The 55,600-nt window shown below is 71.7% G+C and carries 50 protein-coding genes (1 of these 50 cut by a window edge); 34 read left to right on the forward strand and 16 right to left on the reverse strand.

Going from position 1 to position 55,600, the window contains the following annotated elements; genetic code table 11:
* Together infB and rbfA are read left to right on the forward strand one after the other, a co-directional pair.
* A partial coding sequence (gene infB / locus PKE79_RS13335; protein WP_271174194.1) for a translation initiation factor IF-2 occupies positions 1-2,362 on the forward strand: 2,362 nt, incomplete at its 5' end.
* 74 nt (positions 2,363-2,436) lie between these two features.
* Positions 2,437-2,880 carry a 30S ribosome-binding factor RbfA gene (rbfA, locus tag PKE79_RS13340; RefSeq protein ID WP_271174195.1) on the forward strand — a complete coding sequence of 148 codons (444 nt, stop codon included), beginning with the start codon at positions 2,437-2,439 and terminating at the stop codon, positions 2,878-2,880.
* A gap of 3 nt (positions 2,881-2,883) precedes the next feature.
* Here rbfA and PKE79_RS13345 read toward each other — a convergent pair whose 3' ends face one another.
* Positions 2,884-3,756, reverse strand: coding sequence for an iron-sulfur binding domain-containing protein (locus tag PKE79_RS13345; protein ID WP_271174196.1), 873 nt, complete (start codon positions 3,754-3,756; stop codon positions 2,884-2,886).
* Between the two features lie 160 nt (positions 3,757-3,916).
* On the opposite strand from PKE79_RS13345, the gene PKE79_RS13350 reads away from it, so the two are divergent.
* The 5 genes from PKE79_RS13350 to PKE79_RS13370 are packed head-to-tail and all read left to right on the forward strand — an operon-like array spanning position 3,917 to position 7,358.
* Positions 3,917-4,585, forward strand: a complete 669-nt coding sequence (locus PKE79_RS13350) for a hypothetical protein (RefSeq protein WP_271174197.1) — start codon at positions 3,917-3,919, stop codon at positions 4,583-4,585.
* 41 nt (positions 4,586-4,626) lie between these two features.
* Positions 4,627-5,547: a tRNA pseudouridine(55) synthase TruB gene (gene truB, locus PKE79_RS13355; protein WP_271174198.1), complete on the forward strand. Its 921-nt coding sequence runs from the start codon at positions 4,627-4,629 to the stop codon at positions 5,545-5,547.
* Positions 5,544-5,912, forward strand: coding sequence for a hypothetical protein (locus PKE79_RS13360; RefSeq protein WP_271174199.1), 369 nt, complete (start codon positions 5,544-5,546; stop codon positions 5,910-5,912). Before truB ends, PKE79_RS13360 begins: the two co-directional genes overlap by 4 nt.
* Positions 5,913-5,964: 52 nt before the next feature.
* Positions 5,965-6,402, forward strand: a complete 438-nt coding sequence (locus PKE79_RS13365) for a hypothetical protein (RefSeq protein ID WP_271174200.1) — start codon at positions 5,965-5,967, stop codon at positions 6,400-6,402.
* Entirely contained in the window at positions 6,399-7,358 is a 960-nt protein-coding gene (locus PKE79_RS13370; RefSeq protein WP_271174201.1) for a bifunctional riboflavin kinase/FAD synthetase, read from the forward strand. The genes PKE79_RS13365 and PKE79_RS13370 overlap by 4 nt, the downstream gene beginning before the upstream one ends.
* Positions 7,359-7,361: 3 nt before the next feature.
* On the opposite strand, the gene deoC is transcribed toward PKE79_RS13370, so the two are convergent.
* A complete protein-coding gene (deoC, locus tag PKE79_RS13375; RefSeq protein ID WP_271174202.1) occupies positions 7,362-8,081 on the reverse strand; it encodes a deoxyribose-phosphate aldolase in 720 nt (239 codons plus the stop codon).
* 115 nt (positions 8,082-8,196) lie between these two features.
* Here deoC and PKE79_RS13380 point away from each other — a divergent pair, with 115 nt between their 5' ends.
* The 3 genes from PKE79_RS13380 (at position 8,197) to PKE79_RS13390 (ending at position 12,305) form a co-directional block, all read left to right on the forward strand.
* Positions 8,197-8,814, forward strand: a complete 618-nt coding sequence (locus tag PKE79_RS13380) for a hypothetical protein (RefSeq protein WP_271174203.1) — start codon at positions 8,197-8,199, stop codon at positions 8,812-8,814.
* Between the two features lie 242 nt (positions 8,815-9,056).
* A complete protein-coding gene (locus PKE79_RS13385; RefSeq protein ID WP_271174204.1) occupies positions 9,057-11,210 on the forward strand; it encodes a DEAD/DEAH box helicase in 2,154 nt (717 codons plus the stop codon).
* A gap of 66 nt (positions 11,211-11,276) precedes the next feature.
* Positions 11,277-12,305 (forward strand): ATP-dependent 6-phosphofructokinase, encoded by a 1,029-nt coding sequence (locus tag PKE79_RS13390; protein WP_271174205.1) that lies wholly within the window; start codon positions 11,277-11,279, stop codon positions 12,303-12,305.
* 70 nt (positions 12,306-12,375) lie between these two features.
* Here PKE79_RS13390 and PKE79_RS13395 read toward each other — a convergent pair whose 3' ends face one another.
* Positions 12,376-13,299, reverse strand: a complete 924-nt coding sequence (locus tag PKE79_RS13395; RefSeq protein ID WP_271174206.1) for a hypothetical protein — start codon at positions 13,297-13,299, stop codon at positions 12,376-12,378.
* A gap of 518 nt (positions 13,300-13,817) precedes the next feature.
* Between PKE79_RS13395 and PKE79_RS13400 the strand changes: the two genes are divergently transcribed.
* Complete coding sequence (locus PKE79_RS13400) at positions 13,818-14,714, forward strand: phosphodiesterase (protein WP_271174207.1); 897 nt, start codon at positions 13,818-13,820, stop codon at positions 14,712-14,714.
* Here PKE79_RS13400 and PKE79_RS13405 read toward each other — a convergent pair.
* Positions 14,697-16,865, reverse strand: coding sequence for a S9 family peptidase (locus tag PKE79_RS13405; RefSeq protein WP_271174208.1), 2,169 nt, complete (start codon positions 16,863-16,865; stop codon positions 14,697-14,699). The two genes, PKE79_RS13400 and PKE79_RS13405, sit on opposite strands and share 18 nt — an antisense overlap.
* Before the next feature lie 174 nt (positions 16,866-17,039).
* Here PKE79_RS13405 and PKE79_RS13410 point away from each other — a divergent pair, with 174 nt between their 5' ends.
* On the forward strand, positions 17,040-18,500 hold the full coding sequence (locus PKE79_RS13410) for an aspartate ammonia-lyase (protein ID WP_271174209.1): 1,461 nt from the start codon (positions 17,040-17,042) through the stop codon (positions 18,498-18,500).
* A gap of 59 nt (positions 18,501-18,559) precedes the next feature.
* On the opposite strand, the gene PKE79_RS13415 is transcribed toward PKE79_RS13410, so the two are convergent.
* Positions 18,560-19,423 (reverse strand): fumarylacetoacetate hydrolase family protein, encoded by an 864-nt coding sequence (locus tag PKE79_RS13415; protein ID WP_271174210.1) that lies wholly within the window; start codon positions 19,421-19,423, stop codon positions 18,560-18,562.
* Positions 19,424-19,499: 76 nt separating this feature from the next.
* Between PKE79_RS13415 and PKE79_RS13420 the strand changes: the two genes are divergently transcribed.
* The gene (locus PKE79_RS13420) at positions 19,500-20,717 is read left to right on the forward strand and encodes a PrsW family intramembrane metalloprotease (protein WP_271174211.1); all 1,218 of its coding nucleotides are present in this window, start codon (positions 19,500-19,502) and stop codon (positions 20,715-20,717) included.
* A gap of 119 nt (positions 20,718-20,836) precedes the next feature.
* On the opposite strand, the gene PKE79_RS13425 is transcribed toward PKE79_RS13420, so the two are convergent.
* Both PKE79_RS13425 and PKE79_RS13430 read right to left on the reverse strand, forming a co-directional pair.
* Complete coding sequence (locus tag PKE79_RS13425) at positions 20,837-22,396, reverse strand: helix-turn-helix domain-containing protein (protein ID WP_271174212.1); 1,560 nt, start codon at positions 22,394-22,396, stop codon at positions 20,837-20,839.
* Between the two features lie 15 nt (positions 22,397-22,411).
* On the reverse strand, positions 22,412-23,935 hold the full coding sequence (locus PKE79_RS13430; RefSeq protein WP_271174213.1) for a helix-turn-helix domain-containing protein: 1,524 nt from the start codon (positions 23,933-23,935) through the stop codon (positions 22,412-22,414).
* 89 nt (positions 23,936-24,024) lie between these two features.
* On the opposite strand from PKE79_RS13430, the gene PKE79_RS13435 reads away from it, so the two are divergent.
* Both PKE79_RS13435 and PKE79_RS13440 read left to right on the forward strand, forming a co-directional pair.
* Positions 24,025-24,396 carry an FKBP-type peptidyl-prolyl cis-trans isomerase gene (locus PKE79_RS13435; protein ID WP_271174214.1) on the forward strand — a complete coding sequence of 124 codons (372 nt, stop codon included), beginning with the start codon at positions 24,025-24,027 and terminating at the stop codon, positions 24,394-24,396.
* A 165-nt stretch (positions 24,397-24,561) separates the two neighbouring features.
* Positions 24,562-25,110, forward strand: coding sequence for a YceI family protein (locus tag PKE79_RS13440; protein ID WP_271174215.1), 549 nt, complete (start codon positions 24,562-24,564; stop codon positions 25,108-25,110).
* A 51-nt stretch (positions 25,111-25,161) separates the two neighbouring features.
* Here PKE79_RS13440 and PKE79_RS13445 read toward each other — a convergent pair whose 3' ends face one another.
* On the reverse strand, positions 25,162-26,484 hold the full coding sequence (locus PKE79_RS13445) for an MFS transporter (protein WP_271174216.1): 1,323 nt from the start codon (positions 26,482-26,484) through the stop codon (positions 25,162-25,164).
* 138 nt (positions 26,485-26,622) lie between these two features.
* Here PKE79_RS13445 and rpsO point away from each other — a divergent pair, with 138 nt between their 5' ends.
* The gene (gene rpsO / locus PKE79_RS13450; RefSeq protein ID WP_271174217.1) at positions 26,623-26,892 is read left to right on the forward strand and encodes a 30S ribosomal protein S15; all 270 of its coding nucleotides are present in this window, start codon (positions 26,623-26,625) and stop codon (positions 26,890-26,892) included.
* A gap of 90 nt (positions 26,893-26,982) precedes the next feature.
* Here the strand turns inward: rpsO and PKE79_RS13455 are convergent, their stop codons facing one another.
* Positions 26,983-28,110, reverse strand: a complete 1,128-nt coding sequence (locus PKE79_RS13455) for an acyltransferase family protein (RefSeq protein WP_271174218.1) — start codon at positions 28,108-28,110, stop codon at positions 26,983-26,985.
* 169 nt (positions 28,111-28,279) lie between these two features.
* Here PKE79_RS13455 and PKE79_RS13460 point away from each other — a divergent pair, with 169 nt between their 5' ends.
* On the forward strand, positions 28,280-29,488 hold the full coding sequence (locus tag PKE79_RS13460) for an LLM class flavin-dependent oxidoreductase (RefSeq protein WP_271174287.1): 1,209 nt from the start codon (positions 28,280-28,282) through the stop codon (positions 29,486-29,488).
* Between the two features lie 5 nt (positions 29,489-29,493).
* Positions 29,494-30,135: an FMN reductase gene (locus tag PKE79_RS13465; RefSeq protein ID WP_271174219.1), complete on the forward strand. Its 642-nt coding sequence runs from the start codon at positions 29,494-29,496 to the stop codon at positions 30,133-30,135.
* A gap of 30 nt (positions 30,136-30,165) precedes the next feature.
* Here the strand turns inward: PKE79_RS13465 and PKE79_RS13470 are convergent, their stop codons facing one another.
* From PKE79_RS13470 to PKE79_RS13480, 3 genes are all read right to left on the reverse strand, one after another.
* Positions 30,166-30,768 (reverse strand): DedA family protein, encoded by a 603-nt coding sequence (locus PKE79_RS13470; protein ID WP_271174220.1) that lies wholly within the window; start codon positions 30,766-30,768, stop codon positions 30,166-30,168.
* 40 nt (positions 30,769-30,808) lie between these two features.
* Positions 30,809-32,791: a glycosyltransferase gene (locus PKE79_RS13475; protein WP_271174221.1), complete on the reverse strand. Its 1,983-nt coding sequence runs from the start codon at positions 32,789-32,791 to the stop codon at positions 30,809-30,811.
* An 84-nt stretch (positions 32,792-32,875) separates the two neighbouring features.
* Positions 32,876-33,490, reverse strand: a complete 615-nt coding sequence (locus PKE79_RS13480; protein WP_271174222.1) for a TetR/AcrR family transcriptional regulator — start codon at positions 33,488-33,490, stop codon at positions 32,876-32,878.
* 132 nt (positions 33,491-33,622) lie between these two features.
* Here PKE79_RS13480 and PKE79_RS13485 point away from each other — a divergent pair, with 132 nt between their 5' ends.
* The 6 genes from PKE79_RS13485 to PKE79_RS13510 all read left to right on the forward strand — a co-directional run bounded on the left by PKE79_RS13485 (position 33,623) and on the right by PKE79_RS13510 (position 41,324).
* The gene (locus PKE79_RS13485; RefSeq protein ID WP_271174223.1) at positions 33,623-34,960 is read left to right on the forward strand and encodes an ABC transporter substrate-binding protein; all 1,338 of its coding nucleotides are present in this window, start codon (positions 33,623-33,625) and stop codon (positions 34,958-34,960) included.
* Entirely contained in the window at positions 34,957-35,901 is a 945-nt protein-coding gene (locus PKE79_RS13490) for a carbohydrate ABC transporter permease (RefSeq protein WP_271174224.1), read from the forward strand. The genes PKE79_RS13485 and PKE79_RS13490 overlap by 4 nt, the downstream gene beginning before the upstream one ends.
* A complete protein-coding gene (locus PKE79_RS13495) occupies positions 35,898-36,821 on the forward strand; it encodes a carbohydrate ABC transporter permease (RefSeq protein ID WP_271174225.1) in 924 nt (307 codons plus the stop codon). The genes PKE79_RS13490 and PKE79_RS13495 overlap by 4 nt, the downstream gene beginning before the upstream one ends.
* 283 nt (positions 36,822-37,104) lie before the next feature.
* Positions 37,105-39,390 (forward strand): polyribonucleotide nucleotidyltransferase, encoded by a 2,286-nt coding sequence (locus tag PKE79_RS13500; RefSeq protein WP_271174226.1) that lies wholly within the window; start codon positions 37,105-37,107, stop codon positions 39,388-39,390.
* Positions 39,391-39,548: 158 nt separating this feature from the next.
* A complete protein-coding gene (locus tag PKE79_RS13505) occupies positions 39,549-40,613 on the forward strand; it encodes an aldo/keto reductase (RefSeq protein ID WP_271174227.1) in 1,065 nt (354 codons plus the stop codon).
* A gap of 108 nt (positions 40,614-40,721) precedes the next feature.
* On the forward strand, positions 40,722-41,324 hold the full coding sequence (locus PKE79_RS13510; RefSeq protein WP_271174228.1) for a histidine phosphatase family protein: 603 nt from the start codon (positions 40,722-40,724) through the stop codon (positions 41,322-41,324).
* A 232-nt stretch (positions 41,325-41,556) separates the two neighbouring features.
* Here the strand turns inward: PKE79_RS13510 and PKE79_RS13515 are convergent, their stop codons facing one another.
* Positions 41,557-42,387, reverse strand: a complete 831-nt coding sequence (locus PKE79_RS13515; RefSeq protein WP_271174229.1) for an endonuclease domain-containing protein — start codon at positions 42,385-42,387, stop codon at positions 41,557-41,559.
* 426 nt (positions 42,388-42,813) lie between these two features.
* On the opposite strand from PKE79_RS13515, the gene dapB reads away from it, so the two are divergent.
* Complete coding sequence (dapB, locus tag PKE79_RS13520; RefSeq protein ID WP_271174230.1) at positions 42,814-43,623, forward strand: 4-hydroxy-tetrahydrodipicolinate reductase; 810 nt, start codon at positions 42,814-42,816, stop codon at positions 43,621-43,623.
* Complete coding sequence (locus PKE79_RS13525) at positions 43,620-44,084, forward strand: hypothetical protein (RefSeq protein WP_271174231.1); 465 nt, start codon at positions 43,620-43,622, stop codon at positions 44,082-44,084. The genes dapB and PKE79_RS13525 overlap by 4 nt, the downstream gene beginning before the upstream one ends.
* A 29-nt stretch (positions 44,085-44,113) precedes the next feature.
* Here the strand turns inward: PKE79_RS13525 and PKE79_RS13530 are convergent, their stop codons facing one another.
* A complete protein-coding gene (locus PKE79_RS13530; RefSeq protein WP_271174232.1) occupies positions 44,114-45,013 on the reverse strand; it encodes a TIGR01777 family oxidoreductase in 900 nt (299 codons plus the stop codon).
* Positions 45,014-45,019: 6 nt separating this feature from the next.
* Positions 45,020-45,442 carry an OsmC family protein gene (locus PKE79_RS13535; RefSeq protein WP_271174233.1) on the reverse strand — a complete coding sequence of 141 codons (423 nt, stop codon included), beginning with the start codon at positions 45,440-45,442 and terminating at the stop codon, positions 45,020-45,022.
* Between the two features lie 146 nt (positions 45,443-45,588).
* Here PKE79_RS13535 and PKE79_RS13540 point away from each other — a divergent pair, with 146 nt between their 5' ends.
* Genes PKE79_RS13540 through PKE79_RS13555 form a run of 4 tightly spaced genes read left to right on the forward strand, consistent with a single transcriptional unit; the run spans position 45,589 to position 47,936 of the window.
* Entirely contained in the window at positions 45,589-46,026 is a 438-nt protein-coding gene (locus PKE79_RS13540; RefSeq protein ID WP_271174234.1) for a TlpA family protein disulfide reductase, read from the forward strand.
* Positions 46,019-46,582: a DUF4395 domain-containing protein gene (locus tag PKE79_RS13545; protein WP_271174235.1), complete on the forward strand. Its 564-nt coding sequence runs from the start codon at positions 46,019-46,021 to the stop codon at positions 46,580-46,582. Before PKE79_RS13540 ends, PKE79_RS13545 begins: the two co-directional genes overlap by 8 nt.
* A 34-nt stretch (positions 46,583-46,616) precedes the next feature.
* Positions 46,617-47,426, forward strand: coding sequence for a thymidylate synthase (locus tag PKE79_RS13550; protein ID WP_271174236.1), 810 nt, complete (start codon positions 46,617-46,619; stop codon positions 47,424-47,426).
* Between the two features lie 3 nt (positions 47,427-47,429).
* On the forward strand, positions 47,430-47,936 hold the full coding sequence (locus PKE79_RS13555) for a dihydrofolate reductase (protein WP_271174237.1): 507 nt from the start codon (positions 47,430-47,432) through the stop codon (positions 47,934-47,936).
* A 30-nt stretch (positions 47,937-47,966) separates the two neighbouring features.
* On the opposite strand, the gene PKE79_RS13560 is transcribed toward PKE79_RS13555, so the two are convergent.
* Entirely contained in the window at positions 47,967-49,490 is a 1,524-nt protein-coding gene (locus PKE79_RS13560) for an alpha-N-arabinofuranosidase (protein WP_271174238.1), read from the reverse strand.
* Positions 49,491-49,608: 118 nt separating this feature from the next.
* Here PKE79_RS13560 and PKE79_RS13565 point away from each other — a divergent pair, with 118 nt between their 5' ends.
* The 4 genes from PKE79_RS13565 to PKE79_RS13580 all read left to right on the forward strand — a co-directional run.
* Positions 49,609-50,631 (forward strand): LacI family DNA-binding transcriptional regulator, encoded by a 1,023-nt coding sequence (locus tag PKE79_RS13565; RefSeq protein ID WP_271174239.1) that lies wholly within the window; start codon positions 49,609-49,611, stop codon positions 50,629-50,631.
* 10 nt (positions 50,632-50,641) lie between these two features.
* Entirely contained in the window at positions 50,642-51,619 is a 978-nt protein-coding gene (gene dapA / locus PKE79_RS13570; protein WP_271174240.1) for a 4-hydroxy-tetrahydrodipicolinate synthase, read from the forward strand.
* An 80-nt stretch (positions 51,620-51,699) separates the two neighbouring features.
* Complete coding sequence (locus PKE79_RS13575) at positions 51,700-53,376, forward strand: ribonuclease J (RefSeq protein ID WP_271174241.1); 1,677 nt, start codon at positions 51,700-51,702, stop codon at positions 53,374-53,376.
* A 97-nt stretch (positions 53,377-53,473) separates the two neighbouring features.
* Positions 53,474-55,600, forward strand: partial view of a DNA translocase FtsK gene (locus PKE79_RS13580; protein ID WP_271174242.1) — the 5' portion only. It continues 690 nt past the right edge of the window; 2,127 of the gene's 2,817 nt are visible here — the first part of the coding sequence; the start codon lies at positions 53,474-53,476; its stop codon lies off the right edge, out of view.

A 55,600-nucleotide genomic window follows, 5' to 3' on the forward strand; every position in this document is an offset into this window, starting at 1 on the left:
CGCCGCTCCCGCGGCGCCCGGCGCGCCGACCCCCGGGAAGCGCCCGGGCGGTCCGCGTCCCGGCAACAACCCGTTCGCGTCGCAGCAGGGCATGGGCAAGCGCCCGGGCGGTCCGCGTCCCGGCAACAACCCGTTCGCGTCGGCGCAGGGCATGGGCCAGCGCCCGACGCCCGGCAACATCCCCCGTCCGCCGAAGCCGCAGGCTCCGCGCCCGGGTGCACCGCGCCCCGGCGCGCCGCGCCCCGGTCGTCCCGGTGGCGGCGCCGGTCGTCCCGGTGCTCCGTTCCAGCAGCGTCCGGGCGGCGCGGGTCGTCCCGGCGGCCCCGGTGCCGGCGGCGGCTTCCGTCCCGGCGGCGCACCCGGCGGCGGCTTCGCCGGCCGTCCCGGTCCCGGCGGCCGCGGTCGCGGCGGCACGGCCGGCGCGTTCGGCAAGGGCGGCGGCAAGTCCAAGCAGCGCAAGTCGCGTCGGGCGAAGCGTCAAGAGTTCGAGATGCGGGAGGCGCCGATCGTCGGCGGCGTCAAGGTCCCGCGCGGCGACGGCAACACCGTCATCCGGATGCGCCGCGGCGCATCGATCTCCGACTTCGCCGACAAGATCGAGTCGATCACCGGCATGAGCGTCCAGCCGGGCAACCTCGTCACGGTGCTGTTCCACCTCGGTGAGATGGCGACCGCGACCGAGTCGCTCGACGAGGCCACGTTCGAGGTGCTGGGCTCCGAGCTCGGCTACAAGATCCAGATCGTCTCGCCCGAGGACGAGGACAAGGAGCTCCTCGAGGGCTTCGGCCTCGACCTCGAGAAGGAGGAGCTCGAGGAGGACGACGCCGACCTCGAGATCCGTCCCCCGGTGGTCACGGTCATGGGTCACGTCGACCACGGAAAGACGCGACTGCTCGACGCCATCCGCAAGACGAACGTCGTCGCGGGCGAGGCCGGCGGCATCACGCAGCACATCGGCGCGTACCAGGTGTGGACCGAGCACGAGGGCTTCGAGCGCGCGATCACCTTCATCGACACCCCGGGTCACGAGGCCTTCACGGCCATGCGCGCCCGCGGTGCCGAGGTGACCGACATCGCGATCCTCGTGGTCGCGGCCGACGACGGCATCATGCCGCAGACGGTCGAGGCCCTGAACCACGCGCAGGCGGCCGGCGTGCCGATCGTCGTCGCGGTCAACAAGGTCGACAAGCCCGAGGCGAACCCGGCCAAGGTGCGCCAGCAGCTGACCGAGTACGGTCTCGTGGCTGAGGAGTACGGCGGCGACGTCATGTTCGTCGACGTCTCCGCGCGTCAGAACATCGGCATCCAGGACCTCCTGGACGCCGTCCTCCTCACGGCGGACGCGGGTCTCGACCTGCGTGCGAACCCGAACAAGGCGGCGCGCGGTGTCGCGATCGAGGCGAAGCTCGACAAGGGCCGCGGCTCGGTGGCGACCGTGCTCGTCCAGGCGGGGACGCTGCGCGTCGGCGACCCGATCGTCGCCGGCACGGCGTACGGCCGCGTCCGCGCGATGATCGACGAGAACGGCGACGCCGTCACCGAGGCCGCTCCCTCGCGGCCCGTGCAGGTGCAGGGTCTCAGCTCGGTTCCCCGGGCCGGCGACACCTTCATCGTCACGGACGACGACCGCACGGCGCGTCAGATCGCCGAGAAGCGCGAGGCCGTCGAGCGCAACGCCCAGCTGGCTAAGGCCCGCAAGCGCATGTCGCTCGAGGAGTTCACGCGTGCGCTCGAAGAGGGCAAGGTCGAGTCGCTCAACCTCATCATCAAGGGCGACGTCGCCGGTGCCGTCGAGGCGCTGGAGGAGTCGCTGCTCAAGATCGAGGTCGACGAGAGCGTCCAGCTGCGGATCATCCACCGCGGTGTCGGCGCGATCACGGAGTCCGACGTCAACCTGGCCACGATCGACAACGCGATCGTGATCGGCTTCAACGTCCGCCCCGACGCCAAGGCCCGCGAGGCCGCGGCTCGCGAGGGCGTGGACGTCCGGTTCTACTCGGTCATCTACAACGCGATCGACGATGTCGAGCAGTCGCTCAAGGGCATGCTCAAGCCGGAGTACGAGGAGGTCCAGTCGGGCGTCGCGGAGATCCGCGAGGTCTTCCGCTCCTCCAAGTTCGGCAACATCGCGGGTGTCATCGTCCGCTCCGGCACGATCACGCGCAACGCCAAGGCGCGCGTCATCCGCGAGGGCGTGGTCATCGCGGACGGCCTGGCGATCGAGTCGCTGCGCCGCTTCAAGGACGACGTCACCGAGGTCCGCACGGACTTCGAGGCGGGCATCGGCCTCGGCAAGTACAACGACATCCAGGTCGGCGACGAGATCGAGACGACCGAGATGGTCGAGAAGCCGCGCGGCTGACGCGGATCTCACCCACCGGCCCTGTCGGGCGGCTCCGGCCGCTCGGCAGGGCCGTCTCATCCAAGGAGGACAACATGGCCGGACAGGAACGTCAGGCGCGGCTCGCGGATCGCATCCGCGTCATCCTCGCCGAGCGCCTCGAGAAGGGCCTGCGCGATCCGCGGCTCGGCTTCGTGACGATCACGGACGTGCGCGTGTCGGGTGACCTGCAGCACGCGTCGGTCTTCTACACGGTGTACGGCTCCGACGAGGAGCGCGTCGCGAGCGGCGCGGCCCTCAAGGCCGCCACCGGCATGCTCCGCCGCGAGGTCGGGAAGCAGCTCAACACGCGGCTCACGCCGTCGCTCGAGTTCATCCCCGACGCGCTGCCGGAGACGGCCGACCACCTCACCGCGCTCCTGCGCGAGGCGCGCGAGCGCGACGAGGCGGTCGCCGGGCTCGCCGCTGGCGCGCAGTGGGCGGCGGGGGAGGACCCCTACGTCAAGCCGCGCGAGACGGCGGACGAAGACGACGCCTGAGCCTCACCGAGGCAGGCGCAGCAGCTCTCCGTCGGTCTCCACGAGGCCGTCGGACAGGAGCGAGAGGATGGCCCGGTCGCGCTGAGCACGGTCGGGCCATTCCGCGATCACGGCGTCCTGCGCGGCGCCATCCGGGCCGGCCTCGCGGAGCCGGCGCAGCACGGCGCCGCGGGCCTGACGGTCGCTGCCCTCGTACCGGGCCTGCCGTCGCCGCGTGTCCGGCGTCTCGGGCCGACCCGCCGCCAGCCACGCGCACGACGTGCGGACCGGGCACTCGTCGCATCGCGGGGCGCGCGCCGTGCACACGACCTGACCGAGCTCCATCGCCGCGGCGTTCATCGCCGCTGCCTCGGCCGGGGTCTCCGGCAGGAGCGCGGTCATCGCCTCGAGGTCGCGGCGGTGGGGAGGACCCGGCTGCGCGCGGCCGTCCACGGCGCGCGCGATGACGCGCCGGGTGTTCGTGTCGACGACGGGATGGCGGTCGCCGTACGCGAAGACCGCGACGGCCCGCGCCGTGTAGTCCCCGATGCCCGTGAGCGCGAGGAGCGCGTCCACGTCACGCGGGACGACGCCCTCGTGGCGGTCGCGGATCTCGACCGCGGCGCGGTGCAGCCAGAGTGCGCGGCGCGGGTAGCCGAGGTTCGCCCACTGCCGCACGGCCTCGGCCGGAGCGTCGTCGGCGAGCGCGGTCGGCGTCGGCCAGCGCTCGAGCCATGCCTCGAGGTGCGGGATCACGCGCGCGACCGGCGTCTGCTGGAGCATGAACTCGCTCACGAGCGTGCCCCAGGCCCCGTACCCCGGGCGGCGCCACGGCAGATCGCGCGCGTGCGCGCGGAACCACGGCACGAGCGTGTCGGCGAGGTCGAGGGAGGGCATCGTCTCAGCCTAGGACGTGCGCCTCCGCGCTCCGTGCGCACCCGTTCAGGTGCTTCGCATCGGGGCGCGACCGAAGCGTTATCGGACGGCGTCCTAACCGTTACCGACCCCGCCGATCCGGGCACTACCGTCGAAGAGGGGCAGCTGAGAGGAGATCATCATGATGCGCATCCGAGCGGGAATCGCTCTGACCGGTGTGCTGGCGCTCGCGATGGCCGGCTGCGCTTCCGAGGGAGATCCGGCCGACACCGCGGAGCCGACGTCGGCCTCGCCGAGCGAGAGCGCGTCGCCCTCGCAGACGCCGAGCACGCCGCCGCCCACCCCCACGACGCCCGGGCAGGACGCCGAGGACCCGGCCGACCCCGCCACGTGGGAGATCGAGGACGGCGAGCTCGGCCCGATCGAGCTCGGCGACGACTTCGACGAGGTCGTGGCGTCGCTCCCCGGCGACTGGGTGAACGACGACAGCTGCGCGTGGGTGGCGTACTGGAGCGCACCCGACGGCACATACCTCGTGTCGTTCCAGCGCGACGCCGAGGGCGCCGGTCCCGTCATCGCCGCGACCGTCGAGTCGCTGAGCGACCGGTCGGGGATCGGCCCGCGGACCGAGGACGGCCTCGGTGTGGGCGCGACGCGCGAGGACGTCCTCGCGGTGCACCCCGACGCCGTCGAGGTCGACTCGCCGATCGAGGGCATCTCGTTCCTGCGGATCGACGACGACGACGCGTCGGACGGATCGGTGTTCTTCCAGTACGCGGACGGACAGGACGGGGCGACCCGGGTGGCGGTCACGACGCTCGAGACCCCCGCGTACGAGGCCTGCGCCTGACCCGTCCGCGGGGCACTCGGCAGACGCAATACGCTGGAGGGATGGCGTCACGCGTTCCCCAGGCCGGAGGCATCCTGCTCGTCGACAAACCGGGAGGCGTGACGAGCCATGACGTGGTCGCGCGCTCACGGCGCGCCTTCGGAACCCGGAGGATCGGCCACGCCGGAACGCTCGACCCGATGGCGACGGGGCTCCTCGTCCTCGGGATCGAGGGGTCGACGCGCCTGCTGACGTATCTCGTGGGCCTTGACAAGACCTATACCGCGACCATCCGGCTCGGGCAGTCCACGACGACGGACGACGCTGAGGGTGACGTCACCGCATCCGTCTCGTCGGAGACCCTCGCTGCCGTCGCGGACGCCGACATCGCGCGCGGCGTCGCCGCGCTGACCGGCCCGATCTCGCAGGTGCCGAGCGCGGTGTCCGCGATCAAGGTCGACGGACGCCGGGCGTACGACCGGGTGCGGGCGGGCGAGGAGGTCGAGCTCGCGGCGCGCGAGGTCACGATCTCGCGCTTCGAGATCGACGCCGTGCGCCGATCCGAGGGGGCCATCGATCTCGACGTCGCCGTGGACTGCTCGTCGGGAACGTACATCCGCGCCCTCGCGCGCGACCTCGGCGTCGCGCTCGGAGTTGGCGGGCACCTCACCGCGCTGCGTCGCACGCACGTCGGGCCGTTCGACGTCGCCGACGCGGCCGCCGTCGACGATCGGCTCGCCGACGCGCCCCTCCTTCCGCCCGCCGACGTGGCCGCCAGGGTCCTCGGCCGCTTCGACGCGACCGTCGACGAGGCGCGAGACCTGCGCCACGGCAAGCGGCTCGCCGGCGCGGCCGCACGCGTCCCCGGCGCTCTCGCTGCCGCCATCGATCCGGATGGCGCGCTCATCGGGATCGTCGAGAAGCGCGGATCCGCCCTCAAGAGCGCCATGAACATGCCGGAGCCTCAGGGAGGCGCCGCATGATCGCGTGGTTCACGATCGCGCAGGTCGCCGTCGCGAGCCTCGCGGGCGCGCTGTGCGTCATCCTCGGACTCGCCGGACGGCGCCCGAGCGACCTCTCCGTGGGCGCCATGGCTCTCGTGCAGGTGCTCCTCGTCGTGCAGATCGTCATCGCGATCATCGCGCCGCTCGCAGGCAACCCGCCCACGGGCGACCTGCTCGAGTTCTGGACCTACCTCGTGTCGGCCGCGCTCCTTCCCGTCGCGGGCGTCGTGTGGGCCTTCATCGACCGCACCCGATGGAGCGTCGTCGTCATGGGGGTGCTCGGGCTCGCCGTCGCGGTGATGGTGTACCGCATGCACGTGATCTGGACGATCCAGGTGGCCTGACCGCGCTCTCGCGCGGCCCGCGCGCAGGTGCGCCGCCTAAAATGGAGCCGTTATGACAGAGCCAGCGCGCACCCGCCGGATGACCGGCGTGGGCATCGTCCTCGTGTTCGTGTACGGCGTGATGGCGCTGGCCGCCACCGGGCGGTCGTTCGTGCAATTCGTGCGCGCGTTCGACGAGGCGCCCGTGGCCTACACCCTGTCGGCGGCGTCCGCCGTCGTGTACATCCTCGCGACTCTCGCGCTGATGTTCTCGAAGAGCGACGCGTGGTACCGCGTCGCGTGGGTGTCGGTGATCTTCGAGCTCGCGGGCGTCATCATCGTGGGCTCCCTGAGCATCGCGCTCCCCGCCCTGTTCCAGCACCCGACCGTGTGGTCGCTCTACGGAAGCGGATACGTCTGGATCCCGCTCGTGCTGCCGTTCTTCGGCATCTGGTGGCTCGCGACGCACCGCCCCGCCCGCTCGCGGCAGGCCGCGGAGGTCGCCCGATGATGCTCTTCCGCGACGCCGGCGAGGTGCCGGAGGGGTTCGGGCCCTCTGTCGTCGCGATCGGCAAGTTCGACGGCGTGCACGCGGGGCACCGCGCGCTCATCGAGCGGATGCTCGTCGATGCCGCAGGCACGGACGCCCGCACGGTGGCCGTCACATTCGATCGGAACCCGCTCGCGCTCATCGCGCCGGCCCGATGCCCGCAGCCGCTCGTGAGCGTGCAGCAGAAGGTCGACCTCCTCGAGCGCACGGGCGTCGACGCGACGCTGCTGCTCGCGTTCGACGAGCAGCTCGCGGCGGAGCCCGCGGAGAGCTTCGTCGAGCGCGTGCTCGTCGGCGCCCTGCGCGCGCAGCGGGTCCTCGTGGGAAGCGACTTCCGATTCGGGCGCGGGGGAGCGGGCGACGCCGCGCTGCTCGAGCGGATGGGGGCCGAGCACGGGTTCTCGGTCGAGATCATGCCCGACATCGCCAGCTCGGGCGACGGGCGCCGCGTGTCGTCGTCGTGGATCCGCGAGCTCCTCGACGCGGGCGACGTCGAGCGCGCCGCGAAGCTGCTCGGTCGCCGGCACGCCGTGCGCGGCGAGATCGTGCACGGGCTCAAGCGCGGGCGCGAGCTGGGCTTCCCGACGGCGAACCTCGCGCAGGACGCCGAGGGGTTCATCCCCGCCGACGGCGTGTACGCGGGATGGCTCGTCGTCCCGCGCGGAGAGCTCGGCTCGGTCGTGCGGTACCCCGCGGCGATCTCGGTCGGCACGAACCCGACCTTCGACGACGTCGCGCAGCGCCAGGTCGAGGCGTACGTGCTCGACGAGGACGACCTCGACCTCTACGGGCTGAGGGTCGAGGTGCAGTTCGCGGCGCGCATCCGAGGGATGGTCGCGTTCGAGGGCATCGAGAAGCTCATCATCCAGATGACCGACGACGTCGCGCGCGTGCGCGAGGTCCTCGCGGGCGGCTGACGCTCAGTACGAGGTGGAGTCCTCGGCGCCCGTGGCGACGCCTCCCGCGGCGCGAGCCCGCAGCTCGCCGAGGATCGTCGCGCTCGCGCTCGTCCCGAGACGGGTCGCGCCGGCCTCGAGCATCGCGATCGCGGCGTCCAGCCCGCGGACGCCGCCCGACGCCTTCACCTGGACGGCGGAGGAGACGCTGCGGCGCATGAGCTCGACGTGCGGCACCGTGGCGCCGCCGCCGGCGAAGCCCGTCGACGTCTTGACGAACGTCGCGCCGCCGGCCTCCGTGAGCCGGCTGCCGCGCGCGATCTGCTCCTCGTCGAGGAGGCTCGTCTCGAGAATGACCTTCGTGACGAGGCCGTCTGCGGCGTCGACGACGGCGCGGATGTCCGCCTCGACCCGGTCGTCCTCGCCGCCGCGCAGGGCGCCGATGTGCACGACCATGTCGAACTCGGTGGCCCCGTCCTCGCGCGCCTGACGCAGCTCGGCGACCTTGGCGGCGGTCGACGTCGTGCCGTGCGGGAAGCCGATCACGGTGCCGACGGCGACGCCAGAGCCCTCGAGCCGGCGCACGGCGTACGCGACGTCGGACGGGCGCACGCACACACTGAACACCTTCCACTCGGCCGCGATGTCGAGTTCGCGATCGACGTCGGCGCGCGTGAAGTCGGGCTTGAGGATCGCGTGGTCGATGGCGGCGGCGACAGCCGCCTCGGTGAGCTCGATGGCCATGCGCCCAGCCTACCTTCGCCTGCCGGGCCGCCGCCCGAGGCCGGTGCGGCGCGATTGCATCACGATCGGCGTGCGTCGTCGCCTGCGCGCCATCCGCTCGGATAGCGTCGAGAGCATGATGCGCCGTGCACTCGCCCCCCTCCTCGCAGCGGGCGTCCTCCTCTCTCTCGCAGGATGCGCGAGCAGCGTCGGCACCGGCCAGGGCACGGAGCCCGATCCCACGCCCTCAGCGACCTCCACTCCGACGACCGCGCCGACGACATCCGTGCCCACGACCGCGCCCGGCGTGTTCACGATGCCTGCCTCGTGCGAGCAGGCCTGGTCGCGCGAGGCGCTCTCGATCCTCAGCGAGGAGGCCGGCGCGCTGAACGACCCGGGTCTCACGATGCTCTCGACCGAGGTGGTCCCCGCCCTCGAGGTGCTCGACGCCGTCGAGCCGCTGCGCTGCACGTGGGGGCTCGCGAGCGAGGTCGGCATCGCGACGACCCTCGCCGCCGTCGACGAGGCCCAGACCGAGACCATCCGCACCGCGCTGCTCGCCGAGGGCTTCACCTGCGAGGAGCGCGAGGTCGTCACTCGCTGCGAGCTCGAGACGGAGCTGACCGGGGAGGTGCCCGGAGCGACCGGCGAGGTGCACGTGCTCGGCGGAGGCGGGTGGGCCGCGACGCACTGGCTGAACGCCGACTTCGAGCCCCAGTACACCGACGACCTCATCGCGACGCTCTGGATGTGACCGCGCCTGGTGGGATCCGGCGCGCGATGGCGTAGAATGCCCGTGAGGCTTCCGCTCATCCGTTCGACGCGACAGCGCCGGAGGAGCGGGCCGCGTCACCGGACGCCGGAGTGCGCGCGCTGTTCGGTCGCCGTCCGTCGATCCAGGCGGTCGGCGCCGCCGCAGTCCGGCAGGGCGTGACGCACGCACGACTTCGACCGGCCAGGCACCAGCGGCTGCCGGCAGCGACGCTCAGGAGGAGCATGCCGACCACGGCACCCGCGCGACAGCGCAAGAAGTCCTCGTCCGCACGACGCGACGACGAGGCCCCGATCATCCCGATCCTCGCGCGCAAGGTGCGCGAGATCGAGGCCAAGGCGCAGCGCAACAAGCTCGGCCCGACCAACCGGGTCAAGTTCCAGGTCATCGCGTTCCTCGTGCGCGAGGAGCGCGCCCGCGTCAAGGCCGACGACGCGCTCTCCGACGCCGCGCGCGCCGAGCTGCTCAAGCGGCTCGACGGCGTCGCGACCATCCTCGCGAAGACCGCGGCACGCGACACCTCCCTCATCCAGCTCCTCGAGGCCGACCACGCGACGTCGCCCGTCGCGCGCCGGATGCGCCGCGACTGGCTGCTCGAGTCGGGTGCGGAGCTGCCGCCCGAGGAGCTCGTCATCACCGACGAGAAGCCCGCGCTGCCCGCGACCGTCGTCGCGCCCGTCGTCTCCGAGCGCGCCGTGACGCCGCCGCAGATCGAGGCGCGCCGCGAGGCGAACCCCTTCCTCGCACCCGACCTCTCGCGCGTGCCCGCCGGCCCGACGCCGCGTCGACGGCTCGACGGCTGGGAGCTCATGGGGCCGCTCTACAAGGCGTTCGAGCTGGGCGCCGGCGGCGGGGCCGCCACGATGCCCCTCCCGCCCGTGCCCGAGTTCGACCGGCTCTCGCCCAAGGGGCTCGAGATCATGCCGCATCAGTCCCGGTTCCTCGAGGCGGTGCGCGCGGGTCACCGCGAGTTCCTCCTCGCCGACGAGCCCGGTCTCGGGAAGACGGCCGAGTCGGTGCTCGCGGCGTCGGTCGCCGAGGCGTACCCGCTCGTGGTGGTCGTGCCCAACGTCGTCAAGATGAACTGGGCGCGCGAGGTGGAGCGCTGGACGCCGCAGCGCCGCGCGACGGTCATCAACGGCGACGGGCAGGACGTCGACGCCTTCGCCGACGTCTTCATCGTGAACTACGAGATCCTCGACCGGCACATCGGATGGCTCGCGACGCTCGGGCTGCGGGGGATGGTCGTCGACGAGGCCCACTTCATCAAGAACCTGTCGTCGCAGCGCTCGCAGAACGTGCTCGCGCTGTCGCAGAGCATCCGCGAGTCGACGCCCGGCGGCAAGCCGCTCCTCCTCGCCCTCACCGGCACGCCGCTCATCAACGACGTCGAGGACTTCGACGCGATCTGGCGCTTCCTCGGGTGGACGAACGGCGAGAAGCCCGGTCCGGAGCTCATGGAGAAGCTCGACGCGACGGGGCTCACCCCGGCCGACAAGGCGTTCTACCCCGAGGCGCGCGAGGCCGTCATCTCGATGGGCATCGTGCGACGTCGCAAGAAGGATGTCGCGGCCGACCTGCCCGACAAGCTCATCGCCGATCTGCCCGTGCAGCTCGACGACGAGTTCGGGCGCAGCATCCGCGCCGCCGAGCGCGAGCTCGGGGAGCGTCTCGCCGCTCGCTACCGCCGGATCATCGAGGCGCGCGGCGAGCGCGGGCTCGAGGCGGGCGAGATCGACGACGACATCGTGCGCCTCGTCGCGCAGGGCGAGCTCGACGAGTCGAAGGCCGCGGGCACAAGCGGCGACAACGTGTTCGCGATGGTGCGGCGGATCGGCCAGGCGAAGGCCCTTCTCGCGGCGGACTACGCCGCGCAGCTGCAGCGCTCGGTCGGCAAGGTCGTCTTCTTCGCCAAGCACATCGACGTCATGGACCAGGCGGAGGCGCACTTCGCCGCGGCAGGCATCAAGGCGGTCTCGGTGCGCGGAGAGCAGACCGGCGCCGTGCGCCAGGCGGCGATCGACGCGTTCAACAACGATCCCGAGGTCGGCATCGCGGTCTGCTCGCTGACGGCTGCGGGCGTGGGCGTGAACATGCAGGTCTCGTCGAACGTCGTGCTCGCGGAACTGAGCTGGACGGCCGCCGAGCAGACGCAGGCGATCGACCGCGTCCACCGCATCGGGCAGGACGAGCCGGTCACCGCGTGGCGGATCATCGCCGCGCACACGATCGACACGAAGATCGCCGAGCTCATCGACCGCAAGCAGGGTCTGGCGGGCCGCGCGCTCGACGGCGAGGCCTTCGACGAGACGTCGAGCGACTCGGTCCAGCTGGCCGCGCTCATGCACCTGCTCCGCCAGGCTCTGGGCGACGACTAGGCTCCCACCGCATGCGGCGCCCGGGAGGGGAAAGGACACCCTCCCGGATGCCCTAGCGTTGTTGTCATGAAGATCGGCGTTCTGACGAGTGGTGGCGACTGCCCCGGCCTCAATGCAGTCATCCGTGGTGCGGTGCTCAAGGGCACCGAGGCGTACGACATGGAGTTCGTCGGCATCCGCGACGGCTGGAAGGGGCTCGTGGAGGCGGACTTCTTCCCCCTCACGCGGCGCGACGTCAAGGGCCTCTCGAAGGTCGGCGGGACGATCCTCGGGACGAGCCGCACGAACCCCTACGAGGGCGACCGCGGCGGTGCCGAGAACATCGCGAAGACGCTCTACGGGCACAAGCTCGACGGCATCATCGCGATCGGCGGCGAGGGCACTCTCGCGGCCGCACAGCGCCTCAACAACGACGGGATCCCCGTCCTCGGCGTCCCCAAGACCATCGACAACGACCTGCGCGCGACCGACTACTCGTTCGGCTTCGACACGGCCGTGAACATCGCGACGGACGCGATGGACCGCCTCCGCACGACGGGCGACTCGCACCAGCGCTGCATGGTGGCTGAGGTCATGGGCCGTCACGTGGGCTGGATCGCCCTGCACTCGGGCATGGCCGCCGGCGCGCACATCATCTGCATCCCCGAGGTGCCGCTGTCGCTCGAGGAGATCACCGAGCACGTGCTCGCCGCCGCGGAGCGCGGTCGCGCCCCGCTCGTCGTGGTCGCCGAGGGCTTCAAGCTGAAGGGCCAGGACGAGGCGTACAGCGACAAGGGCCTCGACGCGTTCAACCGCCCCCGCCTCGGGGGCATCAGCGAGGTGCTGGCACCGCTCATCGAGCAGGCGACCGGGATCGAGACCCGCTCGACCGTGCTCGGCCACATCCAGCGCGGCGGCGCCCCCTCGGGCTTCGACCGCGTGCTCGCGACGCGCCTCGGGCTGCACGCCGCCGACGCCGTCGTGGATGGCGCGTGGGGACAGATGGTCGCGATGCAGGGCACCGACATCGTGCGAGTGCCGTTCACGGAGGCGCTCGGCGAGCTGCACACCGTGCCGCTCGCCCGCTACGAGGAGGCCGCAGCCCTCTTCGGCTGATCCTCCCTCCTCCCGTGTCTCATTCTCGGCGGGAATCGCTGCCGCGTTCCCGCCGAGAATGAGACATGCGTCACGCGGGGGCACCGGGGCGCCATCCGCGTTCCCGCAGCGCGGCCGCGACGAGCCCGGCCGCAGCCGGGCTCGGTCCGGCGAGGTGATGCCGCAGGATCCGCACCATGAGCCATCCGCGTCTGCGCACGGCCTCCCAGCGGTCCGCGTCGCGCTCGAACTGCCGTGCGTCCTGCGCGTGCACGCGTCCGTCGTACTCGACGCACACCCGCCGCCGCAGGTAGGCCATGTCGAACCGCGCGACGTGCGTGCCGTCGGCGTCGTGGAGATCCCAGTTCAGCTCCGGCTCGGGCAGGCCGCCCCGCCAGATCGCGAGCCTCGTCCGCGTCTCGCCGGGGGACTCCGCTCCCGGCCAGGTGAGGGCGAGCGCCTTCGCCAGGCGGCGGCCGCGCACGTCGCCCATGATCTCGACCTCGGCCGCGAGATCCGCGAGGGTGAGCACCCCGTGGCGGCGGCCGGCGAGGTGATCGGCCGCGACGACGAGCTCGTCCAGCGTCCAGAGCCCGCCGACCTGGCGCCAGGCGCGGGCGGGCGACTCCAGCGGGAGCTCGGCATCTGGGTACAGGAGAGCCTCGCGTCGCTGCAGTCGATGGCCGCGGATCCCCGCGATGCGGGGCGGATGGGATGGCCGGTGCACCGACACGTGCAGCTGCGCGTTCGCCCGAGCCGGCACCGGCACTCCGATGAGGCCGAGCGCGGTGTCGTGGCTGTAGAACTCGCCGGGCTTCAGCCGCGGCGCATACTCGAGGCATCTCTCGCGGAGGCTCTCGGGGGTGAGGGCGCGCGGCGTCCGCACCCCGGGATAGGGGCGGTCGAGGTCGAGGGCCCGGAGCCGTGCGGTCGAGATGCCGCGATCGAGCGCGTCACGCACGTGGAACGGTGCAGTGGCCAGGTCGAGGGGGAGAGGCTCAGGACGACGCGACATAGCGGCAGGATGGCCCGGCGGAGCCGACCGGAGCGGCGCCTGCACGCGCGGATCGGCGCCGATCCGGCGCGCCCCCGCCCTGTGCACGCGGTGTCGCCGTCGTTGCGCGGGTGTCCGGGGTCGTCCGGCGCTCGCCCGGGGTCGTCCGGCGTGCCATCCATGTCTCATCTCTTGCGGCTTTCGCCGTGCGATTCCCGCGCGAAGTGAGACACGGGGCGGGACCGGGCCGTGCATGTCTCGATTGCTGCGGTCATGGGAGGCGAATTCCCGCGCGAAGTGAGACACGTGTTCAGACCGGGCCGTGCATGTCTCGATTGCTGCGGTCATGGGACGCGAATTCCCGCGCGAAGTGAGACACGGGTGCGATAGCGGGCCGTGCATGTCTCGATCGCTGCGGTCATGGGACGCGAATTCCCGCGCGAAGTGAGACATGCGGCCCTCGCGTCAGGCGATGGGGTCCTCGCGTCAGGAGACAGGCTCTTTGCGCCGCCGTCCGGGGCGGCCCCTAGGCTGGCGGCATGGAGCAGTTCGGCAGGCATGCGCCCGCGCGGCGCACGATCGTCCACCTGAGCGACACCCACCTGCTCGCGGGCGGGCGCCTGCTCAACGGCGCGATCGACACCGACGCCAACCTCGTGCAGACCCTGGAGCGCGTCGAGCGCCTCGCGGGCGGCGTCGACGCGCTCGTCTTCACCGGCGACCTCGCCGACCTCGGCGAGCCCGAGGCCTACACCCGCCTGCGCGCCCTCGTCGACCCCGTGGCCGAGCGTCTGGGCGCTCCCGTCGTCTGGGTCGCGGGCAACCACGACGAGCGCCCCGAGCTGCGCCGCGACCTGCTCGGCCTGCCCGCGACGCAGGACGCGGTGACCGGCGCATGGGATGTCGGCGGGCTGCGTCTCATCGCGCTCGACTCATCGGTCCCCGGATGGCACCACGGCGATCTCGACGACGGCCAGCTCGAGTGGCTCGCGGAGCAGCTCGCGACACCCGCGCCGCTCGGCACCGTCCTCGCGCTCCACCATCCGCCGCTGCCCAGCCACATCCCGCTGTTCGACATCCTCGAGCTGCGCCGCCAGGATGAGCTCGCGCGCGTCCTGCGCGGGTCGGACGTCCGCGCCATCCTCGCGGGGCATCTGCACTACTCGACGAGCGGCACCTTCGCGGGCATCCCCGTGAGCGTCGCATCGGCCTCCTGCTACACGATGGACATCGCGCTCCCGGCGCAGAGCGTGAACGGGATGGACGCGGGCCAGGCGTTCCACCTCGTGCACGTCTACGACGACACGATCACCCACTCGGTCGTGCCGGTCGCGTCAGCCGACCCGGGCGACTACTTCACGCCCCCGTGGTACGCCGAGATGGCCGCGCTCACCCCGCAGGAGCGGCTCGAGCGCTTCTCACGCAAGCCGGTCTGAGGCCTCGTCGGCGATCCCCAGGACGTCGAACATCCACGCGAGCTGGAACGCGCGCTCGCGCCACGCGTTGTAGCGGCCGCTCACGCCGCCGTGCCCGGCGGTCATCTCGCACCGCAGGAGCGCGTCCGCGTCGACCTCGCGCAGGCGCGCGACCCACTTCGCCGGCTCGACGTACAGCACGCGCGTGTCGTTGAGCGACGTCATCGCGAGGATGCGCGGGTAGCGCACGCCCTCGCGGACGTTCTCGTACGGCGTGTACGACTTCATGTACGCGTAGACCTCGGGGTCGTGCAGCGGGTCGCCCCACTCCTCCCACTCGATGACGGTGAGCGGGAGGGACGGGTCGAGGATGGTCGTGAGCGCGTCCACGAAGGGGACATCGGCGAGGATGCCCGCGAACAGCTCGGGAGCGAGATTCGCGACCGCGCCCATCAGCAGACCGCCGGCGGACCCGCCCTCGGCGACCATCCGGTCCGGCGAGGTGTACCCGCCGTCCACGAGGAAGCGCGCCACGTCGACGAAGTCGGTGAACGAGTTGCGCTTGTTCGCGAGCTTGCCGTCCTCGTACCACGCGCGGCCCATCTCGCCGCCGCCGCGCACGTGGGCCACCGCGAAGACGACGCCCCGGTCGAGCTCCGACAGGCGCGCGTACGAGAAGCCGGGGTCGATCGAGTGCTCGTACGAGCCGTAGCCGTACAGGTGCAGCGGGCGGGGTGCGGCGCCCGGGTCGCCGAAGGAGCGCTTCCACACGACGGAGACGGGGATGAGCGTGCCGTCGGCCGCCGGCGCCCACAGTCGCTCCTGGCCGTAGTCGGCGGGGTCGTAGCCGCCGAGCACCTCGACGTGCTTGAGCTCGCGCAGCTCGCCGGTCTCGACCACGTAGTCGAACACCGTGCCAGGCGTCGTGAACGAGCCGTAGCTCAGTCGGACGACGGGCTGCGCCCACTCGGGGTTGCCTCCGGACCCCGCGTTGTACAGCGGCTCGTCGAACGCGATCTCGCGCACGGCGTGGGTCCCGTAGTCGAGGATGCCGACCCGCGGGATGCCGCCGGACCGGTACTCCACGATCGCGAAGTCGCGCAGGCAGTCGACGCTCTCGAGGCGCGTGCCGGGGGAGTGGGGGATGACGACCTCGGGCTCAGCGTCGGGGGCGTCGGCGGGCACGCGCACGAGCTCGAAGTCGAGCGCGCCGCGGTTGTGGAGCACGTAGAGCCAGTCCGCACCGTCGACGACGGCGTGGTCGACGGAGTACTCGATGCGCTCCGAGCGGCTCCAGATGGTCGTGCGGGGGACGGCTGCCGGATCCTCGGCGAGGCGGGGCAGGTCGGCGACGGGCAGCACCTGGATCTCGCTCGTCGTGTTCGACGCCGACTCGATCACGAGGTACTGCCGGCTGCGGGTGAAGCCCGCTCCGATCCAGAACGCGTCGTCGTCCTCGTGCGCGATCTCGACGTCGTGCTCGCGGGTCGGCTCGCCCACGCGGTGGAGCCAGACGCCGTCGGGGCGCCATGCATCGTCCACGGTCGAGTAGAGGATGAAGCGCCCGTCCGGGGTGAAGCGCGCCCCGCCGCCGAGTCCCTCGAGCACGTCGGGCAGGAGCTCGCCGGTCGCGATGTCCTTCACGCGGACGGTGTATCGCTCGTCGCCCTGCGTGTCGACGCCCCACAGCATGCGCGAGCCGTCGGTCGTCACACTGAACGCCCCGAGTGCGAAGTACTCGTGTCCCTCCGCCTCGACGTTGCCGTCGAGCAGCACCTGCTCGCCCGGCACCTCGACGTCGACGTCGAGCTTCGGGGGAGTCCAGTCGTCCTCGCTCGCGAGCGGCGCGCGGCACTGGAGGCCGTACTGCCGGCCCTCGAGCGAGCGGCCGTAGTACCACCATCCGCCCTGGCGCACGGGGACGGTCAGGTCCGTCTCGCGCACGCGGCCCTTGATCTCCTGGAAGATCGTCTCGCGCAGCGGCTCGAGGTGGGCGAGACGGGCGTCGGTGTACGCGTTCTCCGCCTCGAGGTGCGCCCTCACCTCGGCGTCGTCCTTCGCGCGCAGCCACTCGTAGCCGTCCTCGACCACGTCGCCGTGATGCGTGCGGACGACAGGGCGTCGCGGGGCGGTCGGGGCGATGGGGGGCGCGGTCTGCGCATCGGGGGTCACGGGTCCACGCTAATGCGGACGAGCGCTCTCGCGGGGGAGGACATGGCACTTGTACGCTCTGTACATCGGACGCGAATGCCCTGTACGCGATGTCGAGAACCGAGAGCACCTGCCCTGAGTAGGATCGTGCACATCCCGCTCACATCGACGTGAAGACCCACGAGGAAGACGCACATGGTTCAGGACGCAACCCCCACCCGCACCGAGACCGACTCCCTGGGGTCCATGGAGATCCCCCGCGAGGCGTACTGGGGCATCCACACCGCGCGGGCGATGGAGAACTTCGACATCACGAAGCGCCCGATCTCGGTCTACCCCGAGCTCGTCGTCGCGCTGGCCATGGTGAAGCAGGCGGCTGCCCGCGCGAACGCCGAGATCGGCGTGCTCGACGCGCACCGGGCCGACCTCATCGATCGCGCCGCGCAGCTGGTGATCGACGGGCAGTTCCACGACGAGTTCCGCGTCGGCGTCATCCAGGGCGGTGCGGGGACCTCGACGAACATGAACGCGAACGAGGTCATCACCAACATCGCCCTCGAGCTCGCGGGACGCGAGCGCGGCGACTACGCGTACCTCTCGCCGATCGACCACACCAACCGCAGCCAGTCGACGAACGACGTGTACCCGACGTCGATCAAGATCGGGCTCTCGCTGTCGCTGCGCTCCCTCCTCGAGGAGCTCGACCTCCTGCGGCGGTCGTTCCTCGGCAAGGCCGTCGAGTTCCACGATGTGCTCAAGGTCGGACGCACGCAGCTGCAGGACGCCGTCCCCATGACGCTCGGGCAGGAGTTCCACGGCTTCGCGACGACGCTCGAGGCCGACTACCAGCGGCTCAACGAGAACGCCGTGCTCCTGCACGAGATCAACATGGGCGCGACGGCGATCGGCACCGGCATCACGACGCACCCCGGGTACGCGAAGGCCGTCGAGCGGCATCTCCGCGACATCACGGGACTCGACCTCGAGACGGCGAGCGACCTCGTCGAGTCCACGAGCGACACCGGCTCGTTCATGTCGTTCTCCGCGTCGCTCAAGCGCAACGCGATCAAGCTGTCGAAGATCTGCAACGACCTGCGCCTGCTCTCCTCGGGCCCGCAGGCCGGGTTCGGCGAGATCAACCTTCCGGCGCGCCAGGCGGGATCCAGCATCATGCCCGGCAAGGTGAACCCCGTGATCCCCGAGGTCGTGAACCAGGTCGCGTTCGCGGTCGCGGGAGCGGATGTCACGGTCACGATGGCGGTCGAGGCCGGTCAGCTGCAGCTCAACGCGTTCGAGCCGGTGATCGCGCACTCGATCTTCCAGTCGATCATCTGGATGCGCCAGGCGATGCGCACGCTGCGCGTCAACTGCGTCGACGGGATCACGGCGAACCGCGCGCGCCTGGGTGCGATGGTGGGCTCGAGCGTGGGCGTCATCACGGCGCTCACGCCGTTCATCGGTTACTCGGCCGCGGCGGCCCTCGCGAAGACCGCGCTGCTGACGAACCGCAACGTCGCCGACCTCGTCGTCGAGGCCGGTCTCATGGACCGCGACGAGGTCGAGAAGCAGCTCAGCCCGTCGCGCCTGTCCGGCCTCGAGCCGGTGACGTCGGTCATGCCCGTGATCGCGCCGGAGGACGTGCCGACCCAGGCGTAGCGCCCGGCATGCGAAGGCCCCCGCTCCGGAACCGGAGCGGGGGCCTTCGCATCAAGCGATCAGTCCGTCATGCGGCAGTGCGTCGTGAGCTCGCCGATGCCGTCGATCCCCACGGTCACGGTCGAGCGGTCGCGCAGGAGCACCTGCGGCGTCCGCGAGAACCCCGAGCCGCCGGGGCTGCCGGTCGAGATGAGCGTGCCCGGCAGGAGCGTGATCCCCTGCGACAGGTGCGAGATGAGCTTCGCGACCGTGCGCACCATCTGCCCGGTCGACGCGTCCTGCATCATGTGCCCGTCCACGCGCGTCCAGATGTGCAGGTCCTGCGGGTCCGCGATCTCGTCGGCCGTGACGATGTACGGCCCGACGGGCGTGAAGCCGTCGAGCGACTTGCAGCGGCACCACTGCGCCTCGGAGTACTGGATGTTCCGCGCCGAGATGTCGTTGACGACCGTGTACCCGAACACGTAGTCGAGGGCGTCCTCCTCGGAGACGTCCTTCGCCGGGCGGCCGATCACGACGCCGAGCTCGGCCTCGTAGTCCACGGCCTCGCTCATGCGACGCGACCACGTGGTGGTCTGCCCGTGGCCCTGGAGCGAGTTGGGCCAGAACGTGAACACCGTCGGGGTGTCGTCGGTCTTGAGGTTGAGCTCGCCCGAGTGCGCGGCGTAGTTGAGCCCGACGGCGAGCATGGTCGGCGGGGTGAGCAGGGCCGGTGCGAAGTCGAGCTCCGACACCGGCGTCCGCTGCCCTGCGCCGGCGGCGGCCCTGACCCGCTCCAGGAGCTCCGGTCCGCCCGCGATGAGCTGCTCGATCGTGTCGGGCCCGCCATCGACGAGCTCGGCGACCGCGACGGCGCCGTCGTCGTCGACGAGCGCGAGGGAAGGGGCGACGCCCCCGGGGAAGGTCACGTGGGCGAAGCGCATGGAATCCAGGCTATCGGCCGCCCGTGCACGATCCTGGGACGGATCTGCACAAAAGCGGAGCCATAGGCTGTGTGACATGACCTACGGCACCGGGCTCACGCCGCCGTCGCAGCAGCCGTTCTCGACGCCCTTCGATCAGCCGGAGCGCGCGCCGGGCGCGGCCATCCCGGTCGGCGGCCACACGCAGCCGCACCTTCCCCGCCTTCCCGTGCCCACGCGCCGAGGGCGCGGTGCGTGGATCTGGCTGTGGGCCGTCCTCGCGGTGCTGCTGTTCGGCCTCGCGTCGTACTTCACGAGCGCGCTCGGGACGGCCGCGTCGATCGTGGGCCTCGTGCTTGCCCTCGTGCCGTTCGCGCTCGTCGTTTCGGCGATGCTGTGGGTCGACCGCTGGGAGCCCGAGCCGCGGAGCCTTGTCGTGTTCGCGCTCGCGTGGGGAGCGATCGCCTCCGTGGGCTTCGCTCTGCTCTTCGACCTGGGGGTGCAGATGACGCTCCCGCGGTCGCCCGCGCTCGACCTCCTCGGCACGGTCGTGCAGGCGCCGATCGTCGAGGAGCTCGCGAAGGGGGCGGGGCTGCTCCTCATCCTCGTCATGGGGCGCCGCGCGTTCGACGGCCCTGTGGATGGCGTGGTGTACGGCGCGCTCGTGGGGGCGGGGTTCGCATTCACCGAGAACATCCAGTACTTCGCGGTGTCGGTGATCGAGGGCGGCGCCGCGTCGCTCACCTGGACGTTCGTGCTGCGCGGGCTCCTCTCGCCCTTCGCGCACGCGATGTTCACCGCGGTCACCGGCTACGCGCTCGGGCGCGCGGTGCGCCGCGGTGCGTCGTTCGGGGCCGCGCTCGGCCCGTGGCTCGGAGGACTGCTCGGCGCGATGGCCCTGCACGCGCTCTGGAACGGCTCGGCCACGTTCACCGACCTCGAGGGCTTCCTCCACCTCTACGTCGTCCTGCAGGTGCCGCTGTTCGTCATCTTCACGCTCGTGCTGGTGCGGCTCCGACGCGAGGAGGAGCGCCTCACGAAGCAGCGGCTGGGCGAGTACGCGGCGGCCGGATGGTTCACGCCGCAGGAGGTCGAGATGCTCGCGACCCCGGCCGGCCGGCGCGCGGGGATGGCGTGGGCGCGGACCCTGCGCGGCGACCGATCCGATCTCATGCGCGCGTTCATCCGGGACGCGACCGCGCTCGCCGCGACCCGCCAGCGCGCGGTGTCGGGGCGCGACCCGCACGCGGCGTCGGATGAGAGGGCGCTCCTCGCGCGGGCCGCGCACGCCCGCAGGGAGCTGCTGTCGTACTGATCGGGAATCGGCTCTTGACACGGCCGGAGCGCCCGGAGCATCCTTGAGTCAGATCCACTCAGCGCTCGGAAGTCTCGCAGGCATCGCCGCGGCCCGGGCGCTGAGTTCTGCTCCGGGGCCTATAGGAGTCCTCGTCGGTGCCCCTCGGCGAGGGCGCTCGGGCGGTCGGAGACGCCCAGCCTCCGGTACGCGGCGCGTACGTGCGACTTGGCGGTGTTGAGGCTCACGCCGACCTCGGCCGCGGCGTCCGCGAGTCTCTCGTGTCGGGCGACCGCCCTGAGCAGCACGAGCTGACGTGTCGTGAGCCGCTCGTAGCGATAGGCCGCAGCGGGGGTGCGCACGCGCTCGTGCATGAGGGAGTCGTCGAAGGCCAGCGGGGCTTCGGTGACCCGCGCGAGCGACGCGAGGTCAGGAGCCGAGACGACGGCCAGCGACGCGGGCAGTCCGTTCGCGTCCACGATCGTGCGTGCGGTTCGGACATCAGCGCGTGCGCCCTCCTCATCGCCGATCCGCAGCAGCGCGGCGGCGCGCACGACGAACGCCTCCGCCCGGACGCGCGGAGCGGGATTCGCGCGTTCCCGGGAGGCCTCGCGCAGGGCGCCGGCCGAGTCGCCGAGACCGAGCATGGCCACGGCCCGCCGCGTGCGCATGAGGCCCTCGCCCGAGCGCGGTCGGTCGGGTACGGCGGCGAGCGCGAGCAGCGCCGCCTCGTGGAGGCCCTGGTACGTGCGCAGCGTGCCGCGGGCGACGGCCAGCGACTGCGCGTTGAGCCCGCCGCGGGCGAAGCGCGCGCGCGAGCTCTCCACGTCGACCTCGAGTCCGCTGAGCGCGACGAGCGGGTCGAGCGAGCGCGCCCGAGCCGAGACGATCGCGCGCAGGGCGGACGCGAGCAGCCACAGCTCCTCGAACGACGCGCCGTCCTCGTCGAGCGCTTCGAGGCAGCCCGCGAAGTCGAGGCGATCGCTCGCACGGTAGGCGGCCGCGAGCTCAGCGCCGCACCGCACGAGGCGTATCTCGGGGTGCCGGGCAGCGAGGCGTTCGGCGCGCGCGAGCCAGAGGTCGGCTTCGGCGCCTGCGCCGAGGAGAGCGTGGATCCAGGCGAGCTCTCCGCACGCCTCCCGTGCGGCGCGCACGTTGCCGGTCTCCTCCGCCGCCGTGTGGGCCTCCTGCACGAGACTCGCGGCGCGCAGCAGGTTGCCCGCGGCGGCGAGCGTGACGCCCCACTGCAGGAGGAGGACCGGGAGGTGGACGCGGAGGTCTCGGGCATCGGCGTCTGGCAGTGCCTGGGCCGCGTCGTGCGCGGACTGGGCGACCGCAGCGGCCTCGTCGAAGCGGCCCTGCGTGCGCAGCGAGGCCGCGCGACCCGTGAGCAGCGGGATCCGGTCGGCGGCAGGGACGTGCTCCGGCGTCTCGACGTCGACGCCCGGGAAGATCGGCGGCTTCCCGGGGGAGGCGAGCAGATGCGCGACGTACTGACGCAGCGCGAACCACCGCGGGCGTCGTCGCAGCGTCGCGGAGGGGACGGCGTCCGCGACGATCCGGATCATCGCTGGGGCGAAGCTGAGGAGCTCGGGGATGCCCTCCTCCGCGATCCCCATGGCGTCCGTCCAGCGCTCGTCGGCGAGCGCGTCGAAGATCCGCGCAGAGAGATCCCGCACTCGCGCTGCCGCGTCGTCCATGCCCGCCGTCCTCTCTCAGAGCAGCCCGTGCTCGCCGGCGGCCGCCGTCATGTCGGCCCTGCTCGAAACGCCCAGCTTGGCGTAGATGCGGCGCGTGAAGGTCTTGATCGTGTTGACGCTGACGCCGAGGGCGCTCGCCGCGTGCGCACTCGTCGCGCCCTCGGCGAGGAGCCGCAGGATGGAGATCTCCTGCGGAGTCAGGCGCAGCTGCGCCGCACCCGAGTCGGGCGGGAACCGGATGTCCGCCGCCGCGAGGGCGGCGAGACTGGCGCTCCCCGGGGAGACCGCCTGCGACAGAGCGGCGAAGTCGCCGCGGGGGATCATCGTGAGCGCGACGGGGATGCGGTGCGCGTCCGCGATCGCGACGGCGCCCAGGAACGTGCGTGCCGGGTCCTGCCCGCGGCGGAGCTGCACCGCGGCGAGAACCACCAGGGCCTCCACCGCAGAGCGCGGACGGCCGAGGTCGCTCAGGGCCACGTGCGCGTCCTGCTCGGCGGACTCCAGGGCTCCGCGCGCGAGGTTCACGGCTGCGCGGCGTGCGCGACCGCTGGGCGCGTGTGTGGCCGCGACGGCGTCGAGCCCCTGTCGGGCGCGCTCGACCCGGCCCACGTGCGCGAGCAGCTGTGCCCTGGCCCCCGCGAGCTCGCCGGCCCGACCCGCCGCGGGAGGCAGGGCCGCCTCGGCGCCGGCTGACACTGTCTCGCGGCCGGGGGTCTTGGCGTCGATCATCGCGGCGAGGATCTCCACGTCGCGCGCCCGGCCGCGAGCGGCGCGGCGGGCCGCCGCGAGTTCGCGGCGCGCGGCGTCGAGCGCGAGCGCGTCGAACAGAGCGAGTGCGCGGGTGAGCCGGAGGAGGACGGGCACCGGCGTGTCCTGGGGGCTCGCGTGCAGAAGGGCCGTGCCGCTCTCCTCCCATTCGTCGCGCGCTGCGGCGCGGCCGTCGAGCGCGTGGTGCCACGCGAGCTCTGCAGCGGCCGCGAGGGCGACGCGCGGCGCGCCCACGGCGTGCGCGGCCGAGTAGGCGTAGGTGAGATCCTCGCGAGCGGCGAGCGGATCGCCGCTCGCGAGCTCGGCCGCGCCCCAGGTGAGCAGGAGCCACGGCAGGTCCGCGCCGATGCCGTCTCGCTCGCCCGACGGCGCGGAGGCGTACGCGGCCTTGGCCTCGCGTGCGCACAGCAGGGCGGTCCGGTCATCGCCCTCGCGGGCCGCGTCGCGTGCGTGATCGGTCAGGACGATCACACGCGTGAGCGAGGTGGGTCGTGCGTGCGACGGCGCGGAGGGCCGCGCGCGCGGGACCGCGGCGAGGTACTCCCGCACCCGCGGCCAGCGGCCGTCTGCATCGAGCAGTGGTGGAGGCACGGTGCTCACGACCGCGCGGATCGCGGTGACATCGGAGGCGAGCAGCTGCGACCAGTTCTCTTCGACGAGTGCGAGCGCTGCTTCCCACGAGCGTCGCGCGAGCGCGCGGTAGACGCGCGCGCCGACGCGCTCGGCGTTCGGCTCCTCCCCGGGTACGGGAGCCGTTGCTGAACCGCTCACGTGCTCATTCTGCTCCGCGACGCGCGTCCCCGGGGCGATGATCGCGCACGCCGGGAGCGGATCTCGGCCAGAGCGGGCAAGATGGAGGCATGAGCGCAGAACGCACCAAGCCCGAATTCGACGCGCCCGAGGGCCCCGCTCCCTCCGAGCTCGCCATCCGCGACATCATCGTCGGCGACGGCGCAGAGGCGAAGGCGGGCGACACCGTCACCGTCCACTACGCCGGTGTCGAGTACGAGACCGGCGACGAGTTCGACTCGTCGTGGAACCGCGGCGAGAGCATCCAGTTCCCGCTGCGCGGTCTCATCCAGGGGTGGCAGGACGGCATCCCCGGCATGAAGGTCGGCGGACGCCGCGAGCTCGTGATCCCCCCGCACCTCGCCTACGGTCCCGCGGGCTCGGGGCACTTCCTGAGCGGCAAGACCCTCATCTTCATCATCGACCTCATCGACGTCGCCTGACGCGATCCGATCCGGGAGCGCCCTGCGGAGGAATCCGCAGGGCGCTCCGCGCGTTCAGGCGACGCTCACGCGATGTTCAGCGCCTCGGGTGGAATATATTCAGGTGAATGCGTATTGTTCCTCTGTGACGCCGCTCGGAGCGGCCCGACCATCTGAGGAGCATCCATGACCATCGACATCCCCGGCTACCGTCCCGGCACCTACAACCTCGACCCCGCGCACAGCGAGGTCGGCTTCGAGGTGCGCCACATGATGATCTCGAAGGTGCGCGGCGCCTTCACGGTCAAGTCGGCCACGATCGTCCTCCCTGAGAACGTGCTCGAGGCGTCCGTCACCGCGAGCGCCGACGCCGCGTCGCTCGACACGAACGACGAGGGCCGCGATCAGCATCTCCGCTCGGCGGACTTCTTCGACGTCGAGAACCACCCGGCGCTCACGTTCGCGAGCACGGGCGTGCGTCACGAGAACGGCGAGTTCTACGTCGACGGCGACCTCACGATCAAGGGCGTCACCCGCCCGGTCACCTTCGAGCTCGAGCTCGGCGGGTTCGGCACGGACCCGTGGGGCAACTACAAGGCCGGCGCGACGGCCAAGGCCACGATCAACCGCGAGGACTTCGGCCTCACCTGGAACGCCGCGCTCGAGACCGGCGGCGTCCTCGTCGGCAAGGACGTCAAGATCACCCTCGACCTCCAGGGCGCGCTCGCGGCCTGACGTCGTACGCAGCAGGAGGGCTGGCCCCGCGGGGCCGGCCCTCCTGCTGTGTCAGAGCTCGGGAGCCTCGGCGTCGTAGGCCCGGAATCGGGGGTGCGCGCGGACGATCGCGGTCGTGATCGCGACGACGAGCAGCCCGCCGAGCAGCGGCGGGAGCCACGCGCTCCCTGCCTCGCCGAGCCACCCCGAGGCGGCGGTCGCGAGACCGCCCGCGTAGAGTGCGCCGATGCGCGGGCCGCCCGTCACCACGACGATGAACACGCCCTGCAGGCGACCGCGGATGGCATCGGGCACGGCGGACTGCAGCATCGTCTGCCGGTAGATCGAGCTGACGTTGTCGGCGGCGCCGGTGCACGCGAGACAGAGCATCGCGATCACGATGAGCGGCACGTTCGGGCTGCTCGGCCCGACGTCGCCGGGGCCGAGCCATCCGGCCGCGGCCGCCGCGAGCACGAGGCCGAACACCGCGGTCACGACGCCGAACACCTGGATCGCGCGCGTGATCCCCAGGCCGTGGAAGCGGTACGCCGAGATGCGCCCGGAGAAGAGGCTCGACGCGAACGCGCCGACTGCGTTCGCCGCGACGAGCAGGCCCGTCGTGATCTCTCCGCCGCCGAGGACGATCGCGCCGATCGCGGGGAACAGCGCGAGGGGGTTCCCGAAGGTCATCGCGACGATGTCGAGGAGGAACTGGATCCGGATGTTCGGGGCGCGACGCAGGAAGCGCCATCCGTCTGCGAGGGAGGCGAGCCCCGGGCGCGCCGTCGCGCCCTCGGGGCGCAGACGGGGGAGCGTCCACAGACCGAGGAACAGCGACAGCATGAGGACGACGTCGAGCGTGTAGGTCAGGGGGTAGCCGAAGAGCGCGACGAGGACGCCGCCGAGCGCCGGCCCCACCATGACCATGATCCCCACGGTGATGCCGTTGAGCGCGGCGGCGGCGGGGATCAGCTCAGCGCCGACGAGGCGCGGCGTGATCGCCATCTTCGTCGCCGACACGATCGAGTTCGCGGCCGAGTTCACGATCGAGAGCGCGTAGAGCCATCCCGCGTCGATGTGCCCGGTCCACGCGAGCACCGCGAGAAGGGCCGTCGTGAGCCACGTGGCCGTGGCCGCCGCGAGGGCGACCGTCCGCCGGTCGAACCAGTCGGCGAGCATGCCTCCGTAGAGGCCCGCCACGATCATCGGCGCGAGGCCTGCCACCGCGATCATCGACACGGCGAACGTCGACCCGGTCAGCTCGTACATGTGCAGCATGACCGCGGTGATCGTGAGCTGCCCGCCGAGCCCGCCCAGCGTGGATCCGACCCACAAGCGCGCGAACGCGGGGCTCTGCGTCAGGGGACGCAGGTCGAGGAGCACGCGCGAGGACATCGGGGAGAGGCTATCCGCTCTTCCGTGCCCCGCGGATGGGGTAGACTCTGGTGGTTGCCGTTCGATCGGCCGCGGATGAAGAGAGCTCGCGCATCAGGCGACGGGCGCCGCGCAACGAGGAGAGAGGGGATCGAATCTATGGCTCTGGAAGCAGACGTCAAGAAGGCGATCATCGAAGAGTACGCGACGCACCCCGGTGACACCGGATCCCCCGAGGTGCAGGTCGCGCTGCTGACGCAGCGCATCAAGGACCTCACCGAGCACCTCAAGGAGCACAAGCACGACCACCACTCGCGTCGTGGCCTGTTCCTGCTCGTCGGTCAGCGCCGCCGCCTGCTCGGCTACCTCCAGGACATCGACATCGCACGCTACCGTGCGCTGATCGAGCGTCTCGGTCTGCGCCGATAAGGCAGAGCGCGACCAGCGTTCAATCGTCTTCTCGAAGGCCCGTCCCCGGTGGGACGGGCCTTCGCTGTACCCGGGGTCGTACGCGGCGGATCAGGGCTTCGGCCGGCGTGAGCCGGTCGGGTCGTTCCGTCGGCCGGGGAGCAGGGCAGGGTCCTGGAAGAGCCAGCGGGCGCGCGGCTCGACGAGCGGCCCCGTCAGCCAGCGCACCGGCCGGGTCGAGAGGAGCACCGTGACCGCGACCGAGAGGATGGCGACTGTCGGCAGCCAGATCCAGGTCGGCTCGAGATCGCGCAGCACGCCGGACTCGCGGAACGGGTACAGCACGAACGAGTGGAGCAGGTAGACGTACATCGTGTACTGTCCGAGGCGCGTCCAGGGGGTCTGCCGACGGGGGATGAGCACAAAGAACGCCGCCGAGAGGACGAGCCCGATCGCGAGCGTCGCGAGGCGCATGGCGCCCGCCCACCAGACGCTGTGCGAGAGCAGATCGACGTACGCGTCGTCGTAGAAGAACCAGTAGCGCAGCTCCATCTCGCGCCATGTCTCGATTCCGGTCCAGGCGAGCCATCCGTCGATCGCGAACAGGGCGAGCGCGCCCGCGTACGCCCACCAGGGGCGGTGGCGCAGGAGGCCGAGCCGCTCGACGATGTCGTGCTCGCGCAGCCACCATCCGAGCACGAAGAAGGGCAGGAAGCCGAGGGTGCGCGACAGCGAGAAGGTGCTGTCGACGTTCGGCAGGTATCCGACGCCCACCGAGATGAGCACCGACCACAGGAGCGGCCAGCGCAGCAGGGCGAGGTAGGGCAGCACGAGCCGGAAGATGCCGAGCGCGAGCAGGAACCACAGGGTCCACGACGGCTTGGTGAGGTTGGGGTCGACCTGGCCCTCGACGAGCCACTTCGTGAACCACCACAGGGCCTCGAAGACGAGGTACGGCAGGAGCACGTCGGTGATGAGGCGCACCATCTGCCGACGAGACGGCGGGTCGGACTTCGAGAAGTAGCCCGAGATGATCGCGAACGCCGGCATGTGGAAGGCGTAGAACGCGAGGTAGAACGCGTAGGCGACGTCCGAGTCGTAGATGAGGCGCTGGATCGCGTGGCCGAGCACGACGAGCACGATGCACGCGAAGCGCGCGTTGTCCCAGAACGGCACGCGCCGCTTCTGCCGGATGGTCCCCGTCGACGCCGTGACCGGCGGCACTGCCTCGCTCGTCATCGCGCTCTACGCTACCGATGCGCGAGGCCCCCTCGAGGATCCGCGCCGCGGGGAATAGATTCGCTCGGGAGCCGTTGAACCGGGTATATTCACTTGCATGCAATCGGCGGGCGGGAATCCGCGCGCGGAATCGGAGGATCTGGTGAGCGACACGACCTCGTGGAGCGGGATGCAGTTCGGGCTCATGTCCGTGAGCGACATCACGCGCGACCCCACGACCGGATACACGCCGAGCGAGGCCGAGCGCATCCGCGACGTCATCGCGATCGCGAAGCACGCCGAGGAGGCGGGGCTCGACGTGTTCGCACTGGGCGAGCACCACAACCCGCCGTTCTTCTCGTCGTCGCCGACGACCACGCTCGCGTACATCGCGGCGCAGACCGAGCGGCTCATCGTCTCGACCTCGACGACGCTGATCACGACGAACGACCCGGTGCGCATCGCCGAGGACTACGCGATGCTCCAGCACGTGTCGGGCGGTCGCATGGACCTCATGATGGGGCGCGGCAACACGGGCCCCGTCTACCCGTGGTTCGGCAAGGACATCCGCCAGGGGCTCCAGCTCGCGATCGAGAACTACAACCTCCTGCACCGCCTCTGGACCGAGGACGTCGTCGACTGGGAGGGCGCGTTCCGCACGCCGCTGCAGGGCTTCACGTCCACACCGCGTCCGCTCGACGACGTCAAGCCATTCGTGTGGCACGGCTCGATCCGCACGCCCGAGATCGCCGAGCAGGCGGCCTACTACGGCGACGGCTTCTTCGCGAACAACATCTTCTGGCCCAAGGAGCACTACCAGCGCCTCATCTCGCTGTACCGCCAGCGCTATGCGCACTACGGTCACGGCGCGCCCGAGCAGGCGATCGTGGGGCTCGGCGGCCAGGTGTTCATCGCGAGGAACTCGCAGGACGCCGTCCGGCAGTTCCGGCCGTACTTCGACTCGGCGCCGGTGTACGGCAACGGGCCGTCGATGGAGGACTTCACCGAGATGACGCCGCTCACGGTCGGCTCTCCGCAGCAGGTCATCGACCGCTACGCGGCGATGCGCGACACGTTCGGCGACTACCAGCGCCAGCTGTTCCTGACCGACCACGCCGGGCTCCCGCTCAAGACCGTGCTCGAGCAGATCGACTTCCTCGGCGAGGACGTCGTGCCCGTGCTCCGGAAGGAGCTCGCGCAGAACCGTCCGGCGAACGTGCCCGACGCCCCGACGCACGCCGCGCGGGTGAAGGCCCGATACGGCGACGCCGAGCCGCGCCAGCCGCGCCCCAACCCGAACCGCGGCGACAACGTCACGGGCGGTTCGCCGTATCAGGACACCGACACGGCGTCGAAGCCCGGAGCGGCCTTCGGCGCGGCAGCCCGGAAGGGAGCGTGACCGCCATGAGCGCCACCCGCATCGTCGTCCTCTCGGCCGGCATCTCGGAGCCGTCCTCCACGCGGCTCCTCGCGGACCGGCTCACGCGGACCGTGATCGACGATCTCGCCTCGCGCGGCGTGGAGACCGACGTCTCCGTCGTCGAGCTGCGCGACCATGCGCACGACATCATGAACGCGATGCTCACCGGCTTCCCGCCGAAGGGCCTCGCGGAGGTGATGGAGCGGGTCGCGGCGGCCGACGCCCTCATCGCGGTGACGCCGATCTTCTCGACCTCGTACTCGGGCCTCTTCAAGTCGTTCATCGACGTGCTCGACCGCGAGGCGATCGAGGGCACCCCGGTCCTGCTGGGCGCGACGGCCGGCACGCCGCGGCACTCGCTCGCGATCGACTATGCCATCCGACCGCTGTTCACCTATCTGCACGCCGAGCCGGTCTCGACCGGGGTGTTCGCCGCCGCCGACGACTGGGGCCAGGGCGCCGACAGCGTGGCGCCGCTCCAGAAGCGCGTCGACCGCGCCGCGCGCGAGCTCGCCGATGCGGTCGCCGGCCGCACCGCGGTCGAGAGGGTCGATCCCTTCTCGCCCGAGAGCTACCTTGGCGAGGGCGGATCGTTCGAGAGCCTTCTCGAGGGCCTCGGGCGCTGACGAGCGGGGCCGGCCGCGCGCCGGCCCCTTTCAGCGCCCGGTCGCGCCGCGCGGCGCGAAGCGGGCGATGAGCGCGTCGGTGATCCAGCCGAGGACGAGCGCGACCGCGATCGACACGAGCACGGCGACGACGGGCCCACCGGGCACGATCGCGCCGACGGCGGCGCCGACGAGGGCCTGGTAGGCCGCCCATGCGGTCGCGGCGCCCGCCGCCACCGGCAGGTAGCGCACGGCGGGAATGCGCGTCGCTCCTGCGGTGAGGTTCACCGCGAGCCGCGCGAACGGGATGAACCGGACCGTGAAGATCGCGGCCGCAACGTGCGAGCGCAGACGCGTCTGGGCCCACGCGAAGACGCGCTGGAAGCGCGGATGCCGCATGACGCGCCAGCGCTGGGGGTGGAACGCGCGCCCGAGCGCGTAGCAGGCGGCGTCGCCCGCGAACGCGGCCGCCGCCGCGACGAGGATCACGCCCCACAGCGGCGGCCCCGACGGCGTGAACGACACCGAGGCGAGAACCGTCACGGCGATCTCGCCCGGGACGACCACGAGGAACGCGTCGGCGAGCACGAGCCCGAACAGCGCCGCGAGCGCCCACGGGTTCGCGGCGAGGGCGGAGACGAACTCGTCGATCATCCCGGCAGTCTGCTCCGTCGGAGTGAACGCCGCGCGAACATCAGGGAAGCGGCGGACTCGACAGCTCGCTGCCATCGCCGGTCTGGGCGCGGCGCCCCGCGAGCTCGACGAGTGCGTCGTGCTTCGCGACGAGGCCGTCGCCCGCTGTCCGCCCGCGCATGCGGCGCCAGACCCAGGGGAGCGCGTGGCGGCGCAGCCATCCGCTCGCGGGCGGCGCGTCGGCGTGCAGCGCGTCGTCGAGGTCGCCGAGTGCTCCCGCGTCGGGGATGCCGAGCACCTCGGCCGCACGGTACGCGAGGAGCCGGTGGCCTCGCGACCCGAGGTGCACGCGGTCCTCGGCGTACATCGACAGGTCTCCGAGCTCCGGAAGGGCCTCCACGTCGAGCAGGATGGCCCCGGTCTCGGCTGCGATCCGCCGGATCTCGTGCGCGAAGGCCGCGAAGCGGCGCGCGAAGATCATCGCGGCGCGGCGACGGGGGAGGAACGGGGTGACGAGGAGCACGTCGGCTCCCGTCGCGCGGATGTCGCGGACCACCCGCTCGAGATCGCGCGCGAGGGCGACGGGGTCGGCCCCGTGCCCGACGAGGTCGTTCGCGCCCATGAGGATGGACACGAGGTCGGGGCGCATCGCGATCGCGCGGGGGCCCTGCTCGCTCACCAGGTCGCGCACCCGCCGACTGCGCACGGCGAGGTTCGCGTAGCGGAACGGCGTGTCCGCGCCGCTGCGCTGGGCGAGCAGGGAGGCGAGTCGGTCGGCCCATCCCCGGTACTCGCCCTCGCGCATGCGCGATGTGTCGCACAGGCCCTCGGTGAGCGAGTCGCCCAGGGCGACGAAGCTCGACCAGCGCCGCGTCGCAGGCGCCGACGTCGGCGGCAGCGGCCGGGTGGCACCGCGGGCGAGGAGCGCGTCGTCGAAGCGCCGCAGCCGCGCGGCCTCGGCGTAGTGGCTCACGAGCTGCTCCGTGAGCGCGCTCCAGGTGCGCGCGCGGACGCTCTCGAGCGCCGCCTGGCCGAAGGACCGTCGCTTGGCGTCGTCGCCGAGGAGGTCCGCGACGCGGGCCCGCAGGTCGTCCAGGTCGCCGGGCCGGTAGAGCCAGCCGTCGACGCTGCTGCGGACGAGGTCGAGCGGCCCGCCGCGCCCCGTTGCGACGACGGGCACGCCGCTCGCGAGGGCCTCCTGCACCGTCTGGCAGAAGGTCTCGCTCTCGCCGGGGTGCACGAAGACGTCGAAGCTCGCGAGCGCCTCCGCGAGCTCGTCTCCGCCGAGGAAGCCCGTGAACACCGCCTCCGGCAGCCGCGCTTCGAGCCGTGCGCGCTCGGGGCCGTCGCCCACGATCACGAGCCGCGCTCCGGGCAGGTCCGAGAGCACGTGCAGGTCCTCGACCTGCTTCTCCGCCGCGAGACGGCCCACGTAGCCGATGATGCGCTCGCCGGGGGCGATCCGTGCCCGCCAGGACTCGGAGCGTCGGGCCGGGGAGAACCGGTCGGCGTCGACGCCGCGGCCCCATCGCCAGATCCGGTCCACGCCGAGCTGCTCGAGCTGCGCCTGAGCGGCCGACGACGGCGCGAGCGTGAGCGTCGAGCGCCGGTGCAGCCGGGCGACGTGATTGGCGGCGGCGGCGGCCGCGCCGGCGACCCCGTAGCGCTCGGTGTAGGAGACGACGTCGGTCTGGTAGATCGCGACGACCGGGATCCGCAGGGCGTCCGCGGCGACGAGCGCCTGCCATCCGAGCACGAACGGGGACGCGAGGTGCACGACGTCGGGCCGGAACTCCTCGAGGAGGCGGCGGATCCGCCAGGTCGGCGCGAGGGCGACCCGCACGTCGGGGTACGAGGGGAGGGGCATCGACGCGACGAGCGCGGTGCGCGAGCCCAGCGAGTCGGCCTTCTGCCCCGCCGCGCGCGGAGCGATGACGAGGGTCTCGTGGCCCTGCTCCTCGAGATGGCGCACGACCTGCAGAACGGAGTTCGTGACCCCGTTCATGTGGGGGAGGAAGGATTCCGCGAAGAGTGCGACTCTCACGTGTCCAGGGTCCCGGGCGCGGGACGCGCGCGGGGCCGACTTCTCCCGACCTTCGCCGGCTGTTCACCTGAGCCGGGCGGCCGTTCAGCGCGGCGTCACCGATGCCTCCGACTCCGGTGCGTCGACGAGGATCAGGGCGAGGTAGGCCCGGAGGCCGGCCGTCACGTCGACGTCGGGGTCGAGCAGCCACTGCGTCTGCAGCCCGTCCCGGATCGCGATGAGCCCGGTCGCCGCGATCGACGGCTCGATCCCCGGGCGGAGTCGGCCCTCCTCGGCGAGCCCACGCAGCTCGTCGGCGTACTGGTCTCGCAGCGACGCGAACCGGCGGGCGAAGTGCTCGCGCGCGGGGTGGCCCTCGGTGACGGACTCGCCGCACAGCACGGTGTAGAGCTCGGGGAGCCCGTGGTGCCGCGCGTTGAGATCCGCCTGCGCGAGGACGTCGTCGGGGAAGGACAGCCCTGCCGGCGGCTTGTCCACCGCGTCCCGCTGGTCGAGGACCGCGAGGAGGAGGTCGCGCTTCCGGGGGAAGTAGTGGAGCAGGCTCGTCTGCGACACGCCGATGCGGTCGGCGATGTCCTGGAGCGACCCGGCGAGATAGCCCTTGGCGGCGAAGACCTCGAGCGCGGCGTCGACGATCGCGCGGCGTCGCTCGGCCGATCGCGCATACGGGCCGCGCTTGCGCGGAACATCCTCGTCCATGTCGGAATGCTAGACCGGCGCCACGAATTTCGAGTACGTACTCGAATCCTGTGGTAGCTTCGTCGCCACGCGGGCGCACGGCTCGCACGGACCACGCCGACGTGGCCGCTTTCACAGAGACGTGGAGGTCAGATGGGCGCGATCACGCGCAGACAGCTGCTGGGCGCAGGGCTCGGCGCGGTGGCGGCGGGCATGCTCGCCGGCTGCTCGACACCGGGGACGACCTCGGTCAACGTCGAGCCGACCATCCCGCCGGCGACGGGCAAGAGGATCACCCTCACCTACTGGGCCTGGCTGAAGGACCTGCAGAAGGTCGCCGACGTCTGGAACGCGCAGAACCCGGATGTCCAGGTCGAGGCCGTCTGGATCCCCGGCGGCAACGCGGGCGGATACCAGAAGATCTACTCCGCCCTCGCGGCGGGTGGCGGGCCGGACATCGCCCAGGTCGAGATGCGCTCGATCCCCGAGTTCATGCTCGTGAACGGCCTCGTCGACCTGTCGCGCTACGGGGCCGCCGACCACGCGGCGAAGTTCGACCCGACCCTGTGGGGTCAGGTGAGCTTCGACGGCGGCGTGTACGCCATCCCGCAGGACTCCGGCCCCATGGCCTGGTACTACCAGCACCCCATCCTCGAGCAGATCGGATCGCCGCCGCCCACGACCTGGTCCGAGTGGCGCGAGCTGGCGGTCGAGGCGCGCGCTGCGGGCGCGTACCTCGACACCTTCCCGATCGGCGACGCATCCGTGTTCGCGATGTACGCCACGCAGGCGGGCGCGTCGTGGCTGCGGGTGGGTGAGGACGGCTGGGAGATCGACATGACTGACGACGCGACCCTCGAGGTCGCGGACTTCTGGGACCGCGTCGTCGATGACGAGCTCGTCACGACCGCCTACGGCAACTTCACGCCCGCGTGGTTCGCGGCCGCCGCCGACGGCGGGATCGCCGCGGTCACCGGGGCGAGCTGGGCCGACGCGCTCATCCAGGGCGTCGCCGGAGGCGAGGGCAGATGGCGCGTGGCGCCCATGCCGGTCTGGCCGGACATGGGGTACGGGTCGAGCTACCAGGGCGGATCGACGGCTGCCGTGCTCGCGAACAGCCGCCACCCCAAGGAGGCGATGGACTTCGCCGTCTGGATGACGACGTCGCCCGAGGGCATCGACGCGATGATCGAGCACAGCGGGATCGGATGGTCGCCGGCAGCCGACTACATCGGATCGCAGCGGCAGCGGCCATCCGACTTCTTCAGCGGCCAGAACTACAACGAGGAGGTGTTCGTGCCCGCCTCGAAGGCGCAGAACCCGGACTGGGTCTGGTGGCCGATCACGCAGCAGTCCTTCAACATCCTCTCCGACGGCTTCCGGCGGAAGGCGTCCGGCCAGAGCCTCGTCGAATCGGTCCGGCAGGCGGAGGAGCAGATCACGCGGGTCTTCCGGAACAAGGGCCTGCGCATCCGGAAGGCGACATCATGAGCGAGACGCGCACGATCGTCACGGGCGACGCCCGGGTGCGCCGGCGCCCCGGCGTGCGTCAGGCCGCCGTCAGCCGGGCGCCGTGGATCCTCCTCGCGCCGTTCCTGGCGCTCTTCGTCCTCACCTTCATCCTCCCGATCCTCGTCGCGATCGGGTCGAGCTTCACGCGCGTCCAGCGCGGCGGGCTGTTCGGCGAGGAGGGCGTGACGAGCTCATTCGCGTGGTTCGAGAACTACGCGCTCGCGCTCGCCGACGGCAACTTCATCGCCTCCATCGGGCGGATGCTCCTGTTCGGCGTGGTCCAGGTGCCCGTCATGATCGTCGCGGCCACCCTCCTCGCGCTTCTGCTCGAGTCGGCCTCGGCGATGTGGCCGGGCTTCTTCCGCGCGGTGTACTTCATGCCCTACGGCATCCCGGGCGTCATCGCGACCATCCTCTGGTCGTTCCTCTACGTGCCCGGGCTGAGCCCGGTCGTGGACGTGGCGTCCTGGATGGGCATCGAGATCGACTTCCTCGGAGCGGGATCCGTGCTCTGGTCGATCGCGAACATCGTGACCTGGACGTACGTCGGCTACAACATGCTCATCATCGTCGCCCAGCTCAAGGCCATCCCGGGGGAGCTGTACGAGGCGGCGCGCATCGACGGCGCCTCCGCGTTCCGCATCGCGACGAGCATCCAGCTGCCCCTCATCGCGCCGGCCCTCGTCCTGACGACCGTGTTCAGCATCATCGGGACGCTGCAGCTGTTCGCCGAGGCGGAGGTCCTGAAGACCGTCGCGCCGGCGATCGACACGCAGTACACGCCGAACCTGTCGGCGTACACGACGGCCTTCGCCTACAACGACTACAACGTCGCCGCGGCGCAGGCCGTGCTCATCGCCCTCGCGGCGTTCGTGCTGTCCTTCCTCTTCCTCCGCGTCACGAACAGGAGCGGCCGATGACCCTCACCCAGCCGCGCAAGGATCCCGTGCGCGCGCAGACGCTCGCCGCGGTCAACCCGACGGGGTCGTCGGCCGCCCATCGCCGGTCGCGGGCGTCGAAGATCATCGTGACGGGCATCCTCGTCGTCGCCGCCCTGTACTTCCTCATCCCCGTCTACTGGGTGGTCGTCGCGGCCACGAAGTCCACGGAGGACCTCTTCTCCACCTTCGGCTTCTGGTTCGGGTCGGACGTCCACCTCCTCGAGAACCTCGGCCAGGTCCTCGCGTACGACGGCGGCATCTTCGTGCGGTGGTTCCTCAACTCGATCCTCTACGCGGGAGTCGGCGCCGTCCTGGCGACCTACTTCGCCGCGGCGGGCGGCTACGCGCTGGCGAAGTACCGCTTCCGCGGGCGCGACCTCGTCTTCGGGACCATCCTCGGGGGCGTCCTCGTGCCGGCCACCGCCACGGCGCTGCCGCTCTTCCTCCTGTTCAGCCAGCTGGGGCTCGCGAACACCTACTGGAGCGTGCTGATCCCGTCGCTCGTGTCGCCGTTCGGGCTGTTCCTCTGCCGCATCTACGCCGATGCGACGGTCGACGACTCGCTCATGGAGGCCGCGCGGCTCGACGGCGCGGGGGAGCTGCGGATCTTCCACACGGTCGGGCTGCGGATCCTGACGCCCGCGCTCGTCACGGTCTTCCTCTTCCAGCTCGTGGGCATCTGGAACAACTACTTCCTGCCCCTCGTGATGCTCGCCGACCAGAGCCTGTACCCGATCACCCTCGGCCTCAACAACTGGCGCGCGCAGGTGGATCGCCTGCCCGAGTTCTACGAGCTCACGACCGGGGGAGTGCTGCTCTCGGTCATCCCGCTCGCGATCGCGATGATCGTGCTGCAGCGCTTCTGGCGCGGCGGCCTCACCGAGGGCGCGGTGAAGTAGGAGTCGCAGGGGTGCGTCCACGGCCCGCGCTGGTAGGGTGGCCGTGGACGCGCCAGTGCGCGTCCGCACAACTGAACACGACATGGAGCAGGCTGGCAGGAAGCTGGTCCCCTGAAGTGGTCTCCCGGGTGCCGCGCATCCGGTGGATTTCTCCTGGTGGCCAGCGCAGGCGAGCGTGAAGCTTCGGTTCTGGCCGTGCGGCCTATATCTGCCTGTTCCTGCTCCTTCGCATGACTCGTCCGTCACATGGACGGGCGAGGTTAAACAAAGAAGGAGAGACCTCTTGGAAGGTCCTGAAATCACCGCCGCCGAGGCCGTTCTCGACAACGGCCGCTTCGGCACCCGCACCATCCGGTTCGAGACCGGCCGTCTCGCGCAGCAGGCGCAGGGCGCCGTCGCCGCGTACCTCGACGAGGAGACGATGCTCCTCTCGGCCACGAGCGCGTCGAAGAGCCCTCGCGAGGGCTTCGACTTCTTCCCGCTGACGGTCGACGTCGAGGAGCGCTCGTACGCCGCGGGCAAGATCCCCGGCTCGTTCTTCCGCCGCGAGGGCCGCCCCTCGACCGAGGCCATCCTCGTGTGCCGCCTCATCGACCGTCCGCTGCGCCCGTCGTTCGTCGACGGCCTGCGCAACGAGATCCAGATCGTCGTCACGGTGCTCTCCATCGCGCCGGGCGAGTTCTACGACGCGCTCGCGATCAACGCGGCGTCGGCGTCGACCCAGATCTCCGGCCTGCCGTTCTCGGGCCCGATCGCCGGCGTGCGCCTCGCGCTCATCCCCGGCCAGGCGGGCAACGACGACCAGTGGGTCGCGTTCCCGAACGCCGAGCTCCTCGAGTCCGCCGTGTTCGACCTCGTCGTCGCCGGTCGCGTCGTCACGGGAGCCGACGGCTCCGAGGATGTCGCGATCATGATGGTCGAGGCCGAGGCGACCGAGGCGAGCTGGAACCTCATCAAGGCCGGCGCCACGAAGCCCAGCGAGGAGATCGTCGCGCAGGGTCTCGAGGCCGCCAAGCCCTTCATCAAGCAGCTCGTCGCGGCGCAGGCCGAGATGGCCGCGAAGTCGTCGAAGGAGCCGCTCGAGTTCCCCGTGTTCCCGGCCTACAGCCAGGAGACGTACGACTTCGTCGCCGCCGAGGCGCACGCGGACCTCGAGAAGGTCTACGTCATCGCCGACAAGCAGCAGCGCCAGGCCGCGGATGACGAGGTCAAGGCCCGCGTCAAGGCCGCCCTCATCGAGAAGGTGGAGGCGGGCGAGCTGCCCGCGGCCGCTCCGCTCGAGTTCGGCGCCGCCTACAAGTCCGTCACGAAGAAGATCGTGCGCGGCCGCATCCTCACGGAGGGCGTCCGCATGGACGGCCGCGGCCTCGCCGACATCCGCCCGCTCGACGCCGAGGTGCAGGTCATCCCGCGCGTCCACGGCTCGGCCATCTTCCAGCGCGGCGAGACGCAGATCCTGGGTGTCACGACGCTCAACATGCTCAAGATGGAGCAGCAGATCGACTCGCTGTCGCCCACGACGAGCAAGCGCTACATGCACCACTACAACTTCCCGCCCTACTCGACCGGCGAGACCGGCCGTGTGGGCAGCCCGAAGCGGCGTGAGATCGGCCACGGGTTCCTGGCCGAGCGCGCGCTCGCTCCCGTGCTGCCCAGCCGCGAGGAGTTCCCGTACGCCATCCGCCAGGTGTCCGAGGCGCTCGGGTCGAACGGCTCGACCTCGATGGGCTCCGTGTGCGCCTCGACCCTGTCGCTGCTCAACGCGGGTGTGCCGCTGCGCGCCCCCGTCGCCGGCATCGCGATGGGCCTCGTCTCCGACGAGGTCGACGGCCAGACGCGGTACGCCGCGCTGACCGACATCCTCGGCGCGGAGGACGCCCTCGGCGACATGGACTTCAAGGTGGCCGGCACGAGCGAGTTCGTCACGGCGATCCAGCTCGACACGAAGCTCGACGGCATCCCCTCCGAGGTGCTCGCCGGCGCGCTCACGCAGGCGAAGGACGCGCGTCTGCGCATCCTCGAGGTCCTGAACGCGGCGATCGACGCTCCGGACGAGATGGCGCCGACCGCGCCGCGCGTCATCAGCGTGCAGATCCCGGTCGACAAGATCGGCGAGCTCATCGGCCCCAAGGGCAAGACGATCAACTCGATCCAGGACGACACCGGCGCCCAGATCTCGATCGAGGACGACGGCACCGTCTACATCGGCGCGACCGACGGCCCCTCGGCCGAGGCGGCGCGGGCCGCGGTCAACGCGATCGCGAACCCGACGAACCCCGAGATCGGCGATCAGTTCCTCGGCACGGCCGTGAACATCGCCAAGTTCGGCGTGTTCGTCTCGCTCCTGCCGGGCAAGGACGGCCTGCTGCACGTCACCGAGCTGCGCAAGCTCAACGGCGGCAAGCGCGTCGAGAACATCGAGGACGTCGTGAGCGTGGGTCAGAAGATCCTCGTCCGCATCTCGAAGATCGACGACCGCGGCAAGCTCTCGCTCGAGATCGTCGACGAGGCCGGCGAGGGCGCGTCCGACGCGTCGGAGGCCCCGGCCGAGGCTCCCGCCGAGGCCTGATCGGCTCACGGAACGGCCCGGTCGCACACGGTGCGGCCGGGCCGTTCCGCGTCCGTGATGAAACAGTTACGACCCGCGGCGCGGCGCGCGCCGCGGGTTCCGGTTCAATGGAGGCACGGGAGGACCGCGGTTCGTCGCACCCTCCGTGAGGGAGCGACATGGATGCAGCGTCACCGCCGGAGCGGCGCGACGGCGCGGCCATCCGCACATCCGATGCGTCCGCGGACGTGCCGACTCAGCCCATCCGGCTCCCCGGTCATCCGTCGGCGCCCGTCCCCGAGCTCGGCCCGGGGATCGGCGCGGGCCTGCGCTCGCCGATCGGGACGTCGGGCGTCGAGGTGTTCCCGCTCATGCTCGGCGGGGCCGAGTTCGGGTGGAACCTCGACCGCGCCGCGGGATTTGCCGTGCTCGACCGCTACGCCGAGCTCGGCGGCAACGCGCTGCACACCTCCGACCGCTTCGGCGCGGGGCGCAGCGAGTTCATCCTCGGCCAGTGGGTCGCCTCGCGCGGCGTGCGCGACGACATCGTCCTCGCGGTGCGCGTCGGCGGCCATCCCGACAACCCGGGCCTCGGCTCGGTCAACCTCGTCCGCGCCGTGGAGTCGTCGCTCGAGCGCCTCGGAACCGATCGCATCGACATCCTCTACCTCGATGCGGCGAGCTACCCGCTGACGTCCCTCGAAGACGCGCTCGCGACGGCCGAGTGGCTCGTCGAGGCGGGAAAGGCGCGCGCGGTCGGGGCCTACGGGTTCACCGCGGACCAGCTCGTCGAGGCGCGGATCCTGTCGTCGGCCGGGTACCCGCGGATCGAGGCGCTCGACGTGCCGTACAACCTCATGCGCCGCGGGGAGTACGAGGGCGACCTGCGGCTCGTGTCCGACGCCCAGGGCCTCGCCGTGACGCCGTCGCACGCCCTCGAGCACGGGTTCCTCTCCGGACTGCATCGCTCGCGTCAGACGATCGGCCAGGGCACGAGGTCGGAGCAGCTGTCGAGGCTCCTCAACCGCCGAGGAGCGCGGGCGCTCAAGGCGCTCGACGCCGTCGCCGCGGAGCTGCAGCTCCCGCACGCGGCGGTCGCCGTCGCGTGGCTCCTCGCGCAGCGGAGCGTGGTCGCCCCGATCGTCAACGCCTTCACGCCGGGGCACGTCGACGAGCTCGTGCAGGGGGTGGGCGTGCAGCTCGGACGCGGGCATCGCGCCGACCTCGCGAAGGCCGCGGACTGACCATTATTCCGCCGATGGCGTAACCGCACGGCGCGTCCGCCGAGGCGTGACCTAGGCTGGAGGACGCCCGCCCTGCGGGCTCCAGGTGCGGACGATGAGGGGGTTCGGATGACGCACTACATCTACCTCGTCCGCCACGGAGAGCACCTGCACGCCGAGCACGGGCTCGAGGACGGGCCGCTCTCCGCGCGCGGAGAGCGGCAGGCGGCGCTGCTCGCCGACCGGCTCTCTGGCGTGCCGTTCGACAACGTGTGGCACTCGCCCCTCGCACGCGCCGCGGAGACCGCGCGCATCGTCGCCGAGCGGATGCCCGCGATCGATCCGCAGCCGCACGCGCTCCTGTTCGACTGCGTCCCGACGGGCATGACCGACGAGACGCCGAGCGTGTTCGAGCCCTTCTTCGGCGGGATCACCGAGGAGGAGGTCGAGGCGGGCAGGGCCCAGATGGCCGACGCGATGAACGAGTTCCTCGTGCGCAAGAACGGCGACGTCCACGAGCTGCTCATCACGCACAACTTCGTGATCGCGTGGTTCGTGCGCGAGGTGCTCGGCGCCCCCGACTGGCGCTGGATGACGCTGAACCAGGCGAACTGCGGGCTCACGATCATCTCGCAGAAGCAGGGCCGCCCGTGGACGCTCATCGCCCACAACGACCTCGCGCACCTGCCGTTCGAGCTGCGCACCGGGCTGCCGGAGACCCCGCCGGTCTGAGTCCGCCAGGACGGGCCGGGAGGTGCCGGGCCGCCGTGCCGGGCCATCCCGGGATGTGCCAAGCCGAGTTGTGCCGGGCCGGTTCGGATGCGCCGAGCTGTCCCGGGATTCGGATCGCCGGGGCCGATGTGCGCGTGTCGACCTCAGGGAGCGACACACGCCCCGCGGATCCGATTCCGCGCACACGCACGGTGACAGACGGCCGTGCATTCGGGCCCCGGGGCGCCTGCGGTCACGCCCTGCGGCGGAGGGCGCCGACGATCGCGCGCTCCACGCGCGGCCAGTCGTGGATGACGAGCGCGTAGTCGAACCGGAGGGTTCGGTAGCCGAGCGCGGCAGCATTCGCGTCTCGGACGAGGTCGCGGTGCCGGTGGCTCTCCCCGTCGTGGTTCTCGCGCCCGTCCACTTCGAGGATGATCCGGTCGCCGACGACGAAGTCGACGCGTCCGACCGTGCGGATGCGCACCTGGCAGCGGAGCACGATGCCCATGCGGAGCAGCCGGATCCTGAGGAGCGACTCGAGCCCGCTCTCCGAGTCCGATCGCGCTGCGTCGACGAGTCGCCGCTGCCGCGCATCCAGACGTGCGCGCACCGCGAGACGGTCACGTCGAGACAGCAGCCCCCGGTGCCACGCGGATTCGAACGCGGCGAAGAACGCCTCATCGCCCTGGCAGCGCGCGAGCTGGACGAGAGCGCGGACGATGTCGACGCGCCCGAAGCCCGTCGCGCCTTCATCCCAGTGCGGGATGCACGCGCACCCTGCGTGCTCGCGCTGGCGCCCGTGCGGTCCCATCGCGACGTGAATCGCGTCGGCGTCGAGAACCCATACGCCGAGCTGGGCGAGCGCAGATGCGCAGCAGAGTGCGCCGCCGTGCCGCGCCGCCGTGACGATGTCCGCGCTCACGTCCGGAGTCGCATAGACCCCGGGGCGCACCTTCCAGATCGATCCGGTCACAAGCGCGCGCCGGATGTCGCGCGCAGACGCGCCCGCCATCCGCAGCGTCGATGCGCGGGCCACTCCGTGACGTGCATCGATGCGAGCGGCGATCTCCGTCGGATACATCCCGCCAGCCTCGTCGGCCCGCGGGCCCGCCACCGGCACAGCGCGTGTGCTCGTGCCGGTGCGCGCGTGTCGTCCGCCTGTGCACGAGGTGTCGGCGCGAGACGCCCAGGGGGTGGGTCCGATGCGGGGGACGGATGGGCGAGGGCGGGGCGGCGTGTGCGGGGTGTCGGGATTCGGATGGCTGGGGCGGGTGCGCGCGCGTCGGTCTCAGGAGACGACTTCAGCACCACGGGTCCGATTCGGGGTACGGCACTCCGAGAGCGGGGCGGCGTGCGGGGTGTCGGGGTTCGGATGGCTGGGGCGGGTGTGCGCGTGTCGGCCCCGGGAGTCGACTTCGGCACCACGGGTCCGATTCCGGAGCCGGCCGCATTCCGGGGCACGCCGCACTCCGGCGGACGTCCTGGCCGTCCCGCCTAGGATGGTGGCATGACGACACGCGTGGCACTGGTCGGCGGCAGCGGCAAGCTCGGCAGCATCATCCGCGAGGTCGTCGACGGGATGGACGGGTTCGAGGTCGTCGCGGTGCTCGGATCGAGCAGCGACCTCGCCGAGCTCGACGGCGCGGATCTCGTCATCGACGCCTCCACTCCGGCCGTGAGCATCGACGTCGTGCGCGCGGCGATCGAGCGCGGCGCTCAGGTTCTCGTCGGCACGAGCGGATGGTCCGCGGAGCGCGTCGCGCTCGTGCGCCCGCTCGTCGAGGCGGCTGGGACGGGCGCGGTCTTCATCCCGAACTTCTCGCTCGGATCCGTGCTCGGCACGGCGCTCGCCGCGGCCGCCGCGCGGTTCTTCCCGTCCGTCGAGATCGTCGAGACGCATCGCGACACGAAGATCGACTCCCCGTCGGGCACGGCGGTCCGCACGGCCGAGCTCATCGCGGCGGCCCGCGAGACGCCCGTCGACGCGCCGTTCGTCGACCAGCGCGCACGTGGGCAGCAGGTCGCGAGCGTGCCCGTGCACTCGCTGCGCCGCCCCGGGGTGGTCGCCCGGCAGGAGACGATCCTCTCCGGGCCCGGCGAGTCGCTCTCCCTCGTGCACGACACGATCGACCCGGCCGCCGCGTACGCGCCGGGCATCCGCATCGCCGTCGAGGCCGCGACCGGCGTGCGCGGCGTCGTTGTGGGCCTGGAGAACTTCATCGACATCGGCATCGGCACGCCGCGCCCCGCAGCGGCCGAGCCCGTCGACGACGGTGCGACGGTCGCGGGCCAGGCCGCGCGGGCCACGGGCGCATGAGACTGCGCGTCGGCGTCGCCGTCATGACGGCGCTCCTGCTGCTCTACATCCTCGTCGTGGGGCAGAAGGCCGTGTCGGCCCTGTCCATCGGCATCTCGACCGGCGAGCCGATCCTCGCCGTCATGGGCGGCGCGATGATCGTGCTTCCGCTCATCGCGCTGTGGGGGCTCGGCCGCGAGCTCCTGTTCGGATGGCGCGCCGAGCGCCTCGCACGCCGTCTCGAGAGCGAGGGCGGGCTGCCGACCGAGGAGGTCAGCACGTCGCCGAGCGGGCGCCCGGCGCGGTCGGATGGCGAGGCGCTCTTCCCGACGTACCGCGCCGAGGTCGAGGCCGACGAGACCGACTGGCGCGCGTGGTACCGGCTGAGTCTCGCGTACGCCGCTGCGGGCGATACGAAGCGCGCGCGGTCCGCGGTGCGCGAGGCCATCCGCCGCGAACGGGCCGCGCAGAGTCCCGTCTAGCACCCGGCGCGGACGCCCGCTGCGGCCGTTCAGCGCTCGGGCACGACCGCGGCGATCGCGTCCTCGAGCGCGGGGTGGGCGAACGAGAAGCCGGTGGACTGCAGCGCTCGCGGCACGATGTCGGCGTCGACGAGGAGCATGTCGTCGGCGAAGTCGCGCCCGAGCGCGGCGCGGAGAGCCCATGCGGGCGCCGGCAGGGCGAAAGGGCGCCGCAGCCGACGTGCGAGCGCCCGCCCGAAGTCGTTCGCGGTCGTCGCGACCGGGGCAGCCAGGTTGACCGGCCCGGTCAGCCGGTGCTCGAGGACGTGGCGGATGGCCGCGATCGCGTCCTCGAAGGAGATCCAGGCCCACACCTGGCGCCCCGAGCCGAGCGGGCCGGCGAGACCCGCTCGCGTCAGGGGGATGAGCGGACGCAGGACGCCGTCGGGATGCACGACCGGCGCGGTGCGGAGGAGCGCGACGCGGGGCCCGGCGCCGTGCGCGGCCTGCTCCCACGCGCCGCAGAGGTCGGCGAGGAATCCGCTCCCACGAGGTGCGTCCTCGGTGACGGGGCCATCGGATGAGGACCCGTACCAGCCCGCGGCGCTCGCCGAGACGAGGAGGGGCGGCTCGTCGAGCTGGGAGATCGCGCGGGCGAGGACGCGCGTGGGCGTGAGCCGCGAGGAGTGCAGGCGCCGCCGGTACGCGGGAGTCCAGGGGATGCGCCCCACGCTCGCGCCGCAGAGGTTCACGACGGCGTCGGCGCCGCGGAGGACAGCGGGATCGAGATGCGGAGCGTCGAGCCAGCGCGTCTCGTCCGCGGCGCTCGGGGCGCGGCGGACGAGACGCGTCACCTCCACGCCCGCCGCGCGGAGGTCGTCGACGACGCCCTGGCCGAGGAGGCCCGACGAGCCGGCGACGATGACGCGCGTGAGCGAGGAGGCGGTCATCCTGGGTTACGCGAGCGTCGCCTCGAGCGAGATCTCGATGCCGGCGAGCGCCTGCGAGACGGGGCAGCCCGCCTTGGCCTCCTCGGCGATCTGCTGGAAGCGCTCGGCGTCGATGCCGGGGACGACGGCGTTGACGTTGAGGTGGCTCCCCGTGATGCCGGTGCCGGGCTTGAAGGTGACCGACGCGGTCGTGTCGATCTTCTCCGGCGGGGTGCCGTTCTCGGCGAGCGCGTTCGAGAGCGCCATGCTGAAGCACGACGAGTGCGCTGCCGCGATGAGCTCCTCAGGGGTGGTCGTCGTGTCGGAGCCCTCGCTGCGGGCCTTCCAGTTCACGGGGAACGTCCCGACGCCGGTCGAGAACGAGACGGTGCCGGAGCCCTCGAAGAGGGATCCCTGCCACGAGGTGCTGGCTTCGCTGGTGACGGTCATTGTCGTTCCTCCTGATCGGGGGCGGATGGTCCGCGGCCAGCCTAACGGCGCGGCCCGACACGGGGAACGCCTTGCGCCGGCGCCCCTCATGTCATATTCCGCCACCTCGGGTCCGTCGGCACGGCGACGGATCTACCGTGGTTCCGATGACCCCCGCCGCCGCTCTCGCCGCTCTCGTCGCGATCGTCCTCGTCGCGACGGCCCTCGGCGTGCTCCTGCGGCGACGCGAGGGCCGCGCTCGGGCGGTCCGGGCGGATGCCGTCGCCCCGACGGCGCTCGGGCTCGCCCCCGGCGCCTTCGGAGAGCGCGCGACGCTCGTGCAGTTCAGCACCGAGCTGTGCGCCCGGTGCCCCGCGGTGCGGCGGCTGCTCTCCGACGTGGCGGGGGAGAGGGATGGCGTCGCGCACGTCGACGTCGACGTCACGCACCGCGTCGAGATCGCTCGGCGCTTCCACGTGCTCCAGACGCCCACGACCCTCGTCCTCGACGCGCGCGGCGTCCCGCGCGCCCGCATCGCCGGAGCTCCGACCCGCGACACGGTGATGGCCGAGCTCGACGCCATCGAAGGGAAGACCCATGCCTGACGCCCCCGCAGGGATCGATCCGCGCGGCCCCCGCTTCGCCGCCGCCATCACGAGCGCGCTGCTGTTCGCCGCGACGTTCCTCGCCTTCACGGGGGTCTCGACGCGGACGGCGGCGTCGTTCGGCTGGTTCGCCCACCAGCCCGCGACCGGTGCGGTCTTCACGCCGGGGATCGGCGCCGCCTCCGTCTTCGAGCGCGCCGCGGATCCCGGCTTCCTCGCGGTGCTCGTCGTCGCGCTGCTCTTCCTCTGGAGCGTCGTCTCGCCGCGCACCGCGCCGTGGGGCGTGCTCTTCCGCCGCGTGGTCCGCCCTCGACTCGGGCCCCCTGCGGAGCTCGAGGACCCGCGCCCGCCGCGCTTCGCGCAGGGCGTCGGCCTGTTCGTCACGGGGCTCGGCCTCGTCCTGCATCTCGCGGCCGTGCCCTGGGCGCTGCCGATCGCGGCGGCCGCGGCGTTCGTCGCCGCATTCCTCAACGCGGCATTCGGCTTCTGCCTCGGCTGCCGGATCTACCTCCTCCTGCAGCGCGCGGGCATCGTCGGACGCGAGCGCGCCGCCTGAGCCGGCGCGCGCCATCCCGACTAGCCTTGACGTCATGAGCGGCGCCATCCCCACCCCGTACGAGGATCTCCTTCGCGACGTGCTCGCGAACGGCACGCACAAGGACGACCGCACGGGCACCGGGACGACGAGCGTGTTCGGGCGGCAGATCCGATACGACCTCAGCGCGGGCTTCCCGCTCATCACGACGAAGCGCGTGCACTTCAAGTCGGTCGCCTACGAGCTGCTGTGGTTCCTGCGCGGCGACTCGAACGTGCGGTGGCTCCAGGAGCACGGCGTGTCGATCTGGGACGAGTGGGCTGACGAGGACGGCGAGCTCGGCCCCGTCTACGGCGTGCAGTGGCGCTCGTGGCCGACTCCGAGCGGCGAGAGCATCGACCAGATCGCGAAGGTCGTGGCGCAGCTGAAGGCGAACCCCGACAGCCGTCGGCACATCGTGACGGCGTGGAACCCGGCCGAGGTCGACGACATGGCGCTGCCGCCGTGCCACGCCCTCTTCCAGTTCTACGTCGCGGACGGCCGCCTCAGCTGCCAGCTCTACCAGCGCAGCGCCGACCTCTTCCTCGGCGTGCCCTTCAACATCGCGTCGTACGCGCTCCTCACGCTCATGGTCGCCCAGCAGACCGGTCTCGAGCCGGGCGACTTCGTGTGGACCGGCGGCGACTGCCACATCTACGACAACCATCGGGAGCAGGTCGTCGAGCAGCTCTCGCGCGAGCCCTACCCGTACCCCAGGCTGCGATTCGCCCGGAAGCCGGAGTCGCTGTTCGACTACGCGTACGACGACTTCGTCGTGGAGGAGTACCGCCACCATCCCGCGATCCGCGCGGCCGTGGCGGTCTGAGCCGTGACCATCCGCTCGATCTGGGCGCAGTCGCGCACGCGCGCGATCGGGTCCGACGGGGGCATGCTGTGGCAGCTGCCCGAGGACATGGCCTTCTTCAAGCGCGCCACGACGGGAACGCCGGTCGTGATGGGGCGGAAGACGTGGCTGTCGTTCCCCGAGCGCTTCCGCCCGCTTCCCGACCGTCCCAACATCGTCGTCACGCGCGACGAGGGCTTCGCGGCGGAGGGCGCGCAGGTCGTGCACTCGCTCGAGGACGCCCTCGAGGCCGCGGGGCGGATCGACGACGAGGTCTGGGTGATCGGCGGCGCGCAGATCTACGCGCAGGCCATGGACGTCGTCGACGAGCTGTGGGTCACCGAGGTCGACGTCGACGCGGATGGCGACGCCTACGCGCCCGAGATCGGCGACGAGTGGCAGGTCATCCGGTCGGAGCCCGAGGGCCCCGCGGAGTGGCTCACGAGCCGGACGGGCACCCGCTACCGCTTCGTCGTGTACCGGCGCCGCTGAGCCCCCGCTGCGGGGGCCCAGCGGCTCGGCTCACGCGCCCAGCCGGAGGCTGACCGTGGCGTACGAGTGCGGCGGGAGCTCGACCTCGAGGCCGCGCGCGTGCGTGCGGACGCCGTCGAAGTCGACCGGCGCGACGTTCTCCGGCTGACCGGGCACGTTGTGCGCGGCCGTGCTGTCGGCCGTGAGCAGGCGGGCCGACCAGCCCTCGACCGCCCTGCCGCGCAGGTCGAGGACGACCGTGCGCGGCTGGTCGGCGTCGAGGTTCGACAGGGACACGAGTGCCGCGCCGTCCTTCGTCGACGCCGACGCCGAGATCATCGGCAGGTCGCGCCCGTCGACCGCGCGGGTCTCGCCGTCGACGACATGCGCCTCGAGCGCCTGCGCGTCGTGGTGGCCGACGTTCATCGCGAACACGTGGAACGTGGGGGTCTTCACGAGCGCTCCGGTCTCGGGGTCGGTGAGGAGCATCGCCTGAAGCACGTTGACGGTCTGCGCGATGTTCGCCATGACCAGGCGGTCGGCGTGGCGGTGGAACGCGTCGAAGTGCACGCTCGCGACGAGCGCGTCGCGCAGGGTGTTCTGCTGGTAGAGGAACCCGGGGTTCGTGCCGGGCTCGACATCCCACCACGTGCCCCACTCGTCGAGGACGAGGCCCACGCGGCGGCGCGGATCGTGCCGGTCCATCACGGTGCTGTGCCGCGTGAGGAGCTGCTCGATGTGGAAGGCGCGGGAGAGCGCGAGGTACCACTCGTCCTCGTCGAACTCGGTCGCCGAGCCCTTGCTCTGCCACGAGCCCGACATCGTGTAGTAGTGCAGCGAGACCGCCTGATAGGGCGAGGATCCCTGGCCGTCGCAGCCGAGGCATCCGAGCGCCTTCATGAGGGTCTCGGTCCACTCGAGGTCGTCGGCGTTCGCGCCCGCCGCGATCCGGTACACCGTGTTGCCGCCGTGGTCGCGCACGTACGTCGCGTACTGGCGGGCGAGGTCCGCGTACGCCTCGGCGCGCATGTTGCCGCCGCAGCCCCAGGCCTCGTTGCCGATGCCGAAGAACGGCACCTTCCAGGGCTCGTCGCGGCCGTTCTCGCGGCGCAGCGCGGCCATGGGGGAGTCGTCGGCCCGTGTGAGGTACTCGATCCACTCGCTCATCTCGCGCACGGTGCCCGAGCCGACGTTGCCGTTCACGTAGGCGTCGGCGCCGAGCATCTCGCAGAGCTGCATGAACTCGTGCGTTCCGAAGGAGTTGTCCTCGACGACGTCGCCCCAGTGGGAGTTGACCATGCGCGGGCGGCTCTCGCGCGGGCCGATGCCGTCGCGCCAGTGGTAGTCGTCGGCGAAGCAGCCGCCCGGCCAGCGCAGGTTCGGGATCGCGAGCTCGCGGAGCGCCTCGACGACGTCGAGGCGGATGCCGCCCTCGTTCGGGATGTCGGAGTCCTCGCCGACGAAGAAGCCGCCGTAGATGCACCGCCCCAGGTGCTCGGCGAAGTGCCCGTAGAGGTGGCGGCTGATCGTGGGGCCGGGGAGGTCGAGGTCGATGACGACGCGGGTGGAGGACATGGGAGCCTTTCCGGGTGAGAGAAGTGAAGTGATGTAACGATACATCCGGACGGGCTCCGGGGGAAGAGCGGATTCGCATAGGGTCGATCCGAGCGGCGCGAGCGCGAAGGAGGCGGCCATGGCGACGATGAGCGACGTGGCGCGCGCGGCCGGGGTGTCGGTCATGACGGTGTCGAACGTGCTCAACGACCGCGGGCGGGTGAGCGCCGAGACACGGCTGCGGGTGCTCGAGAAGGTGCGGGAGATCGGGTACGAGATCGACCTCACGGCGCGGCGCCTGCGCGCGGGACGCACCGACACGGTCGCGCTCATCGTGCCGCGCTTCGACCACGCGTACTTCGGCGACCTCGCGGCCGCGTTCGCCGAGGCGTTCGCCCTTCGGGGGCGCCACCTCGTCGTCGAGCAGAGCGGTGCGAGCGTCGAGGGCGAGCTGTCCGCGCTGTCGCTCGCGCGCCTGCGCATGTACGACGGCGTGATCCTGAGCCCTGTGGGTCTCGGCGCGCCCGACCTCGACCGCATCGCCATCCCCACGCCCATCGTCATGCTCGGCGAGCAGCAGGTGCCCGAGCGCTTCGACCACGTCACCATGGCGAACGCCGAGGGCGCGCGGATGGCGGTCGCCCACCTCATCGGGAGCGGCGCGCGGCGCGTCGCGATCGTCGGGGGCGCGCGCGCGTCGCGCGGCGTGACGATGTCGAGCCAGCGCACGGACGGATGGCGCGCGGCGCACGCGGATGCGGGGCTCGCCGCGGATCCCGAGCTCGTCTTGGAGGTGCGCGAGCCGGCCGTCGACGGCGCGCGTGACGCCATCGCGCGCGCGGTGCGGGACGGCCTCGGCGTCGACGCCGTCTTCGCGGTCACCGACCAGATCGCCTTCGGCGTGCTCGCGGGGCTCGCCGACGCGGGCGTCGCGGTGCCGGGGGACGTGCAGGTGATCGGGTTCGACGACGTCGGGATCAGCCGCCATGTCGCCGGCGGGCTGTCGACGGTCGATCCCGGCTCCCGCTGGATCGTCGAGCAGGCGGTCGAGACGCTCGAGGCGCGGATGGCGCGCGCGGACTTCGCGCCGCGGCACCTCGTGAGCCCCGCGCGCCTCGTGCTGAGGGCCACGACGAAGGCGGCGCCGTCGTCGAGGCGATAGCCTTGATGCCATGACGCACACGGGCAATCCCTTCGGACAGGTTCTCGTCGCGCTCGTCACGCCGATGACGGCGGACGGCGAAGTGGACTGGCCCGGCGTCGAGAAGCACATCGACGCGTGCATCGCCCAGGGCGCCGACGGGATCGTCGTCACGGGCACGACGGGGGAGACCTCGACCCTGACCGACGCCGAGAAGCTGCGCCTCGTCGAGGTCGGCAAGGACGTCTCGGCCGGGCGCGCGAAGATCATCACGGGCGGCGGCTCGAACGAGACCGCGCACGCGATCGACCTCTACCAGAAGAGCGAGAAGGCCGGCGCCGACGGCATCATGATCGTCACGCCGTACTACAACAAGCCGACGCAGGCGGGCGTCCTCACGCACTTCCGGCTCATCGCCGACTCGACCGACCTCCCGGTGATCCTCTACGACATCCCCGGGCGCACGGGCATCCCGATCCGCTACGAGACGATCCTGCGTCTCGCGAAGCACCCGAACATCCTCGCGGTCAAGGACGCCAAGGGCGACCTCAGCGAGGTGAGCCGCGTGCTCAACCAGACCGACCTCATGTACTTCTCGGGCGACGACGCCAACGTGCTCCCCGAGCTCGCGATCGGCGCCACGGGCCTCATCGGCGTGACCGCCAACGTGGCCTCGGGCCCGTACCGCACGATCGTCGACGCGGTGAACCGCGGCGACCTCGCCACGGCGACCGACCAGCACAAGCGCCTCGAGCCGCTCGTGCGCGCGCTCATGACGCACGTGCCCGGCACGGTCGCGACGAAGTACGTGCTGCACGGCCTCGGCCGGATCTCGAGCCCGCGCGTGCGCCTCCCGCTCGTCGGTCCCGAGGAATGGGAGGCCGCGCTCATCGAGGACGAGCTCGCGCTCGTCAAGGACGTCGACGGGGTCGACCTCTCGAACTTCCGCCCCGACCGCAACGCGGCCGCGGGCGGCGCGCTGCCGAAGGTGCCCGGCACCACCCGCTGATCTCCCGCGGCGGCACCGGTCGTCGCGACAACACCGAATACGACGAACCGGATGCCGCAGGGCATCCCGGAAGGCGGACGATGTCCACACAGGTTCTCGAGCCCGCAGATCTCACCCCGGGGACCCTTCGGGTGACGCCCCTGGGCGGTCTCGGCGAGGTCGGCCGCAACATGACCACGTACGAGATCGACGGCGAGATCCTCATCATCGACTGCGGCGTGCTCTTCCCCGAGGAGCACCAGCCGGGCGTCGACCTGATCCTGCCCGACATGGAGCCGCTGCGCGGACGTCTCGACGACGTCGTGGGCGTGGTGCTCACCCACGGGCACGAGGACCACATCGGCGCCGTCCCGTACCTCCTCAAGCAGCGCCCCGACATCCCGATCATCGGCTCCGCGCTCACGCTCGCGCTCACCGCGGCGAAGCTCAAGGAGCACCGGATCACCCCCGTCGCGCACGTCGTGAAGGAGGGTGAGACGTGGGAGGCCGGGCCGTTCGAGCTCGAGTTCGTCGCGGTGAACCACTCGATCCCGGACGCGCTCGCGGTCGCCGTGCGCACGGACGCCGGCCTCGTGCTCCACACGGGCGACTTCAAGATGGACCAGCTGCCGCTCGACGGCCGCATCACCGATCTGCGCGCCTTCGCGCGGCTCGGCGAGGAGGGCGTCGATCTCTTCCTGCCCGACTCGACCAATGCCGACGTGCCCGGCTTCACGCCGACCGAGCGGTCGATCGGGCCCGTGCTCGACCAGGTCATCTCGAAGACGCCGGGGCGCGTCATCGTCGCGAGCTTCTCGAGCCACGTGCACCGCGTGCAGCAGGTGCTCGATGCCGCGGCCGCGAACGGGCGGCGCGTCGCGCTGCTCGGCCGCAGCATGGTGCGCAACATGACGATCGCCGCCGACCTGGGATATCTCAACGTGCCCGACGGCGTGCTCATCGACTACAAGAAGGCACGCGATGTGCCCGACCACCAGATCGTCTACATGTCGACGGGGTCGCAGGGCGAGCCGATGGCCGTACTGAGCCGCATGGCGAACCTCGACCACGAGATCGAGCCGGGGGAGGGCGACACGGTCATCCTCGCCTCGAGCCTCATCCCGGGCAACGAGAACGCCGTCTACCGCGTCATCGACGGGCTCACGAAGCTCGGCGCCAACGTCGTGCACAAGGCCAACGCGAAGGTGCACGTGTCGGGTCACGCCGCGGCCGGCGAGCTCATCTACTGCTACAACATCCTCAAGCCGCGCAACGTGCTGCCCGTCCACGGCGAGTACCGGCACCTGATGGCGAACGCCCGGCTCGCGCAGGACACGGGCATCGACGCCGAGCGCACCATCATCGGCTCGAACGGCACGGTCGTCGACCTCAAGGACGGCGAGGCGCGCGTCGTGGGCCAGCTCGACCTGGGCTTCGTCTACGTGGACGGCTCGAGCGTGGGCGCCATCACGGATGCCGACCTCAAGGACCGCCGGACGCTCGGCGAGGAGGGCTTCGTGTCGGTGATCGTCGTGGTCGACTCGCAGACCGGCAGGATCATCACGGGCCCCGAGATCCACGCGCGAGGGATCGCGGAGGAGGATCGGGTCTTCGACAAGGTCAAGCCGAAGATCGTCGCGGCCCTCGAGGAGGCCGCCCAGAAGGGCGTGCGCGACAACCACGCGCTCTCGCAGACGGTGCGTCGGACGATCGGCCGCTGGGTGAACCAGTCGCTGCGCCGCCGGCCGATGATCGTGCCGCTCGTCATCGAGGCCTGAGGGCGCGAGCGCCGTCGTGGACGCGGATCGGCGCGGGATTCCGCGCCGATCCGCGTCGTTCCGGCCGGATGTCGGCCCGGCGACGTACCGTGGAGCAATGCCACGTACGTCCGCCGCGTCGAAGAGCCCGGGAACCAGAAGCACCCGCGGGGCCTCGAAGGATGAGGCCGTGGCCGCTCCGCGCCCGCGCAAGAAGGCCGATCCGGCTCCCAAGCGCTATGTCGACGAGGCCGAGCGGCAGCCCCTGCTCGTCCGGGGATGGAACGGCCTCGCTCGCGCGGTGGGCGGCCTCTTCCGCGCGTTCGGGCCCGAGGTCCTCGAGAAGGACCAGCGCCGCGACGGCTTCCCGCTCCTGCTCGTGCTGCTCGCGATCGCGGGAGCCGTCAACGAGTGGTTCTTCATCGGCAACGAGATCGCCGTTCAGATCAGCGCCTACTCGTTCGGCCTGCTGATCGGCCGCGCGGCCTTCATCTTCCCGATCCTCCTGCTCCTGCTGGCCGGCTGGTTCTTCCGCCATCCGTCCTCGGTGAACGACAACGGGCGCGTGGGGATCGGCTTCGGCATGCTCACCGTGACGATCGCGGGCTTCCTGCACGTGGCAGGCGGGCGCCCCAAGCCGGTCGAGGGCGTGCTCGCCCTGAGCGAGGCGGGCGGCGTCTTCGGGTGGCTCGTCGCCGAGGCCATGGCCTTCCTCATCACGGACGTCGGCGCATACGTCGTGCTGTCCCTGCTCGCCGTGCTCAGCGTGCTCATCCTCACCAAGACGCCGCCGAACCGCATCGGCCAGCGGCTCGGCGACCTGTACCTGTGGATGTTCGACGCCGAGCGCACCGCGCCGGAGAGCCGCGAGAAGCCCGCCAAGGGCGCGACGGCCCCGACGAAGGTGCTCGAGGGCGACGAGCCCGACGAGGGCAAGGACGCCGGCGTGCCGTGGTGGCGGCGGAACAAGTCCGGCCGCGAGGAGGACCCCGAGGTCGTCTCGGAGCCGCAGGACCTCACCGAGCTGCTCACCGACCAGACCGATCGCGGCTACGACCAGGCGATCGTGACGTCGTCGCCGGCGGCCGACGACATCCGCACGGACGACCCGGACGACGCGGTGACGGAGGTGCTCACCTCCTCGGTGCTCGCCGGGCTGCGCGGCGACGGCGCCGAGCGACGCACGGGCCTCGTGGGCGACGGAGACGACCTCGACGACGAGACCGACGACCTGCCGGGATTCACCGGCTTCGGGACCGACGGCCCCGGCGGCCGCGGGCCGCAGCCGCCCTCCCAGCCGTACGTGCTGCCGTCGCCGACCGCACTCGCGTCGGGCCCTCCGGCCGTCGCGCGCTCCGAGGCCAACGACCGCGTGGTCGCCCAGATCACGAGCGTCTTCGAGCAGTTCAAGGTCGATGCGCAGGTCACCGGGTTCTCGCGCGGCCCGACCGTGACGCAGTACGAGATCGAGCTCGGGCCCGGCGTCAAGGTCGAGAAGATCACCCAGCTCTCGAACAACATCGCCTATGCCGTCGCGTCGAACGACGTGCGCATCCTCGCCCCGATCCCGGGCAAGAGCGCGATCGGCGTGGAGATCCCGAACGCCGACCGCGAGACGGTCGCGCTCGGCGACGTGCTCCGCTCCGCCGCGGCCCAGAAGTCGACGCATCCGCTCACGATCGGCGTCGGCAAGGACGTCGGCGGCGGCTTCGTCGTGGCGAACCTCGCGAAGATGCCCCACCTCCTGGTCGCGGGTTCGACGGGCTCCGGAAAGTCGAGCTTCGTGAACTCGATGATCACGAGCCTCCTCATGCGCGCCAAGCCGAGCGAGGTGCGCATGGTGCTGATCGACCCGAAGCGGGTCGAGCTCACGAACTACGCGGGCGTGCCGCATCTCATCACCCCGATCATCACGAACGCGAAGAAGGCCGCAGAGGCTCTCCAGTGGGTCGTGAAGGAGATGGACATGCGGTACGACGACCTCGCGTCGTTCGGATTCCGCCACATCGACGACTTCAACCGCGCGGTCGTCGCGGGGGAGGTCGACGTGCCGGCCGGCAGCGAGCGCGTGCTGAAGCCGTACCCCTACCTCCTCGTCGTCGTCGACGAGCTCGCCGACCTGATGATGGTGGCTCCCCGCGACGTCGAGGACTCGATCGTCCGCATCACGCAGCTCGCACGCGCGTCCGGCATCCATCTCGTCCTCGCCACGCAGCGGCCGTCCGTCGACGTCGTCACCGGCCTC

Source organism: Microbacterium barkeri, from assembly GCF_027921765.1.
Lineage (GTDB): Bacteria > Actinomycetota > Actinomycetes > Actinomycetales > Microbacteriaceae > Microbacterium > Microbacterium barkeri.

What these genes read in the sequence shown, in the direction of transcription:
- rbfA (WP_271174195.1), top strand. Translation starts at nt 2,437, where the DNA reads ATGGCCGGACAGGAACGTCAGGCGCGGCTCGCGGATCGCATCCGCGTC.
- PKE79_RS13345 (WP_271174196.1), bottom strand. Translation starts at nt 3,756, where the DNA reads ATGCCCTCCCTCGACCTCGCCGACACGCTCGTGCCGTGGTTCCGCGCG.
- PKE79_RS13350 (WP_271174197.1), top strand. Translation starts at nt 3,917, where the DNA reads ATGATGCGCATCCGAGCGGGAATCGCTCTGACCGGTGTGCTGGCGCTC.
- truB (WP_271174198.1), top strand. Translation starts at nt 4,627, where the DNA reads ATGGCGTCACGCGTTCCCCAGGCCGGAGGCATCCTGCTCGTCGACAAA.
- PKE79_RS13360 (WP_271174199.1), top strand. Translation starts at nt 5,544, where the DNA reads ATGATCGCGTGGTTCACGATCGCGCAGGTCGCCGTCGCGAGCCTCGCG.
- PKE79_RS13365 (WP_271174200.1), top strand. Translation starts at nt 5,965, where the DNA reads ATGACAGAGCCAGCGCGCACCCGCCGGATGACCGGCGTGGGCATCGTC.
- PKE79_RS13370 (WP_271174201.1), top strand. Translation starts at nt 6,399, where the DNA reads ATGATGCTCTTCCGCGACGCCGGCGAGGTGCCGGAGGGGTTCGGGCCC.
- deoC (WP_271174202.1), bottom strand. Translation starts at nt 8,081, where the DNA reads ATGGCCATCGAGCTCACCGAGGCGGCTGTCGCCGCCGCCATCGACCAC.
- PKE79_RS13380 (WP_271174203.1), top strand. Translation starts at nt 8,197, where the DNA reads ATGATGCGCCGTGCACTCGCCCCCCTCCTCGCAGCGGGCGTCCTCCTC.
- PKE79_RS13385 (WP_271174204.1), top strand. Translation starts at nt 9,057, where the DNA reads ATGCCGACCACGGCACCCGCGCGACAGCGCAAGAAGTCCTCGTCCGCA.
- PKE79_RS13390 (WP_271174205.1), top strand. Translation starts at nt 11,277, where the DNA reads ATGAAGATCGGCGTTCTGACGAGTGGTGGCGACTGCCCCGGCCTCAAT.
- PKE79_RS13395 (WP_271174206.1), bottom strand. Translation starts at nt 13,299, where the DNA reads ATGTCGCGTCGTCCTGAGCCTCTCCCCCTCGACCTGGCCACTGCACCG.
- PKE79_RS13400 (WP_271174207.1), top strand. Translation starts at nt 13,818, where the DNA reads ATGGAGCAGTTCGGCAGGCATGCGCCCGCGCGGCGCACGATCGTCCAC.
- PKE79_RS13410 (WP_271174209.1), top strand. Translation starts at nt 17,040, where the DNA reads ATGGTTCAGGACGCAACCCCCACCCGCACCGAGACCGACTCCCTGGGG.
- PKE79_RS13415 (WP_271174210.1), bottom strand. Translation starts at nt 19,423, where the DNA reads ATGCGCTTCGCCCACGTGACCTTCCCCGGGGGCGTCGCCCCTTCCCTC.
- PKE79_RS13420 (WP_271174211.1), top strand. Translation starts at nt 19,500, where the DNA reads ATGACCTACGGCACCGGGCTCACGCCGCCGTCGCAGCAGCCGTTCTCG.
- PKE79_RS13425 (WP_271174212.1), bottom strand. Translation starts at nt 22,396, where the DNA reads ATGGACGACGCGGCAGCGCGAGTGCGGGATCTCTCTGCGCGGATCTTC.
- PKE79_RS13435 (WP_271174214.1), top strand. Translation starts at nt 24,025, where the DNA reads ATGAGCGCAGAACGCACCAAGCCCGAATTCGACGCGCCCGAGGGCCCC.
- PKE79_RS13440 (WP_271174215.1), top strand. Translation starts at nt 24,562, where the DNA reads ATGACCATCGACATCCCCGGCTACCGTCCCGGCACCTACAACCTCGAC.
- PKE79_RS13445 (WP_271174216.1), bottom strand. Translation starts at nt 26,484, where the DNA reads ATGTCCTCGCGCGTGCTCCTCGACCTGCGTCCCCTGACGCAGAGCCCC.
- rpsO (WP_271174217.1), top strand. Translation starts at nt 26,623, where the DNA reads ATGGCTCTGGAAGCAGACGTCAAGAAGGCGATCATCGAAGAGTACGCG.
- PKE79_RS13455 (WP_271174218.1), bottom strand. Translation starts at nt 28,110, where the DNA reads ATGACGAGCGAGGCAGTGCCGCCGGTCACGGCGTCGACGGGGACCATC.
- PKE79_RS13460 (WP_271174287.1), top strand. Translation starts at nt 28,280, where the DNA reads ATGCAGTTCGGGCTCATGTCCGTGAGCGACATCACGCGCGACCCCACG.
- PKE79_RS13465 (WP_271174219.1), top strand. Translation starts at nt 29,494, where the DNA reads ATGAGCGCCACCCGCATCGTCGTCCTCTCGGCCGGCATCTCGGAGCCG.
- PKE79_RS13470 (WP_271174220.1), bottom strand. Translation starts at nt 30,768, where the DNA reads ATGATCGACGAGTTCGTCTCCGCCCTCGCCGCGAACCCGTGGGCGCTC.
- PKE79_RS13480 (WP_271174222.1), bottom strand. Translation starts at nt 33,490, where the DNA reads ATGGACGAGGATGTTCCGCGCAAGCGCGGCCCGTATGCGCGATCGGCC.
- PKE79_RS13485 (WP_271174223.1), top strand. Translation starts at nt 33,623, where the DNA reads ATGGGCGCGATCACGCGCAGACAGCTGCTGGGCGCAGGGCTCGGCGCG.
- PKE79_RS13490 (WP_271174224.1), top strand. Translation starts at nt 34,957, where the DNA reads ATGAGCGAGACGCGCACGATCGTCACGGGCGACGCCCGGGTGCGCCGG.
- PKE79_RS13495 (WP_271174225.1), top strand. Translation starts at nt 35,898, where the DNA reads ATGACCCTCACCCAGCCGCGCAAGGATCCCGTGCGCGCGCAGACGCTC.
- PKE79_RS13505 (WP_271174227.1), top strand. Translation starts at nt 39,549, where the DNA reads ATGGATGCAGCGTCACCGCCGGAGCGGCGCGACGGCGCGGCCATCCGC.
- PKE79_RS13510 (WP_271174228.1), top strand. Translation starts at nt 40,722, where the DNA reads ATGACGCACTACATCTACCTCGTCCGCCACGGAGAGCACCTGCACGCC.
- PKE79_RS13515 (WP_271174229.1), bottom strand. Translation starts at nt 42,387, where the DNA reads ATGTATCCGACGGAGATCGCCGCTCGCATCGATGCACGTCACGGAGTG.
- dapB (WP_271174230.1), top strand. Translation starts at nt 42,814, where the DNA reads ATGACGACACGCGTGGCACTGGTCGGCGGCAGCGGCAAGCTCGGCAGC.
- PKE79_RS13525 (WP_271174231.1), top strand. Translation starts at nt 43,620, where the DNA reads ATGAGACTGCGCGTCGGCGTCGCCGTCATGACGGCGCTCCTGCTGCTC.
- PKE79_RS13530 (WP_271174232.1), bottom strand. Translation starts at nt 45,013, where the DNA reads ATGACCGCCTCCTCGCTCACGCGCGTCATCGTCGCCGGCTCGTCGGGC.
- PKE79_RS13535 (WP_271174233.1), bottom strand. Translation starts at nt 45,442, where the DNA reads ATGACCGTCACCAGCGAAGCCAGCACCTCGTGGCAGGGATCCCTCTTC.
- PKE79_RS13540 (WP_271174234.1), top strand. Translation starts at nt 45,589, where the DNA reads ATGACCCCCGCCGCCGCTCTCGCCGCTCTCGTCGCGATCGTCCTCGTC.
- PKE79_RS13545 (WP_271174235.1), top strand. Translation starts at nt 46,019, where the DNA reads ATGCCTGACGCCCCCGCAGGGATCGATCCGCGCGGCCCCCGCTTCGCC.
- PKE79_RS13550 (WP_271174236.1), top strand. Translation starts at nt 46,617, where the DNA reads ATGAGCGGCGCCATCCCCACCCCGTACGAGGATCTCCTTCGCGACGTG.
- PKE79_RS13560 (WP_271174238.1), bottom strand. Translation starts at nt 49,490, where the DNA reads ATGTCCTCCACCCGCGTCGTCATCGACCTCGACCTCCCCGGCCCCACG.
- PKE79_RS13565 (WP_271174239.1), top strand. Translation starts at nt 49,609, where the DNA reads ATGGCGACGATGAGCGACGTGGCGCGCGCGGCCGGGGTGTCGGTCATG.
- dapA (WP_271174240.1), top strand. Translation starts at nt 50,642, where the DNA reads ATGACGCACACGGGCAATCCCTTCGGACAGGTTCTCGTCGCGCTCGTC.
- PKE79_RS13575 (WP_271174241.1), top strand. Translation starts at nt 51,700, where the DNA reads ATGTCCACACAGGTTCTCGAGCCCGCAGATCTCACCCCGGGGACCCTT.